Below are 57,158 nucleotides of genomic sequence, written 5' to 3' on the forward strand. Positions count from 1 at the left end.
CGGCGGCGGGGACTGCGGCGGGCGGTAAAACCGGCCTCACCGCGGTGACCGTTGGCGTGCTGTTCCTGCTGATTCTGTTCCTCTCTCCGCTCTCTTATCTGGTGCCTGCGTATGCCACGGCGCCTGCGCTGATGTATGTCGGTCTGCTGATGCTGAGCAACGTGGCGAAAATCGACTTTAACGATTTCGTCGATGCGATGGCCGGGCTTATCACCGCGGTCTTTATCGTGCTGACCTGTAACATCGTCACCGGCATCATGATCGGCTTTGCCACCCTGGTGATTGGCCGACTGGTCTCCGGCGAGTGGCGTAAGCTGAACGTGGGGACCGTCATCATCGCGGCCGCGCTGGTTATCTTCTACGCCGGCGGTTGGGCCATTTAAGCTTTTCTTGCGCATCGCGGGCGGCTCAGGCCGCCCGTTTTATTTTTAAGCCACATCCTGTTTCCTTTTGCGTTAATCTGAGTAGCGTATTATCCAGAGACATGACGCCTCCGGTGTATACCCGTCATACTTCAAGTTGCATGAGCGTTGGCTGTTCTCGCTCACCCCAGTCACTTACTTCAGTAAGCTCCTGGGGATTCCCTGCGTCGCTGTCTGCCTGCAACTCGAATTATTGAGGGTATAAAATAAGAAAACCCAGCAAACAGGGAACACATGGAAATATTCTTCACCATACTCATTATGACCCTCGTGGTCTCTCTCTCCGGGGTGGTTACACGCGTACTGCCCTTTCAGGTCCCACTACCACTGATGCAAATCGCCATTGGCGCGCTACTGGCGTGGCCGACGTTTGGTTTGCACGTTGAATTCGACCCCGAGCTGTTCCTGGTCTTGTTTATCCCGCCGCTGCTTTTTGCCGATGGCTGGAAAACGCCGACCCGCGAATTTATTGAGCACGGACGAGAAATCCTCGGGCTGGCGCTGGCGCTGGTGCTGGTGACGGTGGTGGGGATTGGCTTCCTCATTTACTGGATCGTGCCGGGTATTCCGCTGATTCCCGCCTTCGCGCTGGCGGCGGTGTTGTCACCGACCGATGCCGTGGCGCTGTCAGGCATCGTGGGCGAAGGGCGCATTCCGAAAAAAATTATGGGGATTTTGCAGGGCGAGGCGTTGATGAACGATGCCTCCGGCCTGGTCTCGCTGAAGTTTGCCGTCGCCGTGGCGATGGGCACGATGGTCTTTACCGTCGGCGGTGCGACGGTCGAGTTCCTCAAAGTCGCCATCGGCGGCATCCTCGCCGGGTTTGTGGTGAGCTGGCTGTATGGTCGTTCGATGCGCTTCCTCAGCCGCTGGGGCGGCGATGAGCCAGCGACGCAGATTGTGCTGCTGTTCCTGCTGCCGTTTGCCTCCTATCTGATCGCGGAACATATCGGTGTATCCGGGATCCTGGCGGCGGTGGCGGCGGGGATGACCATCACCCGTTCCGGTGTGATGCGCACCGCGCCGCTGGCCATGCGCCTGCGAGCGAACAGTACCTGGGCGATGCTGGAATTTGTCTTTAACGGCATGGTGTTCCTGCTGTTGGGCCTGCAACTGCCGGAGATTCTGTCGACATCGCTGGTGGCGGCGGAAGCGGATCCTAATGTTGAAACCTGGATGCTGTTTACCGACATTATCCTGATCTACGCCGCGCTGATGCTGGTGCGTTTTGGCTGGCTGTGGACGATGCGCAAATTAAGCCAGCGTTTCCTGAAAAAGAAACCGATGGAATTTGGTTCGTGGACCACCCGTGAGCTGCTTATCTCCTCCGTTGCCGGAGTCCGCGGGGCGATAACCCTCGCCGGTGTGCTGTCGATTCCGCTGCTGCTGCCGGACGGCAACGTCTTCCCGGCCCGCTATGAGCTGATCTTCCTGGCCGCCGGGGTGATTCTGTTCTCGCTGTTTGTCGGGGTGATTGCGCTGCCGATTTTGCTCCGCCACATTGAATCGAGCGACCACGTTCAGCAGCGGAAAGAAGAGCGGCTGGCGCGCGCGGCGACGGCGGATGTGGCGATTGTCGCGATTCAGAAAATGGAAGAGCGTCTGGCGGCCGATACCAAAGAGAATATTGATAACCAACTGCTTACCGAGGTCAGTTCGCGGGTGATTGGTAACCTGCGCCGCCGCGTCGACGGACGTAACGATGTGGAAACCTCGATACTCGAAGAGCAGCTTGAGCGTCGGTTCCGCCTGGCGGCGCTGCGTTCAGAACGCGGCGAGCTGTATCATCTTCGGGCGACCCGACAGATCAGCAATGAAACGCTGCAGAAGCTGCTCCACGACCTTGACCTGCTGGAAGCGCTGCTCATCGAAGATCAGTAATCGCGTACCTTCTCCCCGGCGGCGCTTTTGCTTGCCGGGTAAAAAGGCGCGTGCGGGACGGGTTGGGGTGAAAGCGTCGCTCTGATAAGGCGTTTACGCCGCGACCCGGAATGAAGCCGCCGCGCGCCGCCTCCGGGAACTTACTTCAGCCAGAACGCTTTACTGCATTCCAGCCACGCCTGCGCGCTGTGCGACAGATAAACGCCTTCCCGCCAGATCATCCCCAGCTCCCAGTGCAGCTCGCTCTGCAGCGGTATCGAGCAAAAATTCTCCGCATCGAGACGTTCACAGATCGGTTGCGGCAGGATAGCCACGCCGATGCCCGCCTGCACCATAGCCGCGAGGAAATCCCACTGGCCGCTGCGCACCGCGATGCGCGGCTTCACCTCATGACAGGTAAACAGCGCCATCAGCTGCCGGTTCAGAGCGAAACCTTCGTTATAAATGACCAGCGGATGGGCCGCGAGCGCTTCCGGCGACAGTGACTGAACGCTTTCCCACTCCTCCGTTCTTGGCGTCAGCACGCACAGCGGATGGTTGAAGAGCGGCAACGTGCTCAGGCCGCTGTCTTCATCTACCGGCAACGCCGTCATGGCGAGATCCAGTTCGCCGTTGCTCACCGCCTGCTGGACCGTCAGGCCACCGAACTCGGCAATTTTCAGCTCCACGCCCGGGTAGCGCTGGCGAAACAGGCTAATCGGTTCGGCCATCAGCATGCCGACCATCGGCGGGATCCCCAGTCTCAGGACCCCTTTGTACAGGTGGTTAATATCGTTCAGCTCCGATTCCAGCTGATGAAACTCGCCCAGAATCGCCTGCCCACGCTCGAAGACAACCCGACCGGTATCGGTCAGCAGGAGCCGGCGGCCATCGCGAATCAACAGGGTGCAGTTCAGCTCATCTTCCAGATTTTTGAGCATTTTGCTGATCGTGGGCTGTGTGACGAAAAGTTTTTCCGCAGCGCGCGTAAAACTCTGTTGACGCACCACTTCGACAAAATAGCGCAGCGTTCGGATATCCATAATTATTCCCTGAGACTATACCTGTGATGATTTTAATTCATTTTTGTCCGTTCGGGCGGCTCTCTATACTTTACATCTTGCTTCTTTTTCAGGAATTTCGCTCATGGCCTTCGCGCCAGCTCGTGTGACCCCCTTCGTTGTCCAGCGCCTCCAGGTCCCGGTTCAGGTGCTGATATATGCCGGATTGTTCGTCTGCGCTGAATATTTGGTTAACTGGCTGCATCTGCCGCTGCCAGCGAACCTGGTCGGCATGTTGCTGCTGCTGACGCTGATCGTCTGTCGGGTTATCCCGCTAAAATGGGTGCGGGCTGGCGCCCGCTGGCTGCTGGCGGAAATGCTGCTGTTCTTTGTTCCGGCAGTGGTGGCGGTGGTGAACTATACCCAGTTGCTGATGGTCGACGGCTGGCGGATCTTGCTGGTGATTGCGCTGAGTACCCTGATGGTGCTGGGGGCAACGGCATGGGTGGTGGATAAAGTGTATCGCTATGAAGTCAGCCGGATGAAGCATGAGTGATTTTCAACTGAGCGTCCTGTGCCTGGTGGTGACGCTGGTACTCTATTTCGCCAATAAGCGCCTGTATCGCCGCTTCCACAAGCTGCCGCTGATGCCGCTGGTGTTTACCCCGATACTGCTGGTGCTGATTCTGGTTTTCGGCCACATTTCCTATCAGAACTATATGGGCGAGACCCACTGGCTGTTATGGCTGCTGGGGCCTGCAACCATCGCGTTTGCCGTCCCGGTGTATGACAACCTGGCTATCATTAAACGGCACTGGATGTCGCTGACCGCGGGCGTAACGACGGCAGTGGTTGTCGCCGTGACCAGCTCCGTGTGGCTGGCGCGACTGTTGACGCTGCCGGATGCGATTCAGCGTAGTCTGGCGGTGCGTTCGATCACCACGCCGTTTGCGCTGGCGGCGGCAAAACCGATCGGCGGCCAGCCGGAGCTGGTGGCGCTGTTTGTGGTGATCACCGGCGTGTTTGGTATGGCGGTGGGCGATGCGCTGTTTATGAGGCTCGCCATTCGCGCAGGGATGGCAAAAGGCGCTGGATTTGGCGCCGCCTCGCACGGCGCAGGTACCGCCCGCTCCTATGAGCTGGGACCGCAGGAAGGGGTGGTGGCCAGTCTGGTGATGATGTTGTCTGGCGTGGTGATGGTACTGGCGGCGCCGCTGGTGCGCCTGCTGATGTTTTAATGTTCCCCGGCCGGGCGGCCGGGGAGAGTCAGGTTAGTGCGCCTGGCCGCGTTCGATACCGATCCCGGTTTGCGAACGGATAAACTGAGCGCGGAACTGCTCGCGTTCGCGCATCCCTTCCGCCGAGTTATCGGTGGCGGAGAAGATCCAGATACCGATAAAGGCGATAGCGATAGAGAACAGCGCCGGATACTCATACGGGAATATCGCCTTTTCATGGCCGAGGATCTGGACCCAAATCGTCGGGCCAAGGATCATCAGAATCACGGCGGTCAGCAGCCCCAGCCAGCCGCCCACCATGGCACCGCGAGTGGTTAGCTTCGACCAGTACATCGACAGCAGTATGATCGGGAAGTTACAGCTGGCGGCGATGGAGAAGGCCAGACCCACCATGAAGGCAATGTTCTGATTCTCAAACAAAATCCCCAGCAGAATCGCCACGATCCCCAGTACCAGAACGGTAATTTTTGAGACCCGCAGCTCATCGCGCTCGCTGGCGCCCTTACGGAAGACGTTAGCATACAGGTCGTGAGAGACCGCCGATGCGCCGGCTAGCGTCAAGCCGGCGACCACCGCCAGAATCGTGGCGAAGGCGACCGCTGAAATAAAGCCGAGGAACAGGTTGCCGCCCACCGCATCGGCGAGGTGTACCGCCGCCATATTGTTGCCGCCGATCAGCACGCCTGCGGAGTCTTTGAATGCGGGATTCGCCCCCACCAGCATGATCGCGCCGAAGCCGATAATAAAGGTCAGGATATAGAAATAGCCCATAAACCCAGTAGCGTAGAACACGCTCTTACGCGCTTCTTTCGCATCGCTGACGGTGAAGAAACGCATCAGAATGTGCGGTAGACCGGCGGTACCGAACATCAGGCCGAGGCCGAGCGACAGCGCCGATATCGGGTCTTTCACCAGTCCGCCAGGGCTCATAATCGCCGCGCCTTTCGGATGCACCGCCATCGCTTCAGTGAACAGATTGTTGAAGCTGAAGCCGACGTGCTTCATGACCATAAAGGCCATAAAGCTGGCGCCGCACAGCAGCAGAACGGCCTTGATAATCTGCACCCAGGTGGTGGCGAGCATACCGCCGAAGAGGACGTAGAGCACCATCAGCACGCCGACCAACACCACCGCGACGTGGTAGTTCAGGCCGAACAGCAGCTGAATCAGTTTGCCTGCGCCGACCATCTGCGCAATCAGATACAGCGCCACCACCACCAGCGAACCGCAGGCGGAGAGAGTACGAATCGGCCCTTGCTTAAGGCGATAAGAGGCGACGTCAGCGAAGGTGTAGCGCCCGAGGTTACGCAGGCGCTCGGCAATCAGGAACAGAATAATCGGCCAGCCGACCAGGAAACCGAGGGAGTAAATCAGCCCGTCGTAGCCGGAGGTGTAGACCAGCGCGGAAATACCGAGGAAGGAGGCGGCCGACATAAAGTCGCCGGCGATCGCCAGCCCGTTCTGAAAGCCGGTGATATTTCCGCCTGCGGTATAATAATCGCTGCGCGAGCGCACGCGTTTTGACGCCCAGTAGGTGATATACAGCGTCAGGGCGACAAAGATCAGGAACATGACGATCGCCTGCCAGTTCGTCGGCTGGCGTTGTACCGCGCCGGTAATGGCGTCAGCGGCACTCGCGGAAAAAGGGAGCGTGGCGGCAATCGCCGTCAGGACTTTCTTCATGATGCGTGCACCTCGTTGATAACGCTTTTGGTCAGACGGTCAAATTCGCCATTCGCCCGCCAGACATAAATCCCGGTCAGGACAAAAGAGATGACGATAACGCCGATGCCGATCGGGATACCTCGGGTGACGCTGGTACCGGCATGCAGCGGCGTACCCAGCCAACCGGGGGCGAAAGCGATGAGCAGAATAAAGCCCACGTAGATCACCAACATAATCAGTGACAGGATGGCGGCAAACCTTTGCCGGGTTGCAACTAACTCCCTGAAATGCGCACTATCTTCTATCCGCTGACAAAGTTGCTCATTCATTACAGCGTCTCCAGAGGTACCCTTTTCGTCATCCCCGCGCTGACCGTCGGCAGCACTTATCCGCCCGGCAACATGCTGTCGGGAAGAGAGGGTGCTTACTGCTGTCCTGCTACGTGGAATCCTTAGGGCGTATGATTTATGTCCTCTCCCCTCACGGGGAGAGGGTGTAGGGAATGAGTCCGTTTACGACGGCATCGCGATGGCCTGCTTCTCTTCGAGCAGTTTCTCCACGACACCAGGATCCGCCAGTGTTGATGTATCGCCGAGGTTGCTGGTATCGCCCGCGGCAATCTTGCGCAGAATACGTCGCATGATCTTACCCGAGCGGGTTTTCGGTAATGAATCGGTCCAGTGCAGCACGTCCGGGGTCGCCAGCGGGCCTATCTCTTTGCGTACCCAGTTGCGCACCTCCGCATACAGCTCTGGCGTCGGCTCCTCACCGTGATTGAGCGTCACATAAGCGTAAATCGCCTGGCCTTTGATGTTATGCGGAATGCCGACCACAGCCGCTTCGGCGATTTTCGGGTGCGACACCAGCGCCGATTCGATTTCGGCGGTCCCCAGACGGTGGCCGGATACGTTCAGAACGTCGTCGACGCGGCCGGTGATCCAGAAGTAGCCATCTTCATCACGACGCGCGCCGTCGCCGCTGAAATACATATTTTTGAAGGTGGAGAAGTAGGTCTGTTCAAAGCGCTCATGGTCGCCGAACAGGGTCCGCGCCTGTCCCGGCCAGGAGTCGGCGATAGCCAGGTTGCCTTCGGTCGCGCCCTCCAGCGGAGTGCCTTCATTGTCGACCAGCACCGGCTGCACGCCGAAGAACGGACGCGTGGCGGAACCCGCTTTCAGCTCAATGGCTCCCGGCAGCGGCGTAATCATGAAGCCGCCGGTTTCAGTTTGCCACCAGGTATCCATCACCGGGCATTTCTCGTTGCCGATCTTCTTCCAGTACCACTCCCAGGCTTCCGGGTTAATCGGCTCGCCGACCGAGCCCAGAATACGCAGGGAAGAGCGGTCGGTGCCTTCGATGGCCTTATCGCCTTCCGCCATCAGCGCGCGGATCGCCGTCGGCGCGGTGTAGAGAATATTAACTTTGTGCTTATCGACGACCTGACACATCCGCGCCGGCGTCGGCCAGTTCGGCACGCCTTCAAACATCAACGTGGTGGCGCCGCAGGCCAGCGGGCCGTACAGCAGATAGCTGTGGCCGGTCACCCAGCCCACATCGGCGGTACACCAGTAGATATCGCCCGGATGGTAGTCAAAGACATATTTGAAGGTGGTGGCGGCATAGACCAGATAGCCGCCGGTGGTGTGCAGCACCCCTTTGGGTTTACCGGTTGAACCGGAGGTATAGAGGATGAACAGCGGGTCTTCCGCATTCATCTCTTGCGGCTGGTGCTGGTCGCTGGCTTTCTCGATCAGATCGCTCCACCACAGGTCGCGTCCTTGCTGCCAGTCGATTTTGCCGCCGGTACGTTTGAGTACCACCACATGCTCAATACTTTTCACATGCGGGTTTTTTAACGCATCGTCAACGTTCTTCTTCAGCGGAATCGCGCGCCCGGCGCGCAGCCCTTCATCGGCAGTGATGACCAGACGAGAGTTCGAGTCGATGATACGGCCGGCGACCGCTTCGGGAGAAAAACCGCCGAAGATAACCGAGTGGATCGCGCCGATACGGGCGCAGGCCAGCATGGCGACGGCGGCTTCCGGCACCATTGGCATATAGATAGCGACGACATCGCCCTTTTTAATGCCGAGGTCGAGCAGGACGTTAGCAAAGCGGCAGACGTCGTGGTGAAGCTCGCGATAAGTGATATGTTTGCTCTGGCTGGCGTCGTCGCCCTCCCAGATAATCGCGGTCTGGTCGCCGCGTTCGGCCAGGTGGCGGTCGAGGCAGTTAGCGGCAAGGTTCAGCGTGCCGTCTTCATACCATTTAATAGAGACGTTGCCCGGTGCGAATGAGGTGTCCTTCACGCGCGTGTAGGGCCGCATCCAGTCAAGGATTTTGCCCTGCTCGCCCCAGAAGGCATCCGGGTCGGTGACGGACTGCTGATACTGCGCCTGGTACTGTTCCGGGTTAATCAGGCAACGTTCCGCAATCGTAGCGGGAATAGGGTGTTTATGTATTTGGCTCATGGCTTTTTTTCTCCTGTAGGTTGTTAAATATATGTCAAATAAACGTTAATAGTAGGGGCTTTGGCGGCTTTGTTTGCTATTTGGGGGGCAGATCACGCAATAAATAAATTGAATGAAAAGCAATCAAATGAAACTTTGGTGTGAAATAATTTCTGAAATGGATTTATAGAAATTGAATGTATTAAATATTTTTTATAACAAATACTTATGCAACATAAGGGGGGGATATTAGCGGGTTTATGCATAAAACCAGAGTAAACCGCTGTTCTTAAAGACTTGCGTAGCATGCCGTGCAAATGATACTGATATTGCGCGTTAAATAACCCTATAAAGCAACGCAACACAATTCATACCCCTTTCAGTGGGCACCATTACCTCCTGGAATGGTGCCTTTCATTGAGGAAGTCTGTAGTGAAGAAAAAAACAAAAGTCAGCCTGGCCTGGCAAATTTTGCTGGCCCTGGTGCTGGGCATACTTCTGGGCAGTTACCTGCATTACCACGCCGAAAGCCGTGACTGGTTAATCTCGAACCTCCTGACGCCGGCGGGCGATATCTTTATCCACCTGATCAAGATGATCGTTGTTCCGATTGTCATCTCGACGCTGATTGTCGGGATTGCGGGCGTTGGCGACGCGAAGCAGTTGGGCCGTATCGGCGCGAAAACCATTATCTATTTTGAAGTGATCACTACGGTGGCGATTGTGCTGGGGATTACCCTGGCCAACGTCTTCCAGCCGGGCAGCGGTATTGATATGTCGCAGCTGGCCGCGGTGGATATCTCGAAATATCAAAACACCACGGCAGAGGTGCAAAGCCACGCTCACGGTCTGATGGGTACGATACTGTCGCTGGTGCCGACCAATATTGTCGCGTCGATGGCGAAAGGCGATATGTTACCGATTATTTTCTTCTCGGTGTTGTTCGGCCTGGGGCTCTCTTCGCTGCCAGCGACCCATCGTGAACCGCTGGTGACCGTGTTCCGCTCCATTTCCGAAACCATGTTCAAAGTGACCCACATGGTGATGCGCTATGCGCCGGTCGGGGTGTTTGCGCTGATTTCGGTGACCGTTGCCACCTTTGGCTTCGCCTCGCTGTGGCCGCTGGCCAAACTGGTTATCCTGGTCTACTTCGCGATTCTGTTCTTCGCGCTGGTGGTGCTGGGGATCGTGGCGCGGGTATGCGGATTAAGTATCTGGATTCTGATCCGTATCCTGAAAGACGAGCTGATTCTGGCCTACTCCACCGCCAGCTCCGAGAGCGTATTGCCGCGTATTATTGAGAAGATGGAAGCCTATGGCGCCCCGGCTTCTATTACCAGTTTTGTTGTGCCGACCGGCTATTCATTTAACCTCGATGGCTCAACGCTGTATCAGAGTATCGCGGCGATCTTTATTGCTCAGCTGTACGGTATTGAACTGTCGCTGTGGCAGGAAATCACTCTGGTGCTGACACTGATGGTCACCTCGAAAGGGATTGCCGGCGTGCCGGGCGTCTCCTTCGTGGTGCTGCTGGCGACACTGGGGAGCGTAGGGATTCCGCTGGAAGGGCTGGCCTTTATTGCCGGTGTTGACCGTATCCTCGATATGGCGCGTACCGCGCTGAACGTGGTCGGGAATGCGCTGGCGGTGCTGGTGATCGCCAAGTGGGAGCACAAGTTTGACCGCAAAAAAGCGCTGGCCTATGAGCGCGAAGTGCTGGGCAAATTTGATAAAACCGCGCAATAAAACACAACGCCCGGCGGCGCTGCGCTTGCATGGGCCTACAGAACTTGTGCAGGTGTTGAGATTGCGGGGGTTGTAGGCCGGGTCAGGCGTCAGCCGCCACCCGGCAAAACGCGGGCACCCTGTGCAAAGCCGGTTTGTCAGCGGTCTCACCGCCCGGCGACATCGCGCCGGGCCCAGATAGCTTCTTATATTGCCCGGCGGCGCTGCGCTTGCACGGGCCTACAGAGCTTGTGCAGGTGTTGAGATTGCAGGTGTTGAGATTGCGGGTGTTGTAGGCCGGGTCAGGCGTCAGCCGCCACCCGGCAAAACGCGGGCACCGGGTTCCAACAGGTTTGTCAGCGGTCTCACCGCCCGGCGATATCGCGCTGGCTCCAGATTGCTTCTTGCATTGCCCGGCGGCGCTGCGCTTGCGCGGGCCTACAGAGGGTGTGCAGGTATTGAGATTGCGGGGGTTGTAGGCCGGGTCAGGCGTTAGCCGCCACCCGGCAAAACGCGGGCACTCTGTTCAACGCCGGTTTGTCAGCGCTCTTACCGCCCGGCGACATCGCGCCGGGCTTTTTCTTATCTTTTACTTATCCTGTCGAACTCTTCGCAGCCGGTATCAAACCCCTCCTGACAGCTGACGTTGAGCCAGTGCAACGCTTTCTGCTGGTTGGGTTCGATAAAGCCTTGTTCTCCCTGCAGGAACATCATCCCGGCCCAGTATTCCGCATAGCCGGTACGGGACAGCGAGGAGCTGCGTTTAAAATAGTCCGTTGCCCTGGCGTCATCCTCTGTTATCTGCACGCCGCTGGCGTAAATCAAACCTAACAGCATCTGGGCGTCGACGGCGGAGTCGCTTTCTGGATCCTGGGCGGCATCCTGTAACAGGATGATGGCATGGGAATAGTCCGTCGGCCCGGCCTGTTGATTGACCAGCACGCGGGCCAGGATAATTTCTCCTGCCTTGCTGCCAACCTGCACCGCCTTCTCAGCCAGCTCTCTGGCCTGTTTGTAATCGGCCTGCTGCGGGTTGCGAATTTTCAGCTGAGCCAGCAGCGCCAGCGCATCCCCGTCACCGCGATCGGCCGATTTCTGCGCCCAGTATTCGGCCTGCTGATAATCGCCGGAACTGACGTAGGTATCGGCAAGATAGTACTGCGCCCGCGGATCGCCGGCTTCCGCCTGTTGTTTGTACTGGCTGCCGGGATCCGCGGCGCCTGCGGCAAGAGAGAACAGCATCAGAAGTAAATAGAGGTATTTCATTTTTTATTATCGGTCATGAACACAGCGCGCAGTATAAAGGCAGGTGAAGAAGAAGAAAACGACGGGAACTTGTGGGGAATAGCCTGACAATCGTGCCGTCTGTTTTTCCGGGCCGTGGCGTAAACGCCTTACCCGGGCTACCGATTCGCCGTTGTCTGCGGTTCGATAGCCAGGGCAGGCGCGAAGCGCCGCCTCCACGGAGGCGGCCTGATTAACCCATTGCGCTTTCGCGCAGGCGGGCTTTCAGCGTGTTGTACTCATCAATCACATACTGTTCGGCGGCGCGCTGGTCGGCGATGCGCTCAACGTTGACGGCACAGTACTTGTACTCCGGCGTTTTGGTTATCGGGCTTAAGTTCTCCGTGACCAGCTCGTTACAGGCGCCAATCCACCACTGATAGGTCATATAGACCGCCCCTTTATTCGGCCGATCGCTGACCTGCGCGCGGGTGATAATGCGGCCTTTACGCGAGTTAACCCACACCAGCGCCTCATCCTCAATGCCCAGTCGCGCGGCATCGGCGGTATTGATTTGCGCATAGCCCGGTTCATCCGCCAGCGCGGCCAGCGCCGCACAGTTGCCGGTCATCGAACGGCACGAATAGTGGCCCACTTCGCGCACGGTGGAGAGCACCATCGGGTACTCGTCGGTGAGCTTATCGATCGGCGCAACCCAGTCGCAGGTGAAGAACTGCGCGAGGCCGTTCGGGGTGTCGAAGCGCTCTTTAAACAGATAAGAGGTCCCCTGGTCGGCATCGGACTCATCGCGGCACGGCCACATGACGTAGCCCAGCTCGCCCATTTTCTCGTAGGTGGCGCCGTAAAAGTCCGGGCACAGATGCCGCAACTCGTCCCAGATCTCCTGGGTGTTGTTGTAGTGCATCGGATAGCCCATCCGGGTGGCGATTTCGCTGATGATCTGCCAGTCGGTTTTCAGGTCCCACTTCGGCTCTACCGCTTTAAAGAAGCGCTGGAAGCCGCGGTCCGCTGCGGTATAGACGCCTTCATGCTCGCCCCACGAGGTGGACGGCAGGATGACATCGGCCGCCGCGGCGGTTTTGGTCATGAAAATATCCTGGACAATCACCAGCTCCAGCTCGTCAAACGCTTTACGTACGGCAGAGAGCTCGGCGTCGGTCTGCAGCGGATCTTCGCCCATAATGTACGCCGCCCGTACTTCGCCGTGTGCCGCGCGGTGCGGCAGCTCGCTGATGCGATAGCCGGTATGCGCCGGCAGGCTCTCGACGCCCCAGGCTCTGGCGAACTTCTCGCGGTGCTCCGGGAACTTCACGTATTGATAGCCTGGATAAGTATCGGGCAGCGCGCCCATATCGCAGGCGCCCTGAACGTTGTTCTGGCCGCGCACCGGGTTAACGCCGACGCTCGGTTTGCCGAGATTACCGGTGAGGATCGCCAGGCTGGTCAGCGAGCGTACGGTCTCAACGCCCTGATAGAACTGGGTCACGCCCATGCCCCACAGGATGGCGGCGGATTTCGCGCTGGCGTACATGCGGGCACAGGCGCGAATCTCCTGCGCGCTGACGCCGGTGATAGTTTCCACCGACTCCGGCGTATAGCCTTCGACGATTTTGCGATACTCTTCGAAACCCTCGGAACGGCTGGCGACGAAGGATTTATCGTAGAGATCTTCTTCAATAATCACGTGGCCGATGGCGTTGAGCAGCGCAATGTTTGAGCCGTTCTTCAGCGCAATGTGCATATCGGCGATGCGCGCGGTTTCGATTTTTCGCGGATCGCAGACGATGATTTTTGCCCCATTGCGTTTGGCGTTAATCACGTGATTCGCCACAATAGGGTGTGAATCTGCCGGGTTGTACCCGAAGATAAACACGAGATCGGTGTTATCAATCTCTGTGATGGCATTACTCATGGCGCCATTACCGACCGACTGGTGCAGACCTGCAACCGAAGGGCCGTGTCAGACGCGAGCGCAGCAGTCGACGTTATTGGTACCAATAACGGCGCGCGCGAACTTTTGCATCACATAGTTAGTTTCGTTACCCGTCCCACGGGATGAGCCGGTAGTCTGAATCGCGTCCGGACCGTACTTCGCCTTAATGGCGCTGAGACGGGTGGCGACGTAGTCGAGCGCTTCCTGCCAGGAGACGGATTCCAGTTTGCCGCCACGCTGACGGCGGATCATAGGGGTTTTCAGGCGCGGGGTGAGGATCTGGGTATCGTTAATGAAATCCCAGCCATAATAGCCTTTCAGACACAGGGTCCCCTGGTTGGTTTTCCCTTGTGCCGCCTCAGCCCGGACGATTTTGCCGTTATCGACCACCAGATTGATTTTGCAACCTGATGCGCAATACGGGCAAACCGTGACGACTTTTTTCATCGGTCTTGCTCCAATTCATCAATGGGCGCATATGCGCTATCACGCCGTCAACATGCATCTTCTATGCCATGTTTTTATTGTGGATATTGACTGATGATACGTCGATTGTTTGGGCTAAATGCTGACGAAAAGCAGGGCGTCGTCAGTTTTGACGTGTCGAAGAGGGGCGAGATGTGACATGGATTGAAGAAACGCGATCCGATAATGGATTTGTCGGGGGGGCTTTGCTGAATTAATCAGACAGAGATCGTTCCGTGCGGGCAGGGGCAAGTTATGAAACCGGTCATTTTGGTTGTAGATGATGACAGCGCGATTGGCGAACTGCTTAGCGATGTGCTCAGCGCGCATGTTTTTGACGTGCTGGTGTGCCAGACCGGCAGCGATGCGCTGGCGGTGGCGGCCCGGCGGGCGGATATTTCGCTGGTGCTGCTGGATATGATTCTCCCCGACACTAACGGGCTGCTGGTACTGCAACAGCTGCAGCGCAGTCGGCCTGATTTACCGGTGGTGATGCTGACCGGCCTCGGCAGCGAATCCGACGTGGTGGTCGGGCTGGAAATGGGCGCCGATGATTATATTGCCAAACCGTTTAATTCCCGGGTGGTGGTGGCCAGGGTGAAGGCGGTGCTCAGGCGCAGCGGCGCGCTGGGTGTTGAAGGCGCGGGCAGCGGCGCGGGATTGCTCTTTAACGGCTGGCGGCTGGATACGTTTCGCTGCGAGTTGTTTAATCCGCAACAGCAAGCGGTGCCGTTGACCCAGGGAGAGTACAGCCTGCTGCTGGCGCTGGCGCAAAACGCCCGCCGGGTGCTCAATCGCGAACAGTTGCTGGCCTTGACCCATAGCGAGAGCACCGAAGTCTTTGACCGGACAATTGACGTGCTGATTATGCGCCTGCGGCGCAAAATTGAACCGAATTCGCATCAGCCGACGCTTATCAAAACCCTACGCGGCCTGGGCTATGTGTTCGCCGCGGATGTTATCCACGGCGACAGAGCGGCGTAGCCCCGGCAGATGCGGGGCCAGCGGGGGAAATAATGCCCTTACTTCACGGTCCAGCCTTTGTAACTACCGATATTGTTTTTATCGATCAGGGTCACCGGGATCAGCACCGGCGCGGTCGGCGCCGGTTTACCCTGCAGAATGTCATAACCTATCTCTACCGCTTTCGCCGCCATCACCTGCGGGTCCTGCGCCGGCGTCGCCACAAACAGCGAGTTTTTACGTTTCAGCGCCTCTTCGCCGTCCGGACTCCCGTCGACGCCAACGATAAAGAACTCATGACGTTGCGCCTGTTTGGCCGCCAGATCGGCACCGATCGCGGTCGGATCGTTGATGGCAAAGACGCCATCGATCTTCGGATTCGCGGCCAGCAATGAGGTCATAATTTCCAGGCCGCCCTCACGACTGCCTTTGGCGTTCTGGTTGTAGGAGAGCACTTTGATATCCGGATGGCGCGCAAACTCGGCCTGGCAACCTTCGACGCGGTTCTGCACGGCGGAAACCGGCGGCCCGTTGATAATCACCACATTCCCTTTGCCTTTCAGGCGGTCGGTGATGTATTTACAGGCCATTTCTCCCGCCTGAGTGTTATCAGAGGTGATGGTGGCATTGGCGCCTTCGGCGGCCACGTCCACCGCAACCACCACGATCCCGGCATCTTTCGCGCGTTTCACCGCCGGGCCAATCCCTTTTGAGTCGGCGGCGTTGAGGATAATCATGTCGACTTTGGCGGCAATAAAGTTATCGATCTGCGCCACCTGCTGACCGAGATCGTAACCGCTGGAGACCAGCGTCACTTTCACATTGTCTCCGGCCAGCTTACGGGCTTCCAGCTCCGCGCCTTTGGTGATTTGTACGAAGAACGGGTTGGCTAAATCCCCCACCGTGACGCCGATTGACTTCAGCTCTTTGGCCTGGGTAAAGGGCGCCGCGGCAAGCAGCGCGCCAGCACAGAGTGCGGTTACTATGGGTTTCAAACGCATGCTGTTTTCCTCTGTCTGTAGGGTATTGTTGTTATGCACTTTGATGATGTCGGGTACGGTATTTGTCGATCAGCACCGCAATGATGATCACCGCCCCTTTGATCACCAGTTGCCAGAAATAGGAGACGCCCATCAGCGTCATGCCGTTATTGAGCGTGGCGATAATCAGCGCCCCCACCAGCGTGCCGGTGATCGTGCCGATGCCGCCGACGAAGCTGGTCCCGCCGAGAATAACGGCGGCGATGGCATCCAGCTCATAACCGACGCCGAGGTTGCCGTTCGCGCTGTACAGCCGCGAGGCGCTCATGACGCCGCCCAGCCCGGAGAGCAGGCCGCTCATGCCGTAAACGAACAGCAGCACCAGCCACACTTTGATCCCGGTGAGCCTTGCCGCCTGCATATTGCCGCCTACGGCGTAGATATGAACGCCCAGGGTGGTGCGGCGCAGAATGAACCAGCACACCGCCACCACTATCAGGGCGATCACCACCAGCCACGGAACCGGTCCGAGGTAATCATTGCCGATCCATTCGAAGCTGATATCGGAGTTAATCACCGTGGTGCCGTTGGCCAGCAGATAGGCGGCCCCGCGCAGGGCCGTGTAGGTCCCGAGCGTCACGATAAACGGCGGTAGTCCGGCGAAGGCGACCAGCGCGCCGTTAAACAAACCGAGCAGCAGGCCGAGCATCAGCGCTGCCGGAATCGACAGCAGCGACAGCTCCGGGATCAGCGATACCACCATGGCGGCGACCGCGGTCGTGCCGAGAATCGAGCCGACGGACAGATCGATCCCCCCGGTCAGAATGATGAAGGTCATCCCGGCGGCGAGGACGATGTTGATCGATGCCTGACGGGTAATATTCAGCAGGTTGCTTTCGGTAAAGAAGTTGGGAGCGATAAAGCCAAATACCGCGACGATCAGGATCAAAATCGGCAAAATACCGACCGTTTGTACCAGATCGCCCATCAGGATTTTCTTCGCTGATACCGATTTTACCACCGGCTGCGCGGCGCTCTCTTTCTGTGTTGTCATGGTGATACCGCCTTAAGGTGAGAGTCGTTAACGCCGGTGGCCAGCGTCATAATGCTTTCCTGGCTGATGTCGCCGGCCTGGAGTTCGCCGGCGATGCTGCCTTCGCGCATGACGTAGACCCGATCGCTCATGCCGACGACTTCGGGGAGTTCGCTGGAGATCATCAGGATGGCCACCCCCTGGCGCGCCATCTGGGTCATGATGCGGTAAATCTCGCTTTTGGCACCGACGTCAACGCCGCGCGTCGGTTCATCAAGCAGTAAAATACGCGGACCGATGGCGACCCAGCGGGAGATCAGCAGCTTTTGCTGATTGCCGCCGGAAAGGCCGCCAGCACGTACCTGCGCGTGCGGCACGCGAATATTGAGCAGGGAGATCGCATCGTCGGAGAGAGTCTGCGCCTTTTTGCGATTGAGCATACCCCAGCGGGCATCCCGTTCGAGGGTGGCCATGGTGATGTTCTCCTGCGCCGCCATCTCAAGGAACAGCCCCTGCTCCTTGCGGTTTTCGGTGAGAAAACCGATGCCCAGATCGATGGCTGCACGCGGGGAGTGAATGACTACCGGCTCGCCATCAATCTCGATAACGCCGCCGGTGGCCCGGCGCACGCCGAAAATCAGCTGCGCCAGTTCGGAGCGACCGGCGCCGACCAGACCGGCGAGGCCGACGATTTCCCCCGCCCGTACCACCAGACTGCTGGCCTTCACTTTGCCGCCGTCGGTCAAATCCTCTACCCGCAGGCGCGGCTGGCCGGGCGGAATATCACGCTCTTTATTGAACAGGTCGCTTAGCGGACGGCCGACCATCATTCGCACCAGTTCGGAGGCGTTGAGCTTGTCGCGGGTCAGGCTGCCGACGTACTGGCCGTCGCGCAGCACGCTGACGCGGTCAGACAGTTCATAAACCTCCGCCATGCGATGGCTGATATAGATAATCGCCATCCCTTCGTCGCGCAGGCGCAGAATCAGTTCAAACAGGCGATGAGTCTCGCGGGAGGAGAGGGCGGCGGTGGGCTCATCCATCACCAGCACCCGGCTGTTGCGATGCAGGGCGCGGGCGATCTCCACCTGCTGCTGTTCGGCAATGGTCAGGGCCATCACCCGGTCGCTGGCCCTGAACTGGGCGCCGAGGCGATCGATGACCGCCTGGGCCTGATTCATCATCTCTTTGCGCTGCACCAGCCCGCCGCGCGCCAGTTCGCTGCCGAGAAAAATATTCTCCGCGACGGTTAAGTTCGGCGCCAGCTGCATCTCCTGGTAAATCAGGGTGATCCCGGCGGCCAGCGCATCTTTTGGCCCTTTAATCACCTGCGGCTGTCCGTCGATCAGGATCTCGCCGCTAGTGGCGGTATACGCCCCGGCGAGGATCTTCATTAGTGTGCTTTTGCCGGCGCCGTTTTCGCCCATTAAGGCGTGGATCTCGCCGGGCCAGACCGTCAGATCGACGCCTTTCAGCGCATAAAACTTGCCAAAGGCTTTGGCAATATTGCGCATGGATAGTACCGGTGTCCCCTGCATGGTGGCTCTCCTGCGAGTGTCTTCGAGGATCGCAGTGCACCACACAACAATAAATGCAAAATGTCAGACGCCGTTCATATTTGTCATATTGATGAATACTGAATCTGGCTCACAATTATGCGCGATGGCTCTCCCGCTGTGGGTCAGCAACCGCCAGGATAAATAAAAAGATCGTGGAGCTGAGCATGCCATCCCATCGCTACCGGTTTTTCACCAGCGCTCGCGGGCGCCTGCTGTCGTTTAATTTGCTGATGGTTGCGGTTACGCTGATGGTGGCTGGCGTCTCGCTGCTGGGTTTTCGCCATGCCAGCCTGCTGCAAGAGCAGGTGCAGCAGCAGACGCTGGACGATATGACCGGCAGCATGAATCTGGCGCGTGATACCGCGAACGTCGCCACCTCGGCGGTTCGCCTCTCGCAGGTGGTCGGTGCGCTGGAGTATAAAAGCGAAGCTGAACGCCTGCTGGAGACTCAGCAGGCCCTGAAATATTCACTCTCTCACCTCGCCGCCGCGCCGCTGGCGCAACAGGAGCTGGCGCTGGTGGGCAATATTATTCGCCGCAGCAATGAGCTGCAGCAGAGCGTCAGCGGCATGCTGGAACGCGGGCAGCATCGTCATCTGCAGCGTAATGAACTGCTCAGTTCGCTGTATCAGAATCAGAGTTATCTCCGGCATATTCAGGATCTTAACGATCGGCATGGCGCGGACGCGATCGATCCCCGGCCGCTGGCGGAGATGGATCGGCTGATCGTTGCGGCCATCCATACGTCGACGCCGCGATCGATAGTCCAGCAGCTGGACAAAGTGAGAGATTTTCTGCCGACAACCAGCCGTGACCCAACGCTGGCGGCGATTCTGCAGGATTTCAACGGCGAGCTGGCCAGGCTGGAGCCGTTATCGGCGCAGCTGGAGGAGAGCGATTTGGCCATCGGCTGGTATATGTTTCACATTAAGGCGCTGGTGGCGCTGCTCAACAGCGATATTAATCAGTACGTTGCCCGGGTCGCGCAGGCGTCTGAGCTGCGGGCGGCACAGAGCCATCAGGAGCTGCGTTCCATCAGCATGTTTATTTTGCTGTCGGCGCTGCTGGCGCTGGTGATAACCGGCTTCGCCGGCTGGTATATCTACCGTAACCTCGGCTCCAGTCTGACCGCTATCTCGCGCGCGATGTCGCGTCTGGCCTACGGCGAGCAGGAGGTCTCTGTCCCGGGGCTTCAGCGACGCGATGAGCTCGGAGAGCTGGCGCGCGCCTTCAACGTCTTTGCCCGCAATACCGCGTCGTTGGCCCATACCTCCCAGCTGCTGAAAGAAAAAAGTACCCTGCTGGAGACCACCTTTCATGCCATGCGCGACGGCTTCGCGCTGTTTGATAATCAGGGGCTGCTGGTGGTGTGGAATCCGCAGTATCCGCTGCTGCTGGGGCTGGCGGCCAATGACCTGCAGCGCGGCATTCACTATCAGCAGCTGCTGGGGCAGGCCGCCCCTCTGGCGGAACATATTCGCGACAATCTGGCCCGCCCGCTGCCCAAACCCCAGGAGCTCCTGCTGGCGAGCGGCCGCACTATTGAACTGCGTTTTAGCCCGGTACCCGGGCGGGGGCTGGTCAACGTGGTGCTCGACAGGACCGAACGCAAAGGGCTGGAGCAGGCGCTGGTTCACAGCCAGAAAATGAAAGCGGTTGGCCAGCTGACCGGCGGTCTGGCGCATGATTTTAATAACCTGCTGGCGGTGATTATCGGCAGTCTTGAACTGGTTCAGCCGCAGGACGCGGACCTGGCGCGGATCTCCCGGGCACGCAAGGCCGCAGAGCGCGGCGCGCTGCTCACCCAGCGGCTGCTGGCCTTCTCGCGTAAACAGGCGCTGCACCCCAATGCCGTGGCGATGAAACCGCTGCTGGAAAACCTGGGCGAGCTGATGCGCCATTCTCTGCCGACGACGTTGAGTCTGGAGATTGAGGCGCAGTCACCCGCGTGGCCGGCCTGGATAGACGTCGGCCAGCTGGAAAACGCCATTATCAATCTGGTGATGAACGCTCGCGATGCAATGGAAGGGCGTGCCGGGGTTATCAAGCTGCGCACCTGGAACCAGCGCGTGGCCCGCAGCGACGGGCGGCGTCAGGATATGGTGGCGCTGGAGGTGATTGACCACGGCAGCGGGATGTCGCAGGAGATTAAGGCCCAGGTGTTCGAACCGTTTTTTACCACCAAACAAACCGGCAGCGGCAGCGGTCTGGGGCTGTCGATGGTCTATGGTTTTGTCCGCCAGTCCGGCGGGCGGGTGGCTATTGAGAGCGCGCCGGGCCAGGGAACCACGGTGCGTTTACAGCTGCCGCGTGCGGCGGTGCAGGCGCCGACCGGCGGCACGTTGCCGGAAGTCGAGCAGACGGTGAGCGGCGAGCGGCTGGCGCTGGTGCTCGAGGATGAGGCCGATGTGCGTCAGACTCTTTGCGAGCAGCTTCATCAGCTCGGCTGGTTAACCCTGGAAGCCGGGAACGGAGAGCAGGCGCTGCAGTTACTTGAGGCTTCGACGGAAATCGCGCTGCTGATTAGCGACCTGATGCTGCCGGGCAGATTGAGCGGAGCCGAGGTGATTAACGAAACCCAGCGCCGTTTCCCGACGGTGGCGGTGCTGCTGATCAGCGGTCAGGATCTGCGTCCGGCGCACAATCCCGCGCTGCCGGACGTGGAGCTGCTGCGCAAACCCTTCAGTCGGACACAGTTGATGCAGGCGCTGCGACAGGTTGTGGCAAATAGCGGCTGCGGGCCAGCGCCGCAGCCCCTTGAGCACCATTAAATGTTGAGGACGATGCGGCAAGAAACTGCACTGCCTGATAAGGCAACGGGCGGCGAATATACGCTTTTATCATGGCGAGCAGCGCCTCGCGTGGAAAACCGGACATGTCCATCACGCCACCGCCGAGGATCACCGCATCGGGGTCGAACAGGTTGATGCTGGTGGCGATGGCGCGGGCGGCATGGAGCAGGAGGTCCTGTACAAAGGGTTCCTCAGTGGCGTGCAAAAACAGTTCACCAAGCGCATAGCTGCGCGGCTGTTGTTCGTACCAGCGTTTGAGCGCGATACCGGAACAGACGGTTTCCAGACAACCATGATTACCGCAACCGCAGATGAGCGTGTTGTCGCCCTGCGGGATATGGCCCAGTTCTCCTGCCACGCCGTGTGCGCCTGTCCACGGCCCGCCGTTCAACCAGATGGCGAAGCCCATGCCGGTGCCGAGATAAGCAGCTAATACCTGTTGAGCCTGCAAACCATTTTCCTGCACGTCAAATGAAAGCTGGAGATTCACATCGCGGGAAAACTCGACCGGACAGGCCAGCGAATGCTCCAGCTCATCGGCTAGCGTACGCAGGGTTTCTGGCGGTAACGATAGGTTGGGAGTGGAGATAATCGTCCGCTTATCTCTGCTGACCAATGCCGGAAAGCCCATAACCAGGCCGCAGCAACGTGCCTGAAAGCGGTCAAGCTGCTGCTGAATCAACATCGTGATCCCGCTCACCAGACCGTCAGGCGCGATCGCTTCAGCGGTGCGCAGCTTCTCGCAATGCAGAGTCTCACCCTGTGCGGTTTGCAGGCAAAAGCGGATATGGGTTGCGCCCATGTCCACTCCTGCGACGACCTTACGCTGTTTTTGCATGAGGGAATACCTCGTTTTTGGCCGCCAGAATCTGCTCTGCCATGACCTGCCACGCGTCGTGAATATTGTCGCCATGGTTAAACAGACCGGAGGTCCCGACGATAAAGACGTCCGCGCCTGCCGCCATCAGTTTTTGATAGGTCGCTTTATTGCACGAACCGTCGATCTCAATCTCGTAGGCCAGTCCTTCACGCTCTCGCCACGCTTTTAGCTCGCCGATCTTTTCCAGCATTTCAGGAATAAAGGGTTGGCCCGCGAAACCCGGATCGACGGTCATCACCGTAATTTTGTCCGCCTTGTGGATGTAATATTTCATCGTTTCAACCGGTGTTTCCGGATTGAGAATGAGCCCGACCTTCATGCCATGGCGACGAATCTCCTCTATCAGGCGGAAAGCCTGACCGTTAATAGTTTCCGGATGCAGGGTGATAAAGTCCGCACCTGCCTGCGCCAGCTGGCTAATGTAATCCTGTGGTCGGGTGACCATCAGATGGCAGTCCAGTGGTTTACTGGCCAGCTTCTTCACCTGGCTGACGAAAAACGGCGAGAGCGTCAGGTTAGGGACAAAATGACCGTCCATGATGTCGATGTGGAAGTAATCTGCATGTCGATCGATAAACTCGATCTGTTCTTTGAATTTCAGCAGATCCATACACATTAAAGAGGGGGCAATTTTCATCATAAATTCCTTACTTACTGATAAGACGGTCGAGGGCGACAGCCGCGATAATTAATCCACCCATCACCACCAGCTGGTAGTAGGTTTGTACCTGGAGAATATTCAGCCCGTTGTTGATGGTGCCGATGATCAGGCCGCCAATCACCACTGAAAAAATGCGCCCCTTACCACCAAAGAAGCTGGTGCCGCCGATAATGGCGCTGGCAATGGCGTAGGTTTCAAAGCCCATCCCGGCCAGAGGCTCCGCGGCGCCGAGACGTGCCGTCGAGACCACTCCCGCCAGCCCGGCGCAGATGCCGGATATAATGAACACCAGCAACATATGGAACTTCACATCGATGCCAGAGTAGAAGGCGGAGTTTTTATTGCCGCCGAGGGCGTAGATATTGCGGCCCAGCCGCATCCGGGTGGTCAGGAACCAGAGAATCACGGCCACAATAAGCGAGAAGATGACCGGTACCGGGATCCCTAATACGCTGGCGGCAAAGAAATTGACGAACGCGAAAGAGAAGCCATAGACCGAGTTGGCGTCGGAGATAACCAGGGTGATGCCGCGAAAAATCGCGTTGGTACCGAGGGTAATAATGAACGGGTGTAGGCCGGTCCAGTTGACCAGGCAGCCGTTAATCGCGCCTAGCGCGCCGCCGACCAGCACCCCGCCAATCAGCGCAGCGAGGAACGGATCGACGCCTGCCAGCATGAGTTTGGCGGTTACCATGCCAGAAAGCGCCAGAATCGCCCCTACGGACAGGTCGATGCCTGCTACCAGAATAGCGAAGAATTCTCCCATTCCGATGAGCACCGTCACCGAGCTCTGAACAAATATTTGCGTGATGTTATTGGTCGTCAGAAAGTATTCCGACGACAGCGAGCCGAAAATCGCGACAATAATCGCGAGGATAAAAAAGGTGCCGTATTTATCCCAGAATAGTGCGAAGTTGAACGGCTTTTTGCCATCGGACTCCCTTTTTAATCTTGCGGCAGTGCCCATACCATAATCTCCTCTTCGCTCATGTCGTCGCGATTGGTCAGAATTTGCGTCAGCCGCCCTTCGCAGAACACGGCGATGCGGTCACAGACGGCGATAATTTCAGGAAGCTCGGATGACACCATCAGAATGACTTTTCCGTCATCCGCCAACTGGCGCATCACTTTATAAATTTCGGCTTTCGCACCGACGTCGATTCCGCGCGTCGGTTCATCGAAAATAATGACGTCGGGGTTGCAGCATAACCATTTGGATATCAGGACCTTTTGTTGGTTACCGCCGGAAAGTTCGGTGATGCTCTGATCGACAGAATGGCACTTCAGCGCCAGTAATTTGCGCTGTGCCTCCGCCGTTTTACGCTCGTTCTCTTCATGGAGAAGCCCCATCGCCCCTTTATAGCCGCCGTGTTTCAGGCTCAGGCTGACAGCCATGTTTTGCGCTATAGAGAAATTGCCGAAGAAACCGTTGTCCCGGCGACTCTCCGTGATGTAGCCCATTCCTTTTTTTAAGGCATCTAGCGGCGAGCGTGGGGTAATAGTTTTACCGTTGAGGATGATTTCGCCGCTGCTCCGCTTATCAACACCAAACAGACAATCCATCAGTTCGGTACGCCCGGAGCCCACCAGACCGGCAAAGCCGAGAATTTCACCGCGATTGACGCTAAAGGAGATATCGCGGACCTTTTTCTTATCCCGGCTGGTGACATTTTTTACCTCAAATACCGTTTCGCGCGCGATGTTGCCGCTGTTCTCTTTCATCGCGTTAAAGCGGTTTTGCAACTCACGGCCGACCATCAGACGTACGATATCGTCGTTATTGACCTCGCTGACCATGCCACTGCATACGCTGCTACCGTCCTTCATCACCGTGTAGCGGTCGCAGATCCGGCGTATCTCCGCCAGCTTGTGCGAGATATAGACGATGGCGGTCCCCTCTTTACGCAGCTGGTTCATGATCAGGAACAGGTAATCCACCTCTTTGTTGGTCAGCGAAGAGGTGGGTTCATCCATGATCAGTACTTTGGCATCGAGCATCAGTGTCTTAGCGATTTCCAGCATCTGTTTATGGCTGATCGACAGATTCGCAACTTTCTCGTCTAAATCGACCTTTAATCCGATGCGTAGCAGCATCATTGCCGCTCTGATGCGCATCTCTTTCCAGTCGATAATATTGACGCCGCAGATTTTTTTCGTCAGATGGCGGCCGATATATAAATTTTCCATTACGGTTAATTCATCAATGACGCTGAGCTCTTGATAGATAATGCCGATGCCGAGTCTGGCCGCTAATTTATGGTCGAGCTTGTCATAATTAACATTATTAACCGTGATGGTGCCTTTGGTCGGTTCATGTATTCCTGATAAAACTTTCATTAACGTTGATTTACCCGCACCGTTTTCCCCGAGTAATGCATGTATTTCGTGCGGGTAAACGGTTAAATCGACCGATTTTAATGCGTGAACCGGACCAAAGGATTTGCCGATCCCCGCCATTGAAATATATGGCGTGAGCATAATAACTCCTTACTTATTTTTACCCTCCTGAGGTCAGGAGGGTAAGGGGAGAGCATCGGACTCGTTTCTGGAAAATTATTTTGTGACCAGAACAGAATCCACCAGTTTGAATTCTGGTGTTTTATCCAGTGGAATCACTTTGCCGGTTTTTTCAGCATCAACCATCATCTTCAGTCCCGTCGCGCCGATATTGCCAGGATTTTGCGCAATCGTTGCGGTCATCTGACCGGCTTCAACCATTTTACGCGCTTCAGGGATACCGTCAGTGCCGACCACCAGAACCGTTTGGCTTTTACCGGCGTTGGCTACGGCCTGGGCAACGCCCATTGCCATTGTGTCATTCGCACAGTAAAAGGCTTTCAGGTTAGGGTTTCGCTGTAGCACGTTAGTGGCAACATCAAGCGCCTTAATGCGATCCCAGTCGGCTGGTTGGCTGGCAACAAGCTTGATCTGACTGGTTTTTTTGAATGCCTCCGTTGCACCGTTACGACGGGCTTCGCCTGACGCGTTACCCGCTTTTCCTTCGATGATGGCAACATCGCCGCCCTCAGCACCCAGTTTCTCGATAATAAAATCGGCCCCTTTTGCCCCCACCGCGACGTTGTCCGTGGTGACGAAACCTTCAACGTTACCGCCCGCTTTCTTCAGGTTATCCATATCGATTTTTTCATCGAGATTGACCAGATAAATCCCTTTCTTCCAGGCTTTCGCCACGGGTATCACCAGGTTGACCGACGAGAGAGGCGCGAAAGCGATGCCTTTATAGTTCTTATTGCTTAAGTCTTCGAATAGCTGCAGTTGTGATTGAAAATCCCCTTCCGAAGGCGAGGCAAAAATATCAACGCTGACTCCCAGCGTTTTGGCCTCATCTTCAATACCTTTTTTCATATCAACCCAGAAAGGATTTGATAATGTTTTTAATACCACCGCGTAATCGGCCGCGGCAAAAGCGCTGGTAGATAACATTACGCCCATAGCCGCGCCGCTGAAAATTTTCAGGTATTTATTCATGACAGTATTCTCGGTGTAGGATACAGTAATATTGATCCCACCGTGGTGGGATCGGCGTTTATTATTTACTTCAGCGCTCCTGGTGAAAAGAAATCAACAATGGCGCCGGTTTTTTGCATGTTTAAAGTGGCCTGTTCAATATTTTGTTGGGCTACCGAAACGAAGAAAGCATCTAATAAGGTAAGTTGTAAAATACGCGCTGAGGCGTTTCTCCCTAATAAAGGAGTTTCTGGTGCTGGCGAGCAAATAATAAAATCAGCTAATTTAGCAATCGGTGAATGGTAGCTATGAGTAATACAAATAATTTTAGCACCGTTCTTCTTGGCCAACTCTACTGCCGATTTAATATCGCTGGTGCGCCCGGAATGAGTGACGACCAGCACGACGTCGCCTTTTTTCAACAACGAGGCTGACATCATCATGATATGTGCATCCGGATATGTCTGGCAGCGCACGCCAATGCGTAAAAACTTATGCTGTACATCGGCGCAGATAGCATTTGATCCACCGGCACCGTACAGATCGCGCTGGTTGGCCTGGGCGAAGAAACGTGCCGCGCGATGAATTTCATCGACATTAACGATCGACTGACCTTCCATAATGGTACGCAGGGTAATGTTAAAAACCTTATTCACCACGTCCTGAGGTGCTTCATCAAAGGAGAGCTCTGCCGGAAGGACCTGTTCAGATTGCGAAAAATACTCCACCAGGGCGCTACGCAGGTTACGAAAACCGCTAAAACCGAGCAGTTTGGAGACCTTAACGATCATCGCTTCGGAAACCGACAGCGCTTCCGCCACATCTTTAATGGCGGGAGCGTCGCTCAGATTGCCGGGTTTAAGCAACCATTCGACGATTCGGCTCTCGTTTTCGGTCATTCCTTCCTGCTTCATGCGTAGCCAGGGGGCGAGGCCGATACCGTTGGGGAGCGAACTGGATTCTGACTGACTCATCGCTTTCTCTTGTCCATAAAGTGAAGACGTCACTATATCACCACAGGCAAAACAGAAAAGATACAATCAAATTCACAAAAATATTAATTTTATAAAGTTTTATCTTTTATAAAGTTTTGAGTTTGGCTATTTTTAAATAACTCTTTATAAAACAATTGTTTTTATCTTTTTTTCGTAAAATTTAAAACGATAGGTAACATGAGGTGTCCCTTTTTCTTGCTTGATTTGTGAATTTTAGCGAGGTAGAAATGGCACGTCAGACCGGGTTCAGGCCGATTTCCTGGTCGGTTATTCCGGTTTAAATCACAACTTTATCGATATTCGTAAAGTAAAAACAGGCGAGGTTAAGTATGAAAAGGATTGCAATTGGCTGTGATCACGTCGGGTTTATTCTTAAAAATGATATTGTGGCGCATCTCCGACTGCGGGGGATCGAGGTGCTGGATAAGGGAACATGGTCACCTGAGCGTACCGATTATCCCCGTTATGCCAGCGCTGTCGCGCAGGCCATTCTGACAGGCGAAGCTGAGGGTGGGATCCTGATCTGCGGTACCGGTGTCGGGATCTCCATAACCGCCAATAAATACCCCGGCATTCGCGCGGTGGTGTGCAGTGAACCCTATTCGGCCCAGCTATCGCGGCAACATAATAATACCAATGTGTTGGCCTTCGGCGCGCGCGTGGTAGGTCTTGAGCTGGCAAAAATGATTGTCGATGTCTGGTTGGGGAGCGATTATGAAGGTGGACGTCATCAGACGCGAATTGATGCAATTACCGCGCTTGAACAGTCGCGGATTTGAGATTCCTCCGCTACTCGCCGTGACGACCGTTGATTAACGTAGGGTCAGCCCCCTGAAGAGACTGGCTCTATGAAACGTTACTTTACCGCTTTAATCTTCTGCACGCTGTCGCTGAGCAGTCAGCTGGCGCGCGCTGATATTATTGATGACGCAATCGGTAATATTCAGCAGGCGATTAATGATGCCTATAACCCCGGCGATAGCCGCCCTGATGACGAAGACCGCTATGATGATGGACGTTACCAGGATAGCCGTCAGCATAGCGCCGATCGCCGACGGCAATACGACGATCGGCAGCGACAGATAGAAGATCGTCGCCGTCAGCTCGACGATCGCCAGCGCCAGTTGGATCAGGATCGGCGGCAGCTGGAGGACGACCAGCGACGACTGGATGACGACGATTAACCGTGCTGTCGTTCATCGCCGTGGTGACGCGACGCAGGCCGGGTCAAAGATTAATCCAGCACGATCTCCATGCCGTCATAGCCGGCCTCAAACCCCGGCGGCAGCGGATGGTCCATCAGCCACAGATCAAACTGATGGCTGATATGGGTCAGAATGACCCGCGGGCAGGCCAGTACCTGGTTAATGGCGCGTACCGTATTCAAATCGCAGTGGTTGCGCGAGGGCTGCGGGCGTGGCTCATGGCTGCAGTCGATCACGATCGCCTGCGGCTGGTTATTCAGTAAGAATTTGAGCGTCTTTTCCGGTAATCCGGCGGTATCCGACAGCCAGGCCACCCGGCTGTGCGCCGACTCCAGCAGATAGCCGTACGTCAGCTTCGAGTGATTCAGCGGCAGCGGCGTCACCCGCAATCCCTGGAGTTCAAACACCACAAACGGCTCAACGGTATGGCTGAAGTCCAGCAGGCCGGGGTGTTTAAACAGGTCATCGCAGCCTTCGGGATCCGGCGGGCCAAACACCGGGATCGGCGCGCTGACGCCCCAGCGCAGCGGGAATAATCCCTGAACATGATCCATATGATAGTGGGTAAGTAAAAACTGCTGAAAATGGCCGGCAGGCCAGCGATCCATCAAATCGGGCAGCCCGGCATCCAGCAGTGTGACGGCGTGATTGAAGGTCACGACCGCGCTACAGGGGCGGCGGCGATGAGCCTCATCGCTGCGCGCACGCTGACAGGCCGCGCAGTCGCAGCCGAAAACCGGAACCAGCTGGGCGCCGCCGGTGCCGGTTAAGCGAATAGTCAGGCTCATACTTCCTCCTCACAGCGCTTTTTTAAAACGCAGATGGCTTTGCGTATACCCTTCCCGGAGATAAAAACGGTGGGCGTCGAGGCGGCTTTTCCCGCTGGAGAGCTCCACCATTTGCGCGCCCTGTTTGCGGGCTTCCTGCTCCGCCCACGCCAGCAGCGCCTGGCCGATGTGCAGGCCGCGCCTCTGCGGCAGCACCACCAGTTCCTGCACTTCCCCGATCCAGGCGTTGAAATTAAGCGGGAACTGCAACTGTAGTCCAATCAGTCCGACCGTCTCTCCTTCCACCAGCGCCAGCTGATAGCGCAGGGTGGGATTTTGCAGGTTCATGGCAAACCCGGCGGCGAAATGGCGGCGATCGTACGCTTTCTGCTTAAGTTCGCAAATTAACGCATAGACGGCATCGACGTCGTCCAGGGTCGGAGCGCGGAGTTCACAGGCAGGCATGCTGATTCTCTTGTCGGGCGGAGTGGCGGCGCAGCAGCGTGAAGAACTGCTCGACGGATTGTCCGAGGCTACCGTTGTTGTTCAGGGTCAGGCAGTCGGTGGGGGTATAGCGCGCCGCGCGTTCCAGGCGCAGGGCGATTTCCGTTTCGCTCTCTCGTCCGCGCTGCTCCAGGCGCTGGCGCAGCACCTCCGGCGTGACCTGCAGGCAGATGGGCAGGAGCGCGTCCGCATAGCGCGCTCGCGCCTGCGGCAGATGGGCGCGAGAACCATTGGCCACCACGTCAAAACCGGCGTGCAGCCACAGGTCAATTTCGATGCCAATTCCGTAGTAATTGTTATTGGCATGCCAGCTCAGGGCAAACAGCTGGCGCTCGGCGCGGTTGAAAAACTCCTGCTTGCTGAGGGCAATATGATTCTCGCTGCCGGCGTTGAACGGGCGCGTGATATAGCGATGCGCCACCAGCAATTGCGTATTTTCGCGCTGGCGTAAGGCCGCCAGCAGGCTGTCTTTTCCGGAACCGGAGGCACCCACCAGCCAAATCAATTTTCCGCTCATCAGAAGACCCTCTTTCCTTGACGCCAGACGTGGTCAATATGGACATGTTCGCCGCGACGGTGCGCCAGCACCATATCGGCACGTTTACCTTCCGCAATCCTCCCGCGGTCGTCTAACCCCAGCGCCTGGGCCGGATTTTTGCTGACCAGACAAATGGCCTGCGCCAGCGTGAAGGCGTTGTTGTCGTCGTCCGCAATGCGGAATGCCGCATCCAGCAGGCTGGCGGGATAGTAGTCTGACGACAAAATATCAAGCAGGTTGCTGGCTGCCAGCTGGTGGGCGGCGACGTTGCCGGAGTGCGAACCGCCGCGCACGATATTGGGGGCACCCATCAGCACGTTCATACCGTGCTGACGTGAAGCCTCTGCCGCGGCTAATGTGGTAGGAAATTCGGCGATCACGCTGCCAAGTTGATGTGATTCGACAACATGCTCGGGCGTTGCGTCATCATGGCTGGCGAGCGCGATATTGCGCTCGCGGCATATTGCCGCAATGGTTTGACGATTCGGCTGTGACCAGGTCGCTGCCAGCGCCATCTGCTCTTCTTCGAAGCGATCCATCTCTTCGTTGGTCAGGTGGTATTTTCCCTGATAGTAATCGCGGTACTTGCGACGATCGGCGTACTGGCGCTGGCCTGGGGAGTGATCCATTAAGGAGACCATGCTCACCGGATCGCGGCCAACCAGTTTTTCAAACAGCGGCAGCGTGGTGTGGTGTGGCAGCTCGCAGCGCAGGTGCAGGCGGTGTTCGGCACGATTAAGCCCACGTTTTTGTGTCTCTTCGACGGCGTTGATCATCTTTTCCAGATTTTCCAGCCTATCGCCGCCGTCGCGGACGTCGCCAATGGCGACCGCATCCAGTACGGTGGTGATGCCGCTGGCGACCATCAGCGCATCGTGGCTGCTCATCGCCGAATGAGCGGGCCAGTCGACTTTCGGGCGCGGAGTAAAGAATTTGTCCAGATTATCGGTATGCAGCTCAATCAGCCCGGGCAGCAGCCAGCCACCTTCACCGTCGAGCGCCTGCGGCAGCTGGCTCTGACTTTCGGCAAAGGCGTAAATTCTGCCCTCCTGTACTTCCAGCGAACCGTGTACCACTTCGTCTTCGAGAACCAGGTTTACATTGTTGATAATCATGCTGTTATTCCCATCGGGTGCAGTCGGTCGGCGACCTGATTGCGGACCGTTTCATCATGGAAAATGCCGACGATAGCCGCGCCGCGCGCTTTGGCTTCATTAATCAGTTCCACTACGGCGGCGCTGTTTATGGCGTCCAGCGAGGCGGTTGGTTCATCAAGCAATAAGATCGGGTAGTCCACCGCGAAACCGCGGGCGATATTGACCCGCTGCTGTTCCCCGCCGGAAAAGGTGGATGGCGCCAGATGCCATAATCGTTGCGGAACGTTAAGGCGCGTCAGCAGACGGGCAGCCCGCGAAGCGCAGGTATCGCGCGGGATACCGAGGTCGAGCAGCGGTTGCATCACCACTTCGAGGGCGGAAATCCTCGGGATCACCCGCAGGAACTGGCTGACCCAGCCGATGGTGCGCTTGCGGACTTCCAGCACTTTACGCGGCGAGGCGTTGACCAGATCAACCCATTCGTCGCCGTGGCGGATATGGATATGACCGGTGTCCGGCAGGTAGTTGGCATACAGCGAACGCAGCAGGGTGGATTTGCCGCTGCCGGAATGGCCGTGCAGCACCACGCACTCACCATTGCTGACCTCCAGAGAGGCATTCTGCAGCACCGGCAGGCGCACGCCGTTTTGCTGGTGGAGTACAAAGGTCTTACTGACATTTTCAACGTGAATCATTATGGCCTCGTGGTTTGGGCGCCGGGTGGCGGCTTCGCCTTACCCGGCCTACAGGTGCTGTGTTCGAACGTGACTCATCTGGCTTCGTGGTCCTGACGCCGGGTGGCGGCTTCGCCTTACCCGGCCTACAGGTGCTGTGTTCGAACGTGACTCATCTGGCTTCGTGGTCCGGGCGCCGGGTGGCGGCTTCGCCTTACCCGGCCGACAGTGCTGTGTCCGAACGTGACTCATCTGGCTTCGTGGTCCTGGCACCGGGTGGCGGCTTCGCCTTACCCGGCCGACGGTGCTGTGTTCGAACGTGACTCATTTGGCCTTGTTGCCCTGGCGCCGGGTGGCGGCTTCGCCTTACCCGGCCGACAGTGCTGTGTCCGAACGCGACTCATCTGGCTTCGTGGTCCTGACGCCGGGTGGCGGCTTCGCCTTACCCGGCCTACGGTGCTGTGTTCGAACGTGACTCATCTGGCTTCGTGGTCCGGGCGCCGGGTGGCGGCGTTGCCTTACCCGGCCTACGGTGCTGTGTTCGAACGTGACTCATCTGGCCTCGTGGTTTGGGCGCCGGGTAGCGGCTTCGCCTTACCCGGCCTACGGTGCTGTGTTCGAACGCGACTCATCTGGCCTCGTGGCCCTGACGCCGGGTGGCGGCTTCGCCTTACCCGGCCGACGGTGCTGTGTTCGAACGCGACTCATCTGGCCTTGTGGTCCGGGCGCCGGGTGGCGGCGTTGCTTTACCTGGCATACTGACTCTGTGTTCGTAGGCCGGGTAAGCGCAGCGCCACCCGGCGACAGCAACCTCAGTTCTGCAATACCGACGACACCAGCAGCTGGGTATACGGATGATGAGGATCGTCCAGCACCCGGTCGGTTAAACCGCTTTCCACCACCTGACCTTGTTTCATAACCAGCAGACGGTGAGCCAGCAGGCGCGCCACGCCGAGATCGTGGGTGACTATCACCACGGCCAGATTCAGCTCCATCACCAGACCGCGCAGCAGGTCGAGCAGACGCGCCTGCACCGAAACATCCAGACCGCCGGTCGGCTCGTCCATAAACACCAGCTTCGGCTGGGTCACAAGGTTGCGGGCGATTTGCAAGCGCTGCTGCATGCCGCCGGAAAAGGTGGTGGGCAGATCGTCAATACGCGACGGTGGAATTTCGACATCGTTCAACCACTGTTCGGCGGTCGCGCGGATATTTCCGTAGTGGCGTGCGCCGGTGGCCATCAGACGCTCACCGATATTGCCGCCCGCCGATACCTGACGGCGCAGGCCATCCATCGGATGCTGATGCACCACGCCCCATTCGGTGCGCAGCAGGCGGCGGCGGTCCGCTTCACTCATCGCATACAGCGAGCGGTTTTCATACCGCACTTCACCTTCCTGCGGCGTCAGTCGCGCCGAGAGGGCTTTCAGCAGGGTGGTTTTCCCCGAACCGGACTCGCCCACGATGCCCAGCACTTCACCGGGCCACAGTTCAAAAGAGACGTCGCTGAAGCCTTTGCCCGGCGCATAAAGATGGGTCAGATGATTGACCGCGAGTAACGGATGGCTCATTTGTTCAGCGCCTCGCTCTGTTGGCGGCAATAGTCGGTATCGGAGCAGACAAACATCCGTTTGCCGCTGTCATCCAGCACCACTTCATCAAGGTAGCTGTGGCGGGACCCGCAAATGGCGCAGGGTTCATCCCACTCCTGGACGGTAAACGGGTGGTCGTCGAAATCGAGGCTCTCCACCGGGGTAAACGGCGGCACCGCGTAAATGCGCTTTTCCCGTCCGGCGCCGAACAGCTGCAGCGCGGGCATCATGTGCATTTTCGGGTTATCGAATTTCGGGATGGGTGACGGGTCCATCACATAGCGGCCGTTCACTTTTACCGGGTAGGCATAGGTGGTGGCGATATGGCCGAAGCGGGCAATATCTTCATACAGCTTCACCTGCATCACGCCGTACTCTTCCAGCGCATGCATGGTACGGGTTTCGGTCTCGCGCGGCTCAATAAAGCGCAGCGGCTCCGGGATCGGTACCTGGAAGATCAGGATCTGATCTTCGCTGAGCGGCGTCTCCGGGATCCGGTGACGGGTCTGGATCAGCGTGGCATCGCAGGTCGCCTCGGTGGTCGCGACGCCGGTGACGCGCTTAAAAAACTGCCGTATCGACACCGCATTGGTGGTGTCATCGGCGCCCTGGTCGATCACCTTCAGCACGTCATGCTCGCCGATGATACTGGCGGTCAGCTGAATACCGCCGGTTCCCCAGCCGTAGGGCATCGGCATCTCGCGGCCGCCGAACGGCACCTGATAGCCGGGAATCGCCACCGCTTTGAGAATGGCCCGGCGGATCATGCGCTTGGTCTGCTCATCAAGATAAGCAAAGTTGTAGCCAGTGAGTGGGTTAACCACGTTCGTTCTCCCGTTGCAGGCGTTTCAGCAGCGCCAGTTCGGCCTGGAAATCGACATAGTGGGGCAGTTTGAGATGCGAGACGAAACCGGCCGCCTCGACGTTATCGGCGTGGGCGAGGACAAACTCTTCATCCTGCGCCGGCCCGGCTATCTCTTCGCCGTAATCCGGCGCCTGTAGCGCACGGTCGACCAGTGCCATCGCCATCGCCTTACGCTCGCTCATGCCGAAGACCAGGCCATAGCCGCGCGTAAAGTGCGGCGGTTCGCTTTCCGGCGCCACGAAACCGTTGACCATCTCGCATTCGGTCATCAGCAGTTCGCCGATATTGACCGCAAAACCCAGCTCTTCGGGGACGATCTCGATGGCGACGTAGCCGCTGCGAATTTCACCGGCGAAAGGATGGTTGCGACCGTAACCGCGCTGGGTGGAGTAGGCCAGCGCCAGCAGATAGCCTTCATCGCCGCGCACCAGCTGCTGCAGGCGTGACGAACGTGAGCAGGGATAGACCGGCGGCGCGCGGGTGATGTCGTCGGGCCGGGCGTGGGACTCCTGTTCCGCTTTCGCCAGCCCCTGCTGCACCAGCAGGTTAAAAACGTGCGGTGTGGCTTCCGGCGGCCGTTCGGCGGTGTGCAGCGGCGGTGTTTCGCCGTTGGCCAGCAGGGTGAAATCAAGCAGGCGGTGGGTGTAATCGTAGGTCGGGCCGAGCATCTGGCCGCCGGGAATATCTTTATAGACCGCCGAAATACGGCGTTCCAGGCGCATGCTGGCGGTATCGACAGGCTCGCTCACCGCCAGCCGCTGCAGGGTGGTGCGATACGCACGCAGTAAAAAAATGGCTTCGACGTTGTCGCCGCTGGCCTGTTTGAGCGCCAGCGCCGCCAGTTCACGGTCGGCGATGCCGCCTTCGGTCATGACCCGATCGACCGCAAGGTTTAACTGCTGGGTAATCTGTTCAATGCTCAGTTCTGGAAGCCGTCCGTCGCCTCGTCGCTTATGTTCCTGTAAGGCGTGAGCGGCGGTTATCGCCTTCTCTCCGCCTTTGACGGCCACGTACATTAGCAAACCTCCACGTGAGTAGTGCGCGGGATAGCCAGCAGGCGCTCGCCGCAGGTGAGGATCAGGTCAATGCCCAGCGGGAACGGGTGCGGGCGTTCGGTCAGCTCATCAATGATGCAATCCGGTAGCTGCGGGGCGATCATGCGCTCTTCGGCAATGCCGGCGCCGGTCAGACGCAGCATGCGTCCGCCGCTGAGGCTGGCGAGCTGGACAATCAGCGTGACGCCGGTTTCCGGGGCGGCAATGGTTCCGGCGGAAAGAACGTTAAGCTGCTCCGAGCTGATGCGTCCGTCGGTGACGGCGAATACCGCCTGCTGCGGCAGTTCCACCAGCGGCGCGCCGGTATGGAAACGTAAGTTCTGGCCGACGAGATCGTTATGCAGCGCTGCGGAAAGCCAGACCGGCGTTTCGTGGTCCGCCAGCGTCAGCAGGAGGCTGGTGGAGGCGATATTCAACGGCTGCCAGCCGTGCTGGAGCTGCTGGAGCGCAACAATGACGCCCGGCTCGCTCATGGCTTTTAACAGGCGACGAAAACTGTGCTGGGCATCCTGCACCGGTAGGGTAAAAGCGGTTTGTAAGGTCATGCGTTATCTCCGCGAACCAGAGTAAAGAAGTCTACCCGGCTGGCGTTGACTTCGGCGCGTCGGGCTTCAATGCGCGCGCTTCGTTGTGCTTCCAGCGGGGTAATCAGGGTTTCCATTAAGGTGTGAAAATGGTGGGGCGATTGCATCAGCGCGTCGATGGTGGCGCAGCGTTCTGCATGCGGACGATCGCGGCCCAGTATCCAGCTGTAGCCGATCGTGCCGTCAGGCAGGCGAATGGCGGCGCGGGTCAGCGTCGCGTCTCCGGCGAAGAAACGGTCGCCAATCCCGCCCATCCGTGCCTGGAGCTGTACCAGGCCGGTTTCCGGGGTGCGGATCAGTTCATATTCCGGCGCCAGCTGCAGGGTCTGCATCCGCGCCAGCAGTTCCTCGGGTTCACTGTGGGCCAGCACGGACATCCAGCGCTGGCGGGTTGCGGTATCAAAGTGCATTCAGTGCTCCATGGTGAATTCAATCATGTCCGCCCGGGTCAGGCTGACGGAGTACTCCGTAGCCTGCGGTTCACCCGTACGGTGGTTCAGGGTTCTCACGCACAGCAGCGGCGCCATGTTGGGGATCCCGAGAATATTGCTCTCTTTCGCCTGGGCGCGACGGGCGCTGATTTTGGTGCGCGCGCGGGTTAGTTCGACATCCAGCTGTTGGCGCAGGAAATCGTGCAGTGAGCCCTGGGTGAAGGTTTGCAGCGCCGGCCAGAAGCGCAGGTCGGTGAAGTAGTGGTCGATCAAACACAGCGCGACGCCGTTGACGCGGCGCAGGGTGCGGAGGTGAATGACGTTCTCGCCTTCATTAATGCCAAAGGCTTCGGCGACGTGGCTGCTGGCCGGGCGCAGTACCGACAGCAGCTTTTCGCTGGTCGGGTGGCTGCCCTGATCGAGCAGGTTCTGGCTGAAGCGCGCCTGGGCATTGAGCGGATAGTCGATTGGGCGCATCAGCACCAGCACGCCAACCCCCTGACGACGCTGGACCCAGCCGCGTTCGACCAGCTGATCGATAGCCCGACGCAGGGTATGGCGGTTGACTTCAAAGCGTGTGGCCAGCTGTTGTTCAGCCGGGAGGTAGTCGCCACAGCGGTAGTGATGGCGGAGTTCCTGCTCAAGTCTGGCGGCGATTTCCTGATACCGGGTAGGATAACTGGTCGGATGTCTGGATAAGTGCATGTCAGTCGAGCCTCACTAAGCAGAAGAAGGGATTTCCCTCTGAGAGTGGCCCGATCCTGACGCGTTTTTGTTACATTCCGGTTAACACGCAATGACCGGAGGATGAAGAGTTGGTGCCAGCTGAGTGACAGGGCGGGAGAGCCCGCCCGAAGGGAGAAGCTTTAAGCTTGTTTGACGACGTTCACCATCCACGGGACGCCAAAGCGGTCGATAGTTTTACCAAAGCCGTGGGCCCAGAAGGTTTCCTGCCAGGCCATCTCGACGCTCCCGCCGTCGGCGAGACTATCGAACCAGCGCTTGCCCTCGGCCAGGTCCTGGGTATCGAGTACCAGGGTAAAGCCGGCGTAGCGATCGGTTTTGTCGCCCGGGCTGTCGCCGAGCATGAGTTCGCTGCCCGCGACGCGCAGGCTGGCGTGAGCGATACAGTCCGCGGATAAATGCTGGCCGGAAGGGCAGCCATCCTCGGCATCCTGCGCACTCTGCGGCATTTCGCCGTAGGTGATTTGGTGGATCAGCTCGGCGCCCAGCGTTTGCTGGTAGAACGCTATCGCCGCCGCGCAGTTGCCGCTAAAGGTGATGTAAGGACTTAAGGGCATAACCATTACCTCAGGTAACGAAGACCCATTAAGTGTAGAAGGTGATGAGCCATCCAGACCAGGCGGCAGAGTCGGGTCTGGAGGCGGCGGCACGCGGGAAATAATCAGGCGGTGCGGCGGAAATATATCCGTTCATTTATCCCGGCGACCGTTTCAGTCGCGGGGAAATAAATCCCCGGTGACGGGGAAATAGAATTAGTTCTTTTTGACGAACTCGGATTTCAACTTCATCGGACCAAAACCATCAATTTTACAGTCGATGTTATGATCGCCTTCCACCAGTCGGATATTCTTCACTTTGGTACCTATTTTCAGCATCGAAGAGCTGCCTTTTACCTTCAGATCTTTAATGACGGTCACGCTGTCGCCATCGGCAAGTAAATTGCCGTTAGCATCTTTTACCACCAGGGCGTCATTATCATCAGTTGGCTCGGCATTGTTCCATTCATGGGCGCATTCCGGGCAGATAAACATGCCGTTATCTTCATAGGTGTACTCAGACTGGCATTTCGGGCAGTGTGGGAGTTGCATGACGTTCCTCATGATTACAGGGAAAAACAGGACGTTGGTCCATTAAACGTTGGCTGATAGCCGAAAGTGTGCGTGATTATAGCGTATTCCCGCATTTTTGTCGGGACTTTTTTTATGATAATAGGGCGGAGAAAAAAATTATATTTCGCAACAGGTGCACTACGATATTTCGTAGGGGGACATGTCGGCATGGCCGAGGAAATAAATCACGCTGTTGTCATAATTATGGAACTTATTAATATTATTTGGCTCTGTTATATGGCGGCGTTTTTTTTGTGAAGTTGATCCCGAATTTAAACGCTGTTAGGGTAAAAAAGAGGAGTGCGTAAATTCAGCAGAGTTATGCGTAACGCCATTAACTGACTACTGCCAGAGCAGGCGTCAACAGGTTCGGTTGTACAGACTGTCAGCAGACAGTGCAGGCAAACCTGCTACGCTTGAGAAGAGGAGCACAGCGATTCGCCGCTCCCAACGCACAACGCCGACGGCTTTGCCGTGTGGCGATGATTTGTGTGCTCACGGCGAAGCTTTAGAGGAAAAATATGCTTAAAAGGAAAAAAATAAAGCCAATCACTCTGCGTGATGTCACCATCATTGACGATGGTAAGCTGAAAAAGGCTATCACCGCAGCATCGCTGGGTAATGCGATGGAGTGGTTCGATTTTGGTGTGTATGGTTTTGTGGCGTATGCCTTAGGTAAAGTCTTCTTCCCCGATGCCGATCCCAGCGTGCAGATGATTGCCGCGTTAGGGACATTCTCCGTTCCGTTCCTGATCCGTCCGCTGGGCGGTCTGTTCTTCGGTATGCTGGGCGATAAGTATGGTCGGCAAAAGATACTGGCCATGACGATTGTCATCATGTCGATCAGTACCTTCTGTATCGGTCTGATTCCGTCCTACGCCTCGATTGGTATCTGGGCGCCGATTCTGCTGCTGCTGTGTAAAATGGCGCAGGGCTTCTCGGTGGGCGGCGAGTATACCGGCGCGTCAATCTTCGTCGCTGAATACTCTCCAGACCGTAAGCGCGGCTTTATGGGCAGCTGGCTGGACTTTGGTTCGATCGCCGGCTTTGTGATGGGTGCCGGCGTGGTGGTGCTGATTTCCAGCGTGGTGGGGGAAGAGAACTTCCTCGACTGGGGATGGCGTTTACCGTTCTTCCTGGCGCTGCCGTTAGGGCTGATTGGTCTCTATCTTCGCCATGCGCTGGAAGAGACTCCGGCGTTCCAGCAGCACGTCGATACTATGGAGCAGGGCGATCGTGAAGGGTTACAGGAAGGGCCGAAAGTCTCCTTTAAAGAGATTGCGACGAAACACTGGCGCAGCCTGCTGACCTGTATCGGCCTGGTGATTTCCACCAACGTGACCTACTACATGTTGCTCACCTACATGCCGAGCTATCTGTCGCATAACCTGCACTACTCGGAAGATCACGGGGTGCTGATTATTATTGCGATCATGGTCGGTATGCTGTTCGTTCAGCCGATTATCGGGATGCTCAGCGACCGCTTCGGCCGTCGTCCGTTTATTCTGATCGGTAGCGTGGCGCTGTTTACCCTGTCGATCCCGGCCTTTATCATGATTAACAGCAACATTATCGGCCTGATTTTCGCGGGTCTGCTGCTGCTGGCGGTGGTGCTCAACTGCTTCATCGGGGTGATGGCGTCCTCGCTGCCGGCGATGTTCCCGACCCATATTCGCTTTAGTGCCCTGGCCAGCGCCTTCAACATCTCGGTGCTGATTGCCGGTCTGACGCCAACCCTGGCGGCCTGGCTGGTGGAAAGTACGCAGAACCTGATGATGCCGGCTTACTACCTGATGGTGATTGCGGTCATCGGCCTGATCACCGGCGTGTCGATGAAGGAGACGGCGAATCGTCCGCTGAAAGGTGCGACGCCTGCGGCATCGGATATTCAGGAAGCGAAAGAGATCCTTGGCGAGCACTACGATAACATCGAAAACAAAATCGAAGATATCGATCAGGAAATCGCCGATTTGCAGGAAAAACGCTCTCGTCTGGTGCAGCAGCACCCGCGTATTAACGAGTAATCCGTACCTGCATTAAACGCTGCCGCCGCGGGCTTCCCCGGCGGCATTTTTTATGCCCGTTTATGCGCCGGTGGACGATTTGATTACCCGCCACGGCGGCTGGCTGCCGGGGGCATCGTTAGTCGGTTCTGTATGAGACCGGGGCGGATTTCTGTCGGACGGTTGCCCGGCCGACAGATTTTACGCCATCAAAAGATTGCCGCTCTTTTGTCGGCCCGCACAGAAGCGCGCACTTTGCTACAGGCTTAGCTATGCGTCAGAAAGCGGGCCAGCTGTTGCTGCAACAGCCGGTTTTCGCGGGTCAGCCGCGCATTTTCATCCAGCAGCGTTAACGCCACCGCGATACCCGGCCAGTCCAGCTCCAGCTCCCGACGCAGGCGCATCGCGCGGTGGACTATCATCATCGCGCTGTCATCGAACAACCAAACCTCGGTCAGCGGCTGGCGCGGCTCAATCACGCCCAGGCCGACGATTTCCCGCAGATCTTCTTCGGAAACGCCGGTATGCAGACAAAACTCGGTCATCGTAAACGTCACTGCCATTTTCGCCATTATGCTTTCCCCCATGCTTGACGCGGCTCGAAGCCAGCCTCTGCATCGGCCAGCTGTTGCCAGAGCGCGCTGGCTTTCTCATTCGGTTTGGGCGGCATGACGATTTTAATCACGGCATATAAATCGCCGGTGGCCGTTTTGCCAGCCAGCCCTTTCCCTTTAATACGTAAACGCTGCCCCGCCTGGCTACCCGGCGGGATGGTCAGCAGAATGCTCTCTTTGAGCGTCGGGATGGTCACTTTGGCGCCAAGCGCCGCTTCCCACGGTGCGAGCGGCAGAACGATTTCCAGGTTATGGCCCACAATATCGAACAGCGGGTGCGGAGCAATGTGGATAACCAGCCACAGGTCGCCGTTTGGTCCGCCGTTTTCTCCCGGCGTTCCCTGACCTTTGAGGCGGATGCGCTGCCCGTCGCTGACGCCAGCGGGGATTTTCACATTCAGGGTCTTCGGCGTTTCGCTTTCGACCATTCCGAAGACGTTATAGACCGGCAGTTTGTAGCTGATGGTGCGCATCTGCTCGGCCAGAGTCTCTTCAAGGAACACCGCGACTTCAATTTCTAAATCATGGCCGCGCGCGGCATGCTGGCGGCGGGACTGGTGCGCCTGCTGGCCAAACATCGACGAGAAGATGTCGTCAAAATCCTGCTGGCTGTAGCTTTGTTCGTGGGCGTGCTGTTGACGGTTAAACTGCGGGTCGTTGCGATGCTGCCAGAGCTGGTCATACTCGGCGCGGCGCTGTTCATCTTTCAGAACTTCCCAGGCTTCGGCGAGATCTTTAAATTGCGCTTCGGCATCGGTTTCTTTGCTGACATCGGGGTGATATTTACGAGCCAGGCGGCGGTAGGCGGTCTTAATTGTTTTTAGATCGTCTGTTGGCTTAACCCCTAGAATGGCATAATAATCCTTTAATTCCATGGCGTTATCTCATTTGACTTACTACGGTGGTCACGACTTTCAGTCATAAGCTTAGGGCAAATGAGGGCGGGTGGGGAAGGAATCTGGCGGAAACTTGACGCCGTCGGGATTGACGGCGTCTGGCGGCGGGCGCTTACCTGGCCGGTCGCGCCCGGCCGCTGCGGCGAAGTCCTTCCAGCAGCACCAGCGCCGCGCCGAGAGCGCCAGCAATAAGCGGTAGCGCATCGGGTGCCTGCGGAAACAGGCGAACGATAGTGGGGTCCGTCACCCACATCGCGCCAGCTATCCAGCCGATAAGGGCGCCTCCCAGCAGGATAACGACCGGGAAGCGGTTAAGGATCGCCAGCACCAGTTTACTGCCGACCACGATGATTGGGATGCTGATCAAGACACCCAGAGCGACCAGCAGCAGGTGGCCTTTGCCGGCGGCGGCGACCGCCAGCACGTTATCCATCGACATAATGACATCGGCCACCGTGATGGTGACGGCAGTCCGCCACAGACTGCCTGAGCTGCCAATCTCTTCATCTTCATCCTGACGGGCAACCAGCTTGATACCGATCCATAGCAGCAGGAGCGCCCCGACAATTTTCAGCCACGGCAGAGAGAGCAGGTAGACGGCGATGGCCAGCAACAGAACGCGGGCCAGGATGGCGCCGAAGGTGCCAATAACAATCGCCTTTGTACGCTGCTGGGGCGGCAGCTTGCGGCACGCCATGGCGATCACCACCGCATTATCGCCGCCCAGCAACAGGTCGATTGCGATGATTTGTAGCAAAATAACAACAACATCCCACTGATTGAATAGCTCGTTCATGCCTGACTCATACCATGTAAAAAAAGGTTCCCTCAAGGGAAAACCGCAGCAAGCGTACCCCTGTTCTGACGTATTGACCACCGCCCGGAAAAAGAGCGCGGGAGTTGCCCAGGCGTGATTTTGAAAAATAAAGTTACGAATCAATGCATCGTGCCGGGATGATTCACCGGAAAAGGATGGTACTTTGTTTTGTCACACCCACCTGCCGTTTACTCATCGCAAGGATTATCCTCATGGCTGGTACGAAAAAAATATTGACTGGCGCGTTGCTGGGCGTCTCGCTGCTTCCGGTTTTGGCCATTGCCGCACAGGCGCCCGCAGCAACCTTTACCCCGGAGCAGGAAGCCCGCATTGGCAAAATTGCCGCGGATTATTTAGTCGCACATCCTGAGGTGCTGCTCCAGGCGAGTCAGAAGCTTCAGCAGATTCAGCAAGAACAGCAGGCGAGCGCGGCCACTCAGGCCGTGATTAAAAACCAGGCTGCGCTGACCCAGGATAAAAATACCCCAACCTACGGACCGGCGAATGGCAAGGTGACCGTGATCGAATTCTTTGATTATCAGTGTATTTACTGTAGCCGCCTGGCGCCGGTAATGGAGCAGGTGATTAAAGAAAATCCGCAGACCCGGTTTGCGTTTAAAGAGTGGCCCATTTTCGGCAGTCGCTGGGAGGCTTCGCTGACGGCGGCGAAGACCGGCCTGCAAATTTATCAGCAGAAGGGTGCAGAAGCTTATCTGACCTACCATAACGGGATTTATGCCACCGGGCGTAACGAAGGGAAGCTGACGGCTGCGGATGTGCAGCAGCAGGCGAAGAAAGTGAATTTCGACGCCGGGAAAGCGCCGGATGTTGAGGCGGTCCTCGAGAGCACCAACCAGCTGGCGCAGGAGATTGGCTTAAGCGGAACGCCGGGGGTGATCGTGATGCCGACTACCGGCGCCACCGAAGCCACGATTACCGTTTTCCCGGGGCTTGCGGATAAAGACTCGTTGGATGCGGCGATTAAGAAGGCCGGCGGCTGATAATCGAGCGTCCGCCTGGCGGCGGGCGCTTCTTGTTAGCGTTGGCAGCAGCGCGGCCATGACACTTGGCATCTCGCGCCCCTGGATCAGCACGCACTCAATACAGGCGTTGGCGATCGCCGAAGCCAGCTTCTCCGCATTGGGTTCAGTGTTGCGCAGTATTTCATCCATTCGCGCCGTCTGGCGCTGGTTCTGGTCTTTCCCGTTTACTGGTGGTCGATGTCTGGTCTGCTAAAAGGCTGGAGCGATCGGGTGTTTTCCAGCGGTTGGGTCTATGAGGAGACCGCCGATGGCAAGGTGCTGAAGAAGCTGGGTCGTCTGCGGGTAAATCTGGTTGCGTTAGGCGCAGCGAGCCAGAAAACGTATGATAAGCATGGTTTAGCGATGCTTTTAATGCGCAAATTGTCCACGGGATTTTTGATTACTGCGGGGCTGCGGTAGCCAGTTCAAACCTGCTGCTGTCGCCTGAGCTGGAAACTGCGGAAGCCCATCTGGAGGCCGGGCGCCAGCCTGGCAGGGCGATGTCTGGCTGATGCGCATGTCGCGAGCTAATTGCGATGCGCAGTTTCAAACGAAATGCTTCTGGCGACATTTTTGGTGTTAGCGAGACGTGCCGTATTGTATAATCATTCAATTCCCCCTTTGGAAAACAATGATGAATAAATTACAGCGTTTCGAAAGTCTTGGCGATAATTGTGAGTTTGCTTTCTTTCTAAGAGAGTCAGGTTATGATGAAGGAAGCTTGTTTCGCTGGACATTAATAAAAAACTATCATGCTCTTCTAAAGTTAATAGAATCTGATTTTGCAGATTTTTATATTTATGAAAACTTGACACCTTCCTGGCAGGATATGGTGCTTGACCAAAAACATGACCTTTGTTTTCATACTGAAATGTATAGTGACAATATAAATGATTGCTGGTCCTGGCGTTATTCTGAGCAGGAAAATAATCTTATTTATAAAAAAGAAATGGATAAGATTAAATATTTAACTGACAAGTTCAGAAAAAGCCTTGCTGATGAAAATAAAATTTTTGTCGTAAAAAGTAATGGCAATAATCTTGATGATATTGCATTGGCACTATCAAAGGAGTTTAAGAAACATGGTAACAGTAAAATACTGTACGTGAAAAGTGATGCGGATAGTTCAAAGGTCGGTGAAATCACTAAAGTCACTGATAACTTTTTTACTGCGGTAATCGATAGATTTGCAGACTATAGTCGTGCGAATGAGTACTCGCGTGAAGGCTGGCAGGCAATAATTAATAATGCTGTAGCAGTTATGTGATTTTCAGGCAGCGTATTATTATACGCTGCCTTTTTCAACTTGTCGTAATAAAGCATGTTTTTGGATAATGATTCAAAAGTGAATAATTATAAACAGCTTCATTTTTGTAGTATGAGTTAGGATAGAAGTTTACTTCTTTACCAAGCAGAGATGCTAAAATTGCCACATGCAGTCTGTCGGTGTTGACAATTTTATACTCTTCAAGAAAATTTATCATGCAACGGGTAGAGTTGCGCGCCAGAAATTCATTATCCCAATAGTCGCCGTTCCAGGTGAGCGAAATATCATGGTTGTTTTCTTTATAGTCTCCAGTTAGCGATTCGGAGTCCGTTCTGAAGCAATTGGCCTGTTTTTTATAGACAGGTTTAAGTGACAGGTATTTACTAAGATCGAGATAAAATGCCATATCATCAGTAATGAATACGTTCTTGTTTGTTTCGTAGTTGAGAGATTTAATATAATCGAAAGTGGTATTTTCTCGGCAAAAAACAACTAGCTTATCAATGTTGCTGGTGAATAAATCGCTATACCCTCTGATTGTCGACGGCATGATTATTACTTTATGAAATTTTTTAATATTATTGTGGATAAAGTCACGACCTTCAGAATACAATCCTTCTATCAAGTTTCCTCCGCCGCCAAAAATTAAAATATCAGTATCAGAGTTGTAGTGCTCGTCATCTCTGTAAGGGACATAGGTAAGAGCATTTCGTTCGAAAAAATCATACGTCGCAGATGCAATCACGCCATCACCAGCATTACCAGGGTTTGCCTTATAGACAAATCGATGAGATGGATGATAGGATTTTAGAAATAAATCAAATTTTAACTCTGCATTGGCCATTTTTTATCCTGTTTAACAGAAGCTACCGATTGCTATCTTATACTACTTCAACTCACTCATTATTATAGAAAAGTCTAGGTTACTAAGGAAAGATTACAATGAAGAAAGTTCTTATAATGACGCCGGACATTGAGGGGCCTGTCCGTAACGGCGGCATTGGTACTGCTTTCACTGCCCTTGCCACTACTTTGGCAAAAAAGGGGTATGATGTCGATGTATTGTATACATGTGGTGACTATTCGGAATCATCTGTATCAAAATTTAGCGACTGGTCACGTATTTATAGTACCTTTGGTATCAATCTGCTAAGCACCGGGCTGGTAAAAGAGATTAATATTGATGCGCCTTATTTTAGAAGGAAAAGCTATTCAATTTTGCTATGGTTGAAAGAAAATAATATCTATGACACTGTTATTTCTTGTGAATGGCAGGCAGATCTTTATTACACTTTATTAAGTAAAAAGAATGGTACTGATTTTGAAAACACGAAGTTCATTGTAAATACTCACAGCTCAACGTTATGGGCTGATGAAGGTAATTACCAACTCCCATATGATCAGAATCATCTTGAACTCTATTATATGGAGAAAATGGTGGTTGAGATGGCGGATGAAGTTGTTAGTCCGTCTCAGTATTTAATTGACTGGATGTTGAGTAAGCACTGGAATGTACCTGAAGAACGCCATGTCATTTTAAATTGTGAGCCATTTCAAGGGTTTGAAACAAGAAGCGATGTTATAGTTAAAACAAATGAAAAACCAGCTTCTGGCGTTGAGCTTGTATTTTTCGGCCGGCTTGAAACCCGTAAAGGGCTTGATATATTCCTCCGCGCATTAAGAAAACTATCTGACGAAGATAAAGAGACCGTCTCTGGTGTAACCTTCCTCGGAAAAAATGTCACTATGGGGAAAACTGATTCATTTACCTATATTATGAATCAGACTAAAAATTTGGGACTCGCAGTTAATATCATCAGCGATTATGATCGTACCAATGCCAACGAATATATAAAAAGAAAAAATGTATTAGTCATCATCCCATCGCTTGTAGAAAACTCACCCTATACCGTTTATGAATGCTTGATTAATAACGTTAATTTCCTCGCCTCAAACGTTGGCGGAATTCCAGAGCTTATTCCGCAGGAACATCATGCGGAGGTTCTGTTTACTCCTACACCTGTCGATTTATACGGTAAAATTCACTATCGGTTAAAAAATATAAATATCAAACCAGGGCTTGTTGAATCACAAGAAAATATTAAAGAAGCCTGGTTTGCCGCAGTTGAACGAAAAAACAACTGCGTATTCAAGAAAATCGATGAAGCTAACAGCCCATTAGTTAGCGTGTGTATCACTCACTTCGAACGTCACCATTTGCTCCAGCAAGCACTCGCCTCAATAAAATCTCAGACGTACCAAAATATTGAGGTTATCCTGGTCGATGATGGAAGTACGGCAGAAGAGTCTCATCGTTATTTGAATCTCATCGAGAATGACTTTAACTCACGAGGCTGGAAAATCGTCCGTAGTTCTAATAACTATCTGGGCGCTGCAAGGAATTTGGCTGCGCGACACGCCTCCGGCGAATATCTGATGTTTATGGATGATGATAATGTCGCTAAGCCTTTTGAGGTGGAAACGTTTGTTACGGCAGCATTAAACTCCGGGGCCGATGTGTTAACCACACCAAGCGATCTTATTTTTGGTGAGGAGTTCCCTTCTCCGTTCCGTAAAATGACGCACTGCTGGCTTCCGTTAGGACCTGATTTAAATATCGCCAGCTTTAGTAACTGCTTTGGCGATGCTAATGCGCTGATCAGAAAAGAAGTTTTCGAAAAAGTGGGTGGATTTACTGAGGATTACGGTTTAGGTCATGAAGACTGGGAGTTTTTTGCCAAAGTATCGTTACAGGGATATAAATTGCAAGTCGTCCCGGAGCCTCTATTTTGGTATAGAGTTGCAAACTCCGGCATGTTGTTAAGTGGAAATAAGAGTAAAAACAACTACCGTAGTTTCCGTCCATTTATGGATGAGAATGTTAAATATAACTATGCAATGGGGTTGATGCCTTCCTACCTCGAAAAGATTCATGAGCTTGAGAGCGAAGTGAGTCGGTTGCGCAGCATTAATGGCAGTCATTCAGTCAGTAATGAGTTACAGCTTTTAAATAATAAGGTTGATGGTCTTATTTCTCAGCAGAGAGATGGTTGGGCCCATGACCGCTTTAATGCTCTGTATGAAGCAATTCATGTCCAGGGCGCAAGACGAGGCACCAGTCTGGTTCGCCGGGTGGCCCGGAAAGTGAAGTCAATGTTAAAATAAAATAATTCGCGGGGCCTGAAAGGGCTCCGCGAAAATAATGTTAACTTTCAGCGAATTTTAATTATTCAGGAGCAATAGATTCACCTCCTGATATCAGAATGTTTTTTATCCCGTCATTTATGTTGGATTGCCAACAAGCAGAATATTTATTCTGGCGTTGAAACGCTGCTTTCAGACTGTGCTACCCGTCATCAGTGAGAGTGGGACCTCAGAGAGTAAGTTTTAAACTCTAAAATGAAAGCTATCGCTACGGTGACGAACTCTATCAGGTGTCGCTTATCATATGCCGCAGTCGCGGATTTCTAAGCGGGAACTGGCGATAAGAGGGCGCTCTGACGCTACGGGCAGTGTGAAGGGAGGTAGTCTGAGATGGTAACGTGCTGATTGCCGGCAATGGCGAGATAGCGCAACTTTGTACGCCGTGCAAAAAGTGGGAAAAGTCTGTGGAAGAGTTCTGTATCGCGCGCTGGCCCCGAAGGGGTGAGCGGCTTGCCGCGAATAATCGAACGAAGTTCGATGGAGAGTCCGTACTGTAGAAAGCAAAAAACCAGCCCGTAGGCTGGTTTCTTTAAATAGTGGTGCCCGGACTCGGACTAACGCCGCAGGCGTTGAACAGCGCGCTTGTCGCGCTGGCCCCAAAGGGGTGAGCGGCTTGCCGCGAATAATCGAACGAAGTTCGATGGAGAGTCCGTACTGTAGAAAGCAAAAAACCAGCCCGTAGGCTGGTTTCTTTAAATAGTGGTGCCCGGACTCGGAATCGAACCAAGGACACGGGGATTTTCAATCCCCTGCTCTACCGACTGAGCTATCCGGGCAACGGGGCGCATTAAACCGTAATCCATCATGCGCGTCAACCACATTTCTTGATTTCCCTGCTGATTGCTTAACTTTGCGGCAATTTTGCCGCGAAAGGGGCGTTTTGCTGGTTCATCACATCATCCCGTTGTCGCCCTCGCGGGTTCTCCAGCCGCTGACGGCAGAAATTACGTGGCGCAATCCGGATATGGAGTAGCCGCCGATGAGGTCTTCGTCTTCCCGCGGCGAGCTTATCATAATCTCCGCATCGACGCCGTGGCGGTAGGCGCCATGATGGCTGATGACGGTGCCAATAAAGCATTTGCCAGCGAGCCAGACGGGGATATAGGCCACCGTTTCATAGACGTAGTAAGAGGTGACGCCGCTGTAGTAGTTATCTGCTTCATCTGATGACGTACCGGGTGGGATAGGGCAGATGGGCCCCTCTTCCGCGTGACCTTTTTTATCTTTCAGCAGGTTGCTTTGCATCAGTTCCAGCGATTTGAGTAAATCGTCGCGATCCTGTGCGCTGAGCGCCGGTGTCAGCGGCTGACCTTGTTCCGGTGAACTTAGCGTCTCCAGCTTGTAGCGATAGCGAATCGTTACGGCAGGACTCCTGTCCGTCGGGCTGAAGGGGCGCAGCAGATACAGGTTATCTTCGCCGAACTGGCCGTTGTACCACAGCGCATACACCTGGCCGTTGATTCTGACCCACTGGTTCCACTGATTGGCGCCGCGCCCGTTGAGCGAAAACAGCGCTCCGGGGACGCCAGCGTCAAAATCATCGTCGTCATCGGTATCGCTGTGATCGACGGTATCAAAGGTGTTCTCTCCCCGTCTCAGCACGCCGGTGTAGCTAAAGAGCCCGGTCCCGCCGATATAGCTGTCGATGATTAAATCGCGCTTACCGTCATTATCAAGATCGACCAGCGTGAAGCTGACCTTACCGTTTTCTGAGTCAGCGCTGATATCGGAATGAAGAAAAGCCTGCCACTCATCGTCGCTGATATCGACCGCGGGTTTGTTGGTCGATACCAGAGTGTCATCCGCGTAGGTCAGCGTAAAGTTCGTGACATGCCCGGTGAGCGGGAACTGTTCGGCAACCTTTTTCAACGCCAGTTCCGGGTTGCTCTTTTGCTCTTTCAGCACGGCGTTATACAGCGCCTTGAGCGCCAGATTATCGGCATCCTTCTGCTGTTTTGGCCGCACCTGACTGACGAACGTGGGCAGCATCCAGGTGCCGCCAGGCGTGATTTCACGACACATACCGGTCGTGTATTTCAGACTCTGCACGAAGGTTTTGCCGTCCCAGACCCGCTCCTCGCCGTTGACGCAGTCGGCGATGCCACGCCCCTTATTGAAAAAGGTGATCGTGCCATCGGCATAGCTGGATGCATCGGTGGTAATGAGCTGTGGTTTGGCGAGCGGAGTATTCTCCACTACCCACATGGCGTACCCGTCGTTATAGGCGGCACGCCAGCACAGGGCTTCGATGAGCGAATGGGTTTTATCGAGAGGGGTTGTGGTTATCTGCCGCTCCTGAGACGGAATATCTTTATTTTGCCAGTCATCACAATGGCTGTTCAGCAACGGGATCAGCTCCGGTAGCAGCTTCTGCCGCTGCTTTGCCGTCAGCGGTTCGCTCTGGGCGTTGCGGATCGTCGGGGCGGCGATAATTTCCGGCGCCGCAACGGCGCTGAGCGTGTTGTCATCGTCGGCATTGCCTTTTCGCACCAGCGCATCTGCGGTGCCCAGACGCTGCTGGAACTCATCAATCTTCAGAAACACCGCGCTGCTGCCCGCGCTGGAGAGCGGTTTACGCTGGCCGTTAAGGGCGATCTCGATGTTACTGTCATGCTCCAGCGCCTGAATCAGGGCGGCCGTTTGACTGCTATCGAAGCGGAAATGGCTGTCGTCTTTGGCCTCAAGCGTACCGCGATCCTGATCGTCGATCAGCAGGGTAACCGTGGCGTCCTGGGGAATATCATGATCGGTCTGGGCGAAGGTCATCTGAGCGCTTACGCGCTGCCCGGCGCCCGCGTTACGGGTCAACAGGACGCTGATTTCTCCCGTGTTGACGCCATAACCTGCGGCCCGACAGGTGCCGGTGTTATCGCAGGCGACCTCCCAGTCTTTATGCGCGAAAGAAAAACCTTGAACAGGCGCGGCCTGGAGCGATGCAGAGCATAGCCCCATGATGGCAGCCCATAGGAGAGGACGCATATAAATCCCTGTAGACATATCGGTGTAGGGGGAATTATACCCTTCGCACTTCAAGTTGCATCTCTGTTGACAATCCGTGCGGCTTTCGACGACCTACGGCCCGATTATTCGGGACGCGGCTACTCTGACGCGTCCTCTTCCGGGGAGATGTATGCGGCGTATCGCCGGTCAATGCGCAATCAGGTTAATGCGCCACCCGCGCGACATTGGGCAAAGCGCAGAATATCTTCCGCCAGACGTTGGGCGGTATCGACATCGGTCTGACTGCGTTTTATCAGCAGACGGCTCAGGCAGCCTTCAATGATAAGCTCCATCTGTTTCGCCACCATCGCCGGGTCGTCAATTTCCAGCTGCGTCAGTAACTCGTGGGTGTAGGCCAGAGAAGCCTGCTTTTGTTGCTCCGCCAGCTGATGAACAGGGTGCCGGGGATCCGGATAAAAGGTGCAGGCGGCAATAAACAGGCAGCCGGGATAGCGATGGTTGCTCACGCATTGGGTTAATGCGCCGTAGCGCGCCAGCAGCTTTTGCTCCGGCGTGAGCGTATCGTCGAGCAGCAGCTGACGGCGCCAGACATCAACCTGATGACTGAGGTAACGTAGCGCATCGTACAGCAACGCTTCACGATCGGGCCAGAAGCGTTTGAGGTCAGCGAGCGGGTAAGAGACGCGTTCGGCGACCATTTCCAGCGTGGTGTTGGCAATACCTTCAATTTCGAGAATGCGTATGGCTTCACCCAGGACATCTTCACGTTGCACGGTCTTCTCCTCCATTTTTCCTCCTAAAGTGTCGTTCACGGTTGCCAATCGTGCAAATGGGCGCTGAATGTCGCCGCATCCATAAACCCGGTCACGCGCTGCGCAGGCTGTTCTTCGCCCTGTGTATTAAAGAACAGAATGGTCGGCAAGCCGAGCACCTTCAGGTGTTTCAGCAGGGCCACATCTTCGGCGCTGTTGTTCGTCACATCTGTCTGCAGCAGAACGGTCCCTTTCAGGGCCTGTTGTACTTCGGTGGTGCTAAAGGTGTATTTTTCGAACTCTTTGCAGGCGACGCACCAGTCGGCGTACAGGTCGAGCATCACCGGTTTCCCCCTGGCCTGCGCCAGTGCCTGATCGAGCTCCGCGACGTTACTTATCCGCGTAAAAGCCAGCGGTGACTGCTGCCGGGCGACCGGCTCGCCAAAAGCCCAGTCCTGTAGCGGACGCGCGCTGACCAGCGCCGCGGCGAACAGAATGATTTGCACGATGCGCAGCCAGGCACGGGAGGCGCCGAGTGCGGTAATAAAAGCCCAGCCAAAGAAGGCGACGCCCAGCAGCGACCACAGACGCAAACCCCAGAGTTCGCCGACGATACGCTCCAGCAAAAAGACCGGAAGCGCGAGGATCACAAAACCGAACGCGGTCTTCACATGGCTCATCCACGGGCCGCTCTTCGGCAGCAGGCGGTTGCCAAATACGGTGACCAGGATCAGCGGCAGCCCCATGCCCAGCGCATACAAATACAGCGTGCCGCCGCCGAGCCACAGATTGCCGCTCTGGGCAATATACAGCAGGATGGCGCTCAGCGGCGCGGTGGTGCAAGGCGAACAGATCAGCCCGGCAATGGCTCCCATCGCAAAAACGCCGCCGGGTGAACCGCCCTGGCGCGTGTTGCTCATCAACGTCAGGCGGGTTTGCAGCGATGAGGGCAGCTGCAGCGTGAACAGACCAAACATCGACAGCGCCAGCAGGATAAAGACTGCTGACAGGCCAATCAGTACATACGGATGCTGCAACGCCGCCTGAAACTGCAAACCGGCGGCGGCGACCACCAGCCCCAGCGCGGTATAGGTAAGCGCCATCCCCTGCACGTAGATAAATGCCAGCAGCAGCGCGCGCCCGGTTGAGAGCCGCTGCTTGCCGCCGAGGACAATCCCCGAGATCAGCGGATACATCGGCAGCACGCACGGGGTAAAGGCGATACCAATACCAATCAGCAGTGCCCATAGCGCGGAGAAGGGCAGGCTGGCAGGCGCATTATCGCCTGCGCCGCGCTTCTCTTGCCGAGGAGACTGCGGGGCTGGCGGCTCGCTTTTTGTTGCCAGCTCAGGACGCTTTTCAACCGGCAGCGGCGGATTAAATTTGGGTTGTCCGGACGAGGGGAACGCCGGATGGGCGGGGACCGATTCGCTGCCGGATACGGCCAGCACCGTGCGAAGCGGCACCACTTTCGTCTCCGGCGGATAACAGAAACCCGCGTCGGCGCAGCCCTGCCAGGTCACGGTGAGCGTGGCGCCTTTTTCCGCCTGGCTCAGTGTGACCGGGACGGTCAGCCGCTGGCGGTAAATCTCACTTTTGCCGTAAAACTCATCCTCATGCCACGTACCGGGCGGCAGCTCCATTGCGGCGAGCGTGGCATTCGCCGGCGTCAGTTTGATCTGCTGGCGATAAAGATAGTAACCCTCTTTGATTTGCCAGGTCAGGTTGACGTCCCGCTGGCTCTGCTGGAAATCAAAGGCAAAAGCCTGCTCTGCGGGAACAAAGTCAGAGCGTCCGGGGGCGTCAAATAAGCCGGCGAAAGCGGATGTGCTGCACAGCAGCAAAATCAGCGTAATGATGCGTTGAGCCATGAGAGGTAATCAGTGTCTCCGTGAGTGACGGGTAAAACCAGTAATTCGGGGGTTTGATACGGGTGATGGGACTTCAGGCAATCCAGTAACGCCTGCTGGTGAGCCTGGTCGGTTTTCAGCAGCATTTGCACTTCATACTCCTGCTCCAGCTTGCCTTCCCAGTAGTAGAGAGAGGTCGCTCCAGGCAGGAGGGTGGCACAGGCGGCGAGCTTTTCGGCCAGCACTTTGGCCGCCAGATCCTGGGCGGTGGCTTCATCCGGCGCGGTACAGAGAACAACAACAGCATCAGGCGTAGTCATCGTGAACCTCGTATCAGCGAAAAGAGGCACTATAGCACGCACGGTGAGGGGAATAATGCAACGGGCCAGAAACTGGCCCGAATTTAAGCAGATTTACAGCATGATGCCGCCGATAATAAAGCCCAGGATGACGCACAGGGTAATGGCAATCACCCCGGGGATCAGGAACGCATGGTTAAAGACATACTTGCCGATGCGCGTTGATCCGGTATCGTCCATTTCTACCGCCGCCAGCAGCGTAGGGTAGGTCGGCAGCACGAACAGCGCGGAGACGGCAGCAAACGAGGCGATAGCGGTCAGCGGGGTGACGCCAAGCAGCAGCGCCGCCGGCATCAGCGCTTTGGTGGTTGCGGCCTGGGAATAGAGCAGGGTCGCGGCGAAAAACAGCACCACCGCCAGCAGCCACGGATAGTTGTGCAGCAGATCGCCGGCCACGGTCTGGATGTCGGAGATATGCGCTTTGACGAAGGTATCGCCGAGCCAGGCGACGCCCAGCACGCAGACGCAGGCGCTCATCCCGGATTTAAAGGTGCTGGCGTTGAGCACTTCGCTGGTGTCGATTTTACAGGTGACGCTAATCAGCGTGGCGATGGTCAGCATGAACACCACGATCGCTTCGTTACGCGGCAGCACCGGGTTCTGAATCAGCCCGACGGTATCGCTGATGGCGGTGGCGTAGAACATGACCGCCACGATGCCGATCAGGAACAGCAGGACGGAACGTTTGGCATGCGGCTTCAGCTCAAATACCTGGCTCCCGCGCAGCTTCACTTCACCTTTTGCCAGGCGCTCCTGATAAATCGGGTCGTCTTTCAGTTCGCAGCCGAGGAAGTTACACACTACCGCCGTGATCATCACCGCAATCAGCGTCACCGGAATACAGATGGCCAGCAGCGTCAGATAGCTCACGCCCAGCGGTTCGAGGATCCCGGCAAAAAAGACCACCGCAGCGGAAATCGGCGAGGCGGTAATGGCAATCTGCGAGGCGACGACGGCGATAGAGAGCGGACGAGACGGGCGAATGCCCTGCTCCTTCGCGACCTCGGTAATCACCGGTAGGGTAGAGAACGCGGTATGGCCGGTTCCCGCGAGAACGGTCATAAACCAGGTGACCAGCGGAGCAAGGAAGGTAATGTATTTCGGATGGCGTCTGAGCATACGTTCGGCAAGGCTGACCAGATAATCCATGCCGCCGGCCACCTGCATGGCGGCAATAGCGGCGATCACCGCCATGATGATTTCGATGACGTCGAAGGGGATCGCGCCAGGCTTGATTTGAAAGAGGAGCGTCAGGACGAGAACGCCCAGACCACCGGCAAAGCCGATGCCGATACCGCCGAGCCTGGCCCCAAGGTAAATCGCCAGCAGGACAATCACGAGTTCTGCACCAAACATATACGCCTTCCTTGTTTTTTAACAAGTTGATATTGAATTGTTGTGATTTGGTAAATCTAAAAAAGCAAAAAAGGCATGTCATCGCTGACATGCCTTTGGGTCGTTTAACCTGAAAGATTACTGTTCGCTTTCATCGGTATAACGCTTCGCTTTATAGGCCGGATGCATCAGGTTTTGCGGAGAGAAAATATCGTCCAGCTCCGCTTCGGTCAGCAATCCACGCTCCAGAACCACTTCCCTTACGCTCTTGCCGGTTTCGGCGCAAATTTTGCCGACGATATCGCCATTGTGGTGGCCGATAAACGGGTTGAGGTAGGTGACGATACCGATGGAGTTATACACATAGCCTTCGCACACCGCTTTGTTGGCGGTGATGCCGTTAACGCATTTTTCCAGCAGGTTGTAGCAGGCGTTGGTCAGAATGTGGATGGATTCAAACATCGCCTGGCCGATCACCGGCTCCATCACGTTAAGCTGCAGCTGACCGGCTTCCGACGCCATGGTCACCGTGGTGTCGTTGCCGATAACTTTAAAGCAAACCTGGTTGACCACTTCCGGCACCACCGGGTTCACTTTGGCTGGCATGATGGAGGAACCTGCCTGCAGCTCCGGCAGGTTGATTTCATTCAGACCGGCGCGCGGGCCGGAAGAGAGCAGGCGCAGGTCGTTACAGATTTTGGACAGTTTCACCGCCAGACGTTTCAGCGAGCTATGTACCATCACATAGGCGCCGCAATCGGAGGTGGCTTCAATCAGGTCTTCCGCCGGAATCACCGGCAGGCCGCTGACTTCCGCCAGTTTTTGTACCGCCAGCTGCTGGTAGCCATCCGGCGTATTCAGGCGCGTACCGATGGCGGTGGCGCCGAGGTTAACTTCGAGCAGCAGCTCTCCGGTGCGCAGAATGCTTTTGATTTCTTCATTCAGCAGAACATTAAATGCGTGGAACTCCTGGCCGAGCGTCATCGGCACGGCGTCCTGCAGCTGGGTGCGACCCATTTTCAGGATATCCTGGAATTCGACGGCTTTATTCTGGAAGCCGTCGCCCAGCTGGTTGATGGCGTCGGTTAATTTCAGCAGGGAGGCATAAACCGCAATACGGAAACCGGTCGGGTAGGCATCGTTGGTGGACTGGCATTTGTTAACGTGGTCGTTCGGGTTCAGATACTGGTATTCGCCTTTCTGATGGCCCATCAGCTCAAGGCCAATGTTGGCCAGCACTTCGTTGGTGTTCATGTTGACGGAAGTCCCTGCGCCGCCCTGGAACACATCAACCGGGAACTGGTCCATGCATTTACCGTTATTCAGCACTTCATCACAGGCGGCAATAATGGTCTTCGCGACGCTTTTAGGGATGGTTTGCAGTTCCATGTTGGCCATCGCGGCGGCCTTTTTGACCATCACCATGCCGCGCACGAACTCCGGGATATCGCTGATTTTGCTATTGCTGATGTAGAAGTTTTCAATCGCTCTCAGAGTATGAACACCATAGTAGGCGTCAGCTGGAACTTCCCTGGTACCCAACAGATCTTCTTCGATACGAATGTTGTTTAACATGTG

51 protein-coding genes, 1 tRNA gene and 2 pseudogenes (1 of these 54 running past the window's edge) are annotated in these 57,158 nt (G+C 56.0%); 14 read left to right on the forward strand and 40 right to left on the reverse strand.

What is annotated here, in order from left to right:
• Positions 1-383 carry the end of an NCS2 family permease gene (locus FNY10_RS15940; RefSeq protein WP_100685327.1) on the forward strand. 967 nt of this gene lie to the left of the window's left edge, so the window shows 383 of its 1,350 coding nt (coding positions 968-1,350); its start codon lies off the left edge, out of view; the stop codon is at positions 381-383.
• 273 nt (positions 384-656) lie between these two features.
• Positions 657-2,303 (forward strand): Na+/H+ antiporter, encoded by a 1,647-nt coding sequence (locus FNY10_RS15945; protein WP_131049874.1) that lies wholly within the window; start codon positions 657-659, stop codon positions 2,301-2,303.
• 140 nt (positions 2,304-2,443) lie between these two features.
• On the opposite strand, the gene FNY10_RS15950 is transcribed toward FNY10_RS15945, so the two are convergent.
• Positions 2,444-3,325 carry a LysR family transcriptional regulator gene (locus tag FNY10_RS15950; RefSeq protein ID WP_100685329.1) on the reverse strand — a complete coding sequence of 294 codons (882 nt, stop codon included), beginning with the start codon at positions 3,323-3,325 and terminating at the stop codon, positions 2,444-2,446.
• Between the two features lie 103 nt (positions 3,326-3,428).
• Here FNY10_RS15950 and FNY10_RS15955 point away from each other — a divergent pair, with 103 nt between their 5' ends.
• Both FNY10_RS15955 and FNY10_RS15960 read left to right on the forward strand, forming a co-directional pair.
• Complete coding sequence (locus tag FNY10_RS15955; protein WP_100685330.1) at positions 3,429-3,839, forward strand: CidA/LrgA family protein; 411 nt, start codon at positions 3,429-3,431, stop codon at positions 3,837-3,839.
• On the forward strand, positions 3,832-4,521 hold the full coding sequence (locus FNY10_RS15960) for an LrgB family protein (protein ID WP_131049875.1): 690 nt from the start codon (positions 3,832-3,834) through the stop codon (positions 4,519-4,521). The genes FNY10_RS15955 and FNY10_RS15960 overlap by 8 nt, the downstream gene beginning before the upstream one ends.
• A gap of 33 nt (positions 4,522-4,554) precedes the next feature.
• On the opposite strand, the gene actP is transcribed toward FNY10_RS15960, so the two are convergent.
• The 3 genes from actP to acs form a co-directional block, all read right to left on the reverse strand.
• Positions 4,555-6,204: a cation/acetate symporter ActP gene (actP, locus tag FNY10_RS15965; protein WP_141965567.1), complete on the reverse strand. Its 1,650-nt coding sequence runs from the start codon at positions 6,202-6,204 to the stop codon at positions 4,555-4,557.
• Positions 6,201-6,515, reverse strand: a complete 315-nt coding sequence (locus tag FNY10_RS15970; RefSeq protein ID WP_131049877.1) for a DUF485 domain-containing protein — start codon at positions 6,513-6,515, stop codon at positions 6,201-6,203. The genes actP and FNY10_RS15970 overlap by 4 nt, the downstream gene beginning before the upstream one ends.
• A gap of 183 nt (positions 6,516-6,698) precedes the next feature.
• A complete protein-coding gene (gene acs / locus FNY10_RS15975) occupies positions 6,699-8,657 on the reverse strand; it encodes an acetate--CoA ligase (protein ID WP_131049878.1) in 1,959 nt (652 codons plus the stop codon).
• 411 nt (positions 8,658-9,068) lie between these two features.
• On the opposite strand from acs, the gene gltP reads away from it, so the two are divergent.
• The gene (gltP, locus tag FNY10_RS15980) at positions 9,069-10,382 is read left to right on the forward strand and encodes a glutamate/aspartate:proton symporter GltP (protein ID WP_100685336.1); all 1,314 of its coding nucleotides are present in this window, start codon (positions 9,069-9,071) and stop codon (positions 10,380-10,382) included.
• Positions 10,383-10,943: 561 nt separating this feature from the next.
• Here the strand turns inward: gltP and FNY10_RS15985 are convergent.
• A complete protein-coding gene (locus FNY10_RS15985) occupies positions 10,944-11,627 on the reverse strand; it encodes a tetratricopeptide repeat protein (protein WP_131049879.1) in 684 nt (227 codons plus the stop codon).
• Positions 11,628-11,838: 211 nt separating this feature from the next.
• Complete coding sequence (gene fdhF, locus FNY10_RS15990) at positions 11,839-13,986, reverse strand: formate dehydrogenase subunit alpha (protein WP_141965563.1); 2,148 nt, start codon at positions 13,984-13,986, stop codon at positions 11,839-11,841.
• 273 nt (positions 13,987-14,259) lie between these two features.
• Between fdhF and FNY10_RS15995 the strand changes: the two genes are divergently transcribed.
• The gene (locus FNY10_RS15995) at positions 14,260-14,988 is read left to right on the forward strand and encodes a response regulator transcription factor (RefSeq protein WP_131049881.1); all 729 of its coding nucleotides are present in this window, start codon (positions 14,260-14,262) and stop codon (positions 14,986-14,988) included.
• A 38-nt stretch (positions 14,989-15,026) separates the two neighbouring features.
• Here FNY10_RS15995 and FNY10_RS16000 read toward each other — a convergent pair whose 3' ends face one another.
• From FNY10_RS16000 to FNY10_RS16010, 3 genes are read right to left on the reverse strand one after another with little or no spacing between them, the layout of a single operon-like run.
• Positions 15,027-15,968 carry an ABC transporter substrate-binding protein gene (locus tag FNY10_RS16000; RefSeq protein WP_131049882.1) on the reverse strand — a complete coding sequence of 314 codons (942 nt, stop codon included), beginning with the start codon at positions 15,966-15,968 and terminating at the stop codon, positions 15,027-15,029.
• 31 nt (positions 15,969-15,999) lie between these two features.
• On the reverse strand, positions 16,000-17,001 hold the full coding sequence (locus FNY10_RS16005; RefSeq protein WP_141965561.1) for an ABC transporter permease subunit: 1,002 nt from the start codon (positions 16,999-17,001) through the stop codon (positions 16,000-16,002).
• On the reverse strand, positions 16,998-18,518 hold the full coding sequence (locus tag FNY10_RS16010) for a sugar ABC transporter ATP-binding protein (protein WP_100686575.1): 1,521 nt from the start codon (positions 18,516-18,518) through the stop codon (positions 16,998-17,000). The genes FNY10_RS16005 and FNY10_RS16010 overlap by 4 nt, the downstream gene beginning before the upstream one ends.
• Before the next feature lie 185 nt (positions 18,519-18,703).
• Here FNY10_RS16010 and FNY10_RS16015 point away from each other — a divergent pair, with 185 nt between their 5' ends.
• A complete protein-coding gene (locus tag FNY10_RS16015; RefSeq protein ID WP_160702535.1) occupies positions 18,704-21,310 on the forward strand; it encodes an ATP-binding protein in 2,607 nt (868 codons plus the stop codon).
• Here the strand turns inward: FNY10_RS16015 and alsK are convergent.
• The 6 genes from alsK to FNY10_RS16045 all read right to left on the reverse strand — a co-directional run bounded on the left by alsK (position 21,222) and on the right by FNY10_RS16045 (position 27,314).
• A complete protein-coding gene (gene alsK, locus FNY10_RS16020; protein WP_160702533.1) occupies positions 21,222-22,169 on the reverse strand; it encodes an allose kinase in 948 nt (315 codons plus the stop codon). The genes FNY10_RS16015 and alsK overlap by 89 nt on opposite strands.
• A complete protein-coding gene (gene alsE, locus FNY10_RS16025) occupies positions 22,153-22,848 on the reverse strand; it encodes a D-allulose 6-phosphate 3-epimerase (RefSeq protein ID WP_131049887.1) in 696 nt (231 codons plus the stop codon). The genes alsK and alsE overlap by 17 nt, the downstream gene beginning before the upstream one ends.
• A 10-nt stretch (positions 22,849-22,858) precedes the next feature.
• A complete protein-coding gene (gene alsC, locus FNY10_RS16030) occupies positions 22,859-23,839 on the reverse strand; it encodes a D-allose ABC transporter permease (protein ID WP_160702531.1) in 981 nt (326 codons plus the stop codon).
• Positions 23,818-25,350, reverse strand: a complete 1,533-nt coding sequence (gene alsA, locus FNY10_RS16035) for a D-allose ABC transporter ATP-binding protein AlsA (RefSeq protein ID WP_160702529.1) — start codon at positions 25,348-25,350, stop codon at positions 23,818-23,820. Before alsA ends, alsC begins: the two co-directional genes overlap by 22 nt.
• 75 nt (positions 25,351-25,425) lie before the next feature.
• Entirely contained in the window at positions 25,426-26,361 is a 936-nt protein-coding gene (gene alsB, locus FNY10_RS16040) for a D-allose transporter substrate-binding protein (protein ID WP_160702527.1), read from the reverse strand.
• A 65-nt stretch (positions 26,362-26,426) separates the two neighbouring features.
• Positions 26,427-27,314 carry a MurR/RpiR family transcriptional regulator gene (locus FNY10_RS16045; RefSeq protein ID WP_004856567.1) on the reverse strand — a complete coding sequence of 296 codons (888 nt, stop codon included), beginning with the start codon at positions 27,312-27,314 and terminating at the stop codon, positions 26,427-26,429.
• Positions 27,315-27,664: 350 nt separating this feature from the next.
• Here FNY10_RS16045 and rpiB point away from each other — a divergent pair, with 350 nt between their 5' ends.
• Together rpiB and yjdP are read left to right on the forward strand one after the other, a co-directional pair.
• Complete coding sequence (gene rpiB, locus FNY10_RS16050; protein ID WP_131049892.1) at positions 27,665-28,114, forward strand: bifunctional allose-6-phosphate isomerase/ribose-5-phosphate isomerase RpiB; 450 nt, start codon at positions 27,665-27,667, stop codon at positions 28,112-28,114.
• A gap of 69 nt (positions 28,115-28,183) precedes the next feature.
• The gene (gene yjdP / locus FNY10_RS16055) at positions 28,184-28,519 is read left to right on the forward strand and encodes a DDRRRQL repeat protein YjdP (RefSeq protein WP_141965553.1); all 336 of its coding nucleotides are present in this window, start codon (positions 28,184-28,186) and stop codon (positions 28,517-28,519) included.
• A 50-nt stretch (positions 28,520-28,569) separates the two neighbouring features.
• Here the strand turns inward: yjdP and phnP are convergent, their stop codons facing one another.
• From phnP to FNY10_RS16120, 13 genes are all read right to left on the reverse strand, one after another.
• On the reverse strand, positions 28,570-29,328 hold the full coding sequence (gene phnP / locus FNY10_RS16060; protein WP_160702525.1) for a phosphonate metabolism protein PhnP: 759 nt from the start codon (positions 29,326-29,328) through the stop codon (positions 28,570-28,572).
• A gap of 9 nt (positions 29,329-29,337) precedes the next feature.
• Positions 29,338-29,772 carry an aminoalkylphosphonate N-acetyltransferase gene (phnO, locus tag FNY10_RS16065; protein ID WP_160702524.1) on the reverse strand — a complete coding sequence of 145 codons (435 nt, stop codon included), beginning with the start codon at positions 29,770-29,772 and terminating at the stop codon, positions 29,338-29,340.
• On the reverse strand, positions 29,759-30,328 hold the full coding sequence (gene phnN / locus FNY10_RS16070; RefSeq protein WP_141965548.1) for a ribose 1,5-bisphosphokinase: 570 nt from the start codon (positions 30,326-30,328) through the stop codon (positions 29,759-29,761). Before phnN ends, phnO begins: the two co-directional genes overlap by 14 nt.
• Entirely contained in the window at positions 30,328-31,464 is a 1,137-nt protein-coding gene (phnM, locus tag FNY10_RS16075) for an alpha-D-ribose 1-methylphosphonate 5-triphosphate diphosphatase (RefSeq protein ID WP_160702523.1), read from the reverse strand. Before phnM ends, phnN begins: the two co-directional genes overlap by 1 nt.
• Positions 31,461-32,141, reverse strand: coding sequence for a phosphonate C-P lyase system protein PhnL (phnL, locus tag FNY10_RS16080; RefSeq protein WP_100686569.1), 681 nt, complete (start codon positions 32,139-32,141; stop codon positions 31,461-31,463). The genes phnM and phnL overlap by 4 nt, the downstream gene beginning before the upstream one ends.
• 791 nt (positions 32,142-32,932) lie before the next feature.
• On the reverse strand, positions 32,933-33,691 hold the full coding sequence (gene phnK, locus FNY10_RS16085; RefSeq protein WP_100686272.1) for a phosphonate C-P lyase system protein PhnK: 759 nt from the start codon (positions 33,689-33,691) through the stop codon (positions 32,933-32,935).
• A complete protein-coding gene (locus tag FNY10_RS16090; RefSeq protein WP_100686273.1) occupies positions 33,688-34,536 on the reverse strand; it encodes an alpha-D-ribose 1-methylphosphonate 5-phosphate C-P-lyase PhnJ in 849 nt (282 codons plus the stop codon). The genes phnK and FNY10_RS16090 overlap by 4 nt, the downstream gene beginning before the upstream one ends.
• The gene (locus FNY10_RS16095; protein ID WP_100686274.1) at positions 34,529-35,593 is read right to left on the reverse strand and encodes a carbon-phosphorus lyase complex subunit PhnI; all 1,065 of its coding nucleotides are present in this window, start codon (positions 35,591-35,593) and stop codon (positions 34,529-34,531) included. Before FNY10_RS16095 ends, FNY10_RS16090 begins: the two co-directional genes overlap by 8 nt.
• A complete protein-coding gene (gene phnH / locus FNY10_RS16100) occupies positions 35,593-36,177 on the reverse strand; it encodes a phosphonate C-P lyase system protein PhnH (RefSeq protein ID WP_100686275.1) in 585 nt (194 codons plus the stop codon). The genes FNY10_RS16095 and phnH overlap by 1 nt, the downstream gene beginning before the upstream one ends.
• A complete protein-coding gene (gene phnG, locus FNY10_RS16105; protein ID WP_100686276.1) occupies positions 36,174-36,626 on the reverse strand; it encodes a phosphonate C-P lyase system protein PhnG in 453 nt (150 codons plus the stop codon). The genes phnH and phnG overlap by 4 nt, the downstream gene beginning before the upstream one ends.
• Entirely contained in the window at positions 36,627-37,352 is a 726-nt protein-coding gene (gene phnF / locus FNY10_RS16110; RefSeq protein WP_131049899.1) for a phosphonate metabolism transcriptional regulator PhnF, read from the reverse strand.
• A 161-nt stretch (positions 37,353-37,513) separates the two neighbouring features.
• Positions 37,514-37,948, reverse strand: coding sequence for a VOC family metalloprotein YjdN (yjdN, locus tag FNY10_RS16115; protein WP_160702522.1), 435 nt, complete (start codon positions 37,946-37,948; stop codon positions 37,514-37,516).
• A 195-nt stretch (positions 37,949-38,143) separates the two neighbouring features.
• Positions 38,144-38,479, reverse strand: coding sequence for a zinc ribbon domain-containing protein YjdM (locus tag FNY10_RS16120; RefSeq protein WP_100686279.1), 336 nt, complete (start codon positions 38,477-38,479; stop codon positions 38,144-38,146).
• Positions 38,480-39,021: 542 nt separating this feature from the next.
• On the opposite strand from FNY10_RS16120, the gene proP reads away from it, so the two are divergent.
• Entirely contained in the window at positions 39,022-40,524 is a 1,503-nt protein-coding gene (gene proP, locus FNY10_RS16125) for a glycine betaine/L-proline transporter ProP (RefSeq protein ID WP_131049901.1), read from the forward strand.
• Between the two features lie 245 nt (positions 40,525-40,769).
• Here proP and cbpM read toward each other — a convergent pair whose 3' ends face one another.
• The 3 genes from cbpM to FNY10_RS16140 all read right to left on the reverse strand — a co-directional run bounded on the left by cbpM (position 40,770) and on the right by FNY10_RS16140 (position 42,809).
• Positions 40,770-41,075 (reverse strand): chaperone modulator CbpM, encoded by a 306-nt coding sequence (cbpM, locus tag FNY10_RS16130; protein ID WP_131049902.1) that lies wholly within the window; start codon positions 41,073-41,075, stop codon positions 40,770-40,772.
• The gene (gene cbpA / locus FNY10_RS16135) at positions 41,075-41,992 is read right to left on the reverse strand and encodes a curved DNA-binding protein (protein WP_131049903.1); all 918 of its coding nucleotides are present in this window, start codon (positions 41,990-41,992) and stop codon (positions 41,075-41,077) included. Before cbpA ends, cbpM begins: the two co-directional genes overlap by 1 nt.
• Before the next feature lie 133 nt (positions 41,993-42,125).
• On the reverse strand, positions 42,126-42,809 hold the full coding sequence (locus FNY10_RS16140; RefSeq protein WP_100686284.1) for a TerC family protein: 684 nt from the start codon (positions 42,807-42,809) through the stop codon (positions 42,126-42,128).
• 233 nt (positions 42,810-43,042) lie between these two features.
• Here FNY10_RS16140 and FNY10_RS16145 point away from each other — a divergent pair, with 233 nt between their 5' ends.
• A complete protein-coding gene (locus tag FNY10_RS16145) occupies positions 43,043-43,831 on the forward strand; it encodes a DsbA family protein (RefSeq protein ID WP_131049905.1) in 789 nt (262 codons plus the stop codon).
• Between the two features lie 39 nt (positions 43,832-43,870).
• Here the strand turns inward: FNY10_RS16145 and FNY10_RS27030 are convergent.
• Positions 43,871-44,032: pseudogene (locus FNY10_RS27030) on the reverse strand (TetR/AcrR family transcriptional regulator); the annotation flags it as partial.
• On the opposite strand from FNY10_RS27030, the pseudogene FNY10_RS16155 reads away from it, so the two are divergent.
• Positions 44,015-44,364 (forward strand): annotated as a pseudogene (locus tag FNY10_RS16155) (NAD(P)H-dependent oxidoreductase); the annotation flags it as partial. The pseudogenes FNY10_RS27030 and FNY10_RS16155 overlap by 18 nt on opposite strands.
• Before the next feature lie 119 nt (positions 44,365-44,483).
• Positions 44,484-45,119 carry a hypothetical protein gene (locus FNY10_RS27035; protein WP_227699444.1) on the forward strand — a complete coding sequence of 212 codons (636 nt, stop codon included), beginning with the start codon at positions 44,484-44,486 and terminating at the stop codon, positions 45,117-45,119.
• A gap of 34 nt (positions 45,120-45,153) precedes the next feature.
• Here the strand turns inward: FNY10_RS27035 and FNY10_RS16165 are convergent, their stop codons facing one another.
• Positions 45,154-45,963 (reverse strand): polysaccharide pyruvyl transferase family protein, encoded by an 810-nt coding sequence (locus FNY10_RS16165; protein ID WP_131049906.1) that lies wholly within the window; start codon positions 45,961-45,963, stop codon positions 45,154-45,156.
• A 98-nt stretch (positions 45,964-46,061) separates the two neighbouring features.
• Between FNY10_RS16165 and FNY10_RS16170 the strand changes: the two genes are divergently transcribed.
• Positions 46,062-48,284, forward strand: a complete 2,223-nt coding sequence (locus FNY10_RS16170) for a glycosyltransferase (RefSeq protein ID WP_160702521.1) — start codon at positions 46,062-46,064, stop codon at positions 48,282-48,284.
• A gap of 739 nt (positions 48,285-49,023) precedes the next feature.
• Here FNY10_RS16170 and FNY10_RS16175 read toward each other — a convergent pair.
• From FNY10_RS16175 to aspA, 7 genes are all read right to left on the reverse strand, one after another.
• Positions 49,024-49,099 (reverse strand) — tRNA-Phe (locus tag FNY10_RS16175).
• A 115-nt stretch (positions 49,100-49,214) separates the two neighbouring features.
• A complete protein-coding gene (locus FNY10_RS16180; RefSeq protein WP_160702520.1) occupies positions 49,215-51,302 on the reverse strand; it encodes a DUF1176 domain-containing protein in 2,088 nt (695 codons plus the stop codon).
• 179 nt (positions 51,303-51,481) lie between these two features.
• Entirely contained in the window at positions 51,482-52,057 is a 576-nt protein-coding gene (locus tag FNY10_RS16185; RefSeq protein WP_100685799.1) for a transcriptional regulator, read from the reverse strand.
• Positions 52,058-52,092: 35 nt separating this feature from the next.
• Complete coding sequence (locus FNY10_RS16190; RefSeq protein ID WP_160702518.1) at positions 52,093-53,907, reverse strand: protein-disulfide reductase DsbD; 1,815 nt, start codon at positions 53,905-53,907, stop codon at positions 52,093-52,095.
• Positions 53,883-54,206, reverse strand: a complete 324-nt coding sequence (gene cutA / locus FNY10_RS16195; protein WP_100685763.1) for a divalent cation tolerance protein CutA — start codon at positions 54,204-54,206, stop codon at positions 53,883-53,885. Before cutA ends, FNY10_RS16190 begins: the two co-directional genes overlap by 25 nt.
• Positions 54,207-54,299: 93 nt before the next feature.
• The gene (locus FNY10_RS16200; RefSeq protein ID WP_131049375.1) at positions 54,300-55,601 is read right to left on the reverse strand and encodes an anaerobic C4-dicarboxylate transporter; all 1,302 of its coding nucleotides are present in this window, start codon (positions 55,599-55,601) and stop codon (positions 54,300-54,302) included.
• Between the two features lie 117 nt (positions 55,602-55,718).
• Positions 55,719-57,155 (reverse strand): aspartate ammonia-lyase, encoded by a 1,437-nt coding sequence (aspA, locus tag FNY10_RS16205; protein WP_131049376.1) that lies wholly within the window; start codon positions 57,153-57,155, stop codon positions 55,719-55,721.
• Between the last annotated feature and the right edge of the window lie 3 nt (positions 57,156-57,158).

This window comes from Klebsiella sp. Lac1 (assembly GCF_009825425.1).
GTDB lineage: Bacteria > Pseudomonadota > Gammaproteobacteria > Enterobacterales > Enterobacteriaceae > Klebsiella > Klebsiella electrica.

Bases quoted from the DNA above. Each gene is read 5' to 3' on its own strand.
- phnN (WP_141965548.1), bottom strand. From the start codon at position 30,328: ATGAGCGGAAAATTGATTTGGCTGGTGGGTGCCTCCGGTTCCGGAAAA.
- FNY10_RS15945 (WP_131049874.1), top strand. From the start codon at position 657: ATGGAAATATTCTTCACCATACTCATTATGACCCTCGTGGTCTCTCTC.
- aspA (WP_131049376.1), bottom strand. From the start codon at position 57,155: ATGTTAAACAACATTCGTATCGAAGAAGATCTGTTGGGTACCAGGGAA.
- FNY10_RS16095 (WP_100686274.1), bottom strand. From the start codon at position 35,593: ATGTACGTGGCCGTCAAAGGCGGAGAGAAGGCGATAACCGCCGCTCAC.
- FNY10_RS15960 (WP_131049875.1), top strand. From the start codon at position 3,832: ATGAGTGATTTTCAACTGAGCGTCCTGTGCCTGGTGGTGACGCTGGTA.
- FNY10_RS27035 (WP_227699444.1), top strand. From the start codon at position 44,484: ATGATGAATAAATTACAGCGTTTCGAAAGTCTTGGCGATAATTGTGAG.
- rpiB (WP_131049892.1), top strand. From the start codon at position 27,665: ATGAAAAGGATTGCAATTGGCTGTGATCACGTCGGGTTTATTCTTAAA.
- phnF (WP_131049899.1), bottom strand. From the start codon at position 37,352: ATGCACTTATCCAGACATCCGACCAGTTATCCTACCCGGTATCAGGAA.
- alsE (WP_131049887.1), bottom strand. From the start codon at position 22,848: ATGAAAATTGCCCCCTCTTTAATGTGTATGGATCTGCTGAAATTCAAA.
- FNY10_RS16015 (WP_160702535.1), top strand. From the start codon at position 18,704: ATGCCATCCCATCGCTACCGGTTTTTCACCAGCGCTCGCGGGCGCCTG.
- FNY10_RS16000 (WP_131049882.1), bottom strand. From the start codon at position 15,968: ATGCGTTTGAAACCCATAGTAACCGCACTCTGTGCTGGCGCGCTGCTT.
- FNY10_RS16190 (WP_160702518.1), bottom strand. From the start codon at position 53,907: ATGGCTCAACGCATCATTACGCTGATTTTGCTGCTGTGCAGCACATCC.
- FNY10_RS16165 (WP_131049906.1), bottom strand. From the start codon at position 45,963: ATGGCCAATGCAGAGTTAAAATTTGATTTATTTCTAAAATCCTATCAT.
- FNY10_RS16145 (WP_131049905.1), top strand. From the start codon at position 43,043: ATGGCTGGTACGAAAAAAATATTGACTGGCGCGTTGCTGGGCGTCTCG.
- FNY10_RS15970 (WP_131049877.1), bottom strand. From the start codon at position 6,515: ATGAATGAGCAACTTTGTCAGCGGATAGAAGATAGTGCGCATTTCAGG.
- alsA (WP_160702529.1), bottom strand. From the start codon at position 25,350: ATGCTCACGCCATATATTTCAATGGCGGGGATCGGCAAATCCTTTGGT.
- FNY10_RS15985 (WP_131049879.1), bottom strand. From the start codon at position 11,627: ATGAAATACCTCTATTTACTTCTGATGCTGTTCTCTCTTGCCGCAGGC.
- phnP (WP_160702525.1), bottom strand. From the start codon at position 29,328: ATGAGCCTGACTATTCGCTTAACCGGCACCGGCGGCGCCCAGCTGGTT.
- FNY10_RS16045 (WP_004856567.1), bottom strand. From the start codon at position 27,314: ATGAGTCAGTCAGAATCCAGTTCGCTCCCCAACGGTATCGGCCTCGCC.
- yjdN (WP_160702522.1), bottom strand. From the start codon at position 37,948: ATGCCCTTAAGTCCTTACATCACCTTTAGCGGCAACTGCGCGGCGGCG.
- FNY10_RS15950 (WP_100685329.1), bottom strand. From the start codon at position 3,325: ATGGATATCCGAACGCTGCGCTATTTTGTCGAAGTGGTGCGTCAACAG.
- FNY10_RS16120 (WP_100686279.1), bottom strand. From the start codon at position 38,479: ATGCAACTCCCACACTGCCCGAAATGCCAGTCTGAGTACACCTATGAA.
- alsC (WP_160702531.1), bottom strand. From the start codon at position 23,839: ATGGGCACTGCCGCAAGATTAAAAAGGGAGTCCGATGGCAAAAAGCCG.
- phnM (WP_160702523.1), bottom strand. From the start codon at position 31,464: ATGATTATCAACAATGTAAACCTGGTTCTCGAAGACGAAGTGGTACAC.
- cutA (WP_100685763.1), bottom strand. From the start codon at position 54,206: ATGACTACGCCTGATGCTGTTGTTGTTCTCTGTACCGCGCCGGATGAA.
- cbpA (WP_131049903.1), bottom strand. From the start codon at position 41,992: ATGGAATTAAAGGATTATTATGCCATTCTAGGGGTTAAGCCAACAGAC.
- phnK (WP_100686272.1), bottom strand. From the start codon at position 33,691: ATGAGCCATCCGTTACTCGCGGTCAATCATCTGACCCATCTTTATGCG.
- cbpM (WP_131049902.1), bottom strand. From the start codon at position 41,075: ATGGCGAAAATGGCAGTGACGTTTACGATGACCGAGTTTTGTCTGCAT.
- alsB (WP_160702527.1), bottom strand. From the start codon at position 26,361: ATGAATAAATACCTGAAAATTTTCAGCGGCGCGGCTATGGGCGTAATG.
- yjdP (WP_141965553.1), top strand. From the start codon at position 28,184: ATGAAACGTTACTTTACCGCTTTAATCTTCTGCACGCTGTCGCTGAGC.
- FNY10_RS16005 (WP_141965561.1), bottom strand. From the start codon at position 17,001: ATGACAACACAGAAAGAGAGCGCCGCGCAGCCGGTGGTAAAATCGGTA.
- proP (WP_131049901.1), top strand. From the start codon at position 39,022: ATGCTTAAAAGGAAAAAAATAAAGCCAATCACTCTGCGTGATGTCACC.
- FNY10_RS15995 (WP_131049881.1), top strand. From the start codon at position 14,260: ATGAAACCGGTCATTTTGGTTGTAGATGATGACAGCGCGATTGGCGAA.
- phnH (WP_100686275.1), bottom strand. From the start codon at position 36,177: ATGACCTTACAAACCGCTTTTACCCTACCGGTGCAGGATGCCCAGCAC.
- alsK (WP_160702533.1), bottom strand. From the start codon at position 22,169: ATGCAAAAACAGCGTAAGGTCGTCGCAGGAGTGGACATGGGCGCAACC.
- FNY10_RS16140 (WP_100686284.1), bottom strand. From the start codon at position 42,809: ATGAACGAGCTATTCAATCAGTGGGATGTTGTTGTTATTTTGCTACAA.
- FNY10_RS16170 (WP_160702521.1), top strand. From the start codon at position 46,062: ATGAAGAAAGTTCTTATAATGACGCCGGACATTGAGGGGCCTGTCCGT.
- FNY10_RS16180 (WP_160702520.1), bottom strand. From the start codon at position 51,302: ATGCGTCCTCTCCTATGGGCTGCCATCATGGGGCTATGCTCTGCATCG.
- acs (WP_131049878.1), bottom strand. From the start codon at position 8,657: ATGAGCCAAATACATAAACACCCTATTCCCGCTACGATTGCGGAACGT.
- FNY10_RS16200 (WP_131049375.1), bottom strand. From the start codon at position 55,601: ATGTTTGGTGCAGAACTCGTGATTGTCCTGCTGGCGATTTACCTTGGG.
- phnO (WP_160702524.1), bottom strand. From the start codon at position 29,772: ATGCCTGCCTGTGAACTCCGCGCTCCGACCCTGGACGACGTCGATGCC.
- actP (WP_141965567.1), bottom strand. From the start codon at position 6,204: ATGAAGAAAGTCCTGACGGCGATTGCCGCCACGCTCCCTTTTTCCGCG.
- phnL (WP_100686569.1), bottom strand. From the start codon at position 32,141: ATGATTCACGTTGAAAATGTCAGTAAGACCTTTGTACTCCACCAGCAA.
- phnG (WP_100686276.1), bottom strand. From the start codon at position 36,626: ATGCACTTTGATACCGCAACCCGCCAGCGCTGGATGTCCGTGCTGGCC.
- FNY10_RS15955 (WP_100685330.1), top strand. From the start codon at position 3,429: ATGGCCTTCGCGCCAGCTCGTGTGACCCCCTTCGTTGTCCAGCGCCTC.
- FNY10_RS16010 (WP_100686575.1), bottom strand. From the start codon at position 18,518: ATGCAGGGGACACCGGTACTATCCATGCGCAATATTGCCAAAGCCTTT.